The sequence below is a fragment of the Tianweitania aestuarii genome (assembly GCF_018457165.1).
GTDB classification, from domain to species: Bacteria; Pseudomonadota; Alphaproteobacteria; order Rhizobiales; family Rhizobiaceae; genus Tianweitania; species Tianweitania aestuarii.
In genome coordinates, this window is sequence record NZ_JAFMNX010000003.1 from 228,279 (window position 1) to 283,958 (window position 55,680).

55 protein-coding genes, 1 tRNA gene and 2 pseudogenes (2 of these 58 running past the window's edge) are annotated in these 55,680 nt (G+C 61.2%); 22 read left to right on the plus strand and 36 right to left on the minus strand.

The window, feature by feature from the left end; genetic code table 11:
• Together JYU29_RS12905 and JYU29_RS12910 are read right to left on the minus strand one after the other, a co-directional pair.
• Positions 1–787: the 5' portion of a CaiB/BaiF CoA transferase family protein gene (locus JYU29_RS12905; protein ID WP_213985231.1), read on the minus strand. It extends 398 nt beyond the left edge of the window; only the first 787 of its 1,185 coding nucleotides appear in the window; it begins with the start codon at positions 785–787; its stop codon lies beyond the left edge, outside the window.
• Between the two features lie 18 nt (positions 788–805).
• Complete coding sequence (locus tag JYU29_RS12910; protein WP_213985232.1) at positions 806–2,518, minus strand: glycerol-3-phosphate dehydrogenase/oxidase; 1,713 nt, start codon at positions 2,516–2,518, stop codon at positions 806–808.
• Positions 2,519–2,728: 210 nt separating this feature from the next.
• Here JYU29_RS12910 and JYU29_RS12915 point away from each other — a divergent pair, with 210 nt between their 5' ends.
• Complete coding sequence (locus JYU29_RS12915) at positions 2,729–3,967, plus strand: MFS transporter (protein ID WP_213985233.1); 1,239 nt, start codon at positions 2,729–2,731, stop codon at positions 3,965–3,967.
• An 8-nt stretch (positions 3,968–3,975) separates the two neighbouring features.
• On the opposite strand, the gene JYU29_RS12920 is transcribed toward JYU29_RS12915, so the two are convergent.
• From JYU29_RS12920 to hemC, 5 genes are all read right to left on the minus strand, one after another.
• A complete protein-coding gene (locus JYU29_RS12920) occupies positions 3,976–4,461 on the minus strand; it encodes a tellurite resistance TerB family protein (RefSeq protein WP_213985234.1) in 486 nt (161 codons plus the stop codon).
• A 137-nt stretch (positions 4,462–4,598) separates the two neighbouring features.
• Positions 4,599–6,281, minus strand: coding sequence for a heme biosynthesis protein HemY (locus tag JYU29_RS12925; RefSeq protein ID WP_213985235.1), 1,683 nt, complete (start codon positions 6,279–6,281; stop codon positions 4,599–4,601).
• Positions 6,282–6,292: 11 nt separating this feature from the next.
• The gene (locus JYU29_RS12930) at positions 6,293–7,825 is read right to left on the minus strand and encodes a COG4223 family protein (RefSeq protein ID WP_213985236.1); all 1,533 of its coding nucleotides are present in this window, start codon (positions 7,823–7,825) and stop codon (positions 6,293–6,295) included.
• A gap of 126 nt (positions 7,826–7,951) precedes the next feature.
• A complete protein-coding gene (locus tag JYU29_RS12935; RefSeq protein ID WP_213985237.1) occupies positions 7,952–8,680 on the minus strand; it encodes a uroporphyrinogen-III synthase in 729 nt (242 codons plus the stop codon).
• A 6-nt stretch (positions 8,681–8,686) separates the two neighbouring features.
• Positions 8,687–9,613, minus strand: a complete 927-nt coding sequence (hemC, locus tag JYU29_RS12940) for a hydroxymethylbilane synthase (protein ID WP_213985238.1) — start codon at positions 9,611–9,613, stop codon at positions 8,687–8,689.
• 112 nt (positions 9,614–9,725) lie between these two features.
• Between hemC and tsaD the strand changes: the two genes are divergently transcribed.
• Genes tsaD through JYU29_RS12965 form a run of 5 tightly spaced genes read left to right on the plus strand, consistent with a single transcriptional unit; the run spans position 9,726 to position 13,236 of the window.
• Positions 9,726–10,811 (plus strand): tRNA (adenosine(37)-N6)-threonylcarbamoyltransferase complex transferase subunit TsaD, encoded by a 1,086-nt coding sequence (tsaD, locus tag JYU29_RS12945; protein ID WP_213985572.1) that lies wholly within the window; start codon positions 9,726–9,728, stop codon positions 10,809–10,811.
• The gene (locus JYU29_RS12950) at positions 10,808–11,806 is read left to right on the plus strand and encodes an NAD(P)H-dependent glycerol-3-phosphate dehydrogenase (protein WP_213985239.1); all 999 of its coding nucleotides are present in this window, start codon (positions 10,808–10,810) and stop codon (positions 11,804–11,806) included. Before tsaD ends, JYU29_RS12950 begins: the two co-directional genes overlap by 4 nt.
• A 49-nt stretch (positions 11,807–11,855) precedes the next feature.
• A complete protein-coding gene (locus JYU29_RS12955; RefSeq protein ID WP_213985240.1) occupies positions 11,856–12,158 on the plus strand; it encodes a YciI-like protein in 303 nt (100 codons plus the stop codon).
• Positions 12,158–12,577 carry an EVE domain-containing protein gene (locus tag JYU29_RS12960; protein ID WP_213985241.1) on the plus strand — a complete coding sequence of 140 codons (420 nt, stop codon included), beginning with the start codon at positions 12,158–12,160 and terminating at the stop codon, positions 12,575–12,577. Before JYU29_RS12955 ends, JYU29_RS12960 begins: the two co-directional genes overlap by 1 nt.
• A complete protein-coding gene (locus JYU29_RS12965) occupies positions 12,538–13,236 on the plus strand; it encodes a class I SAM-dependent methyltransferase (protein ID WP_213985242.1) in 699 nt (232 codons plus the stop codon). The genes JYU29_RS12960 and JYU29_RS12965 overlap by 40 nt, the downstream gene beginning before the upstream one ends.
• Positions 13,237–13,320: 84 nt before the next feature.
• Here JYU29_RS12965 and JYU29_RS12970 read toward each other — a convergent pair whose 3' ends face one another.
• The gene (locus JYU29_RS12970; protein WP_347879900.1) at positions 13,321–13,869 is read right to left on the minus strand and encodes a L,D-transpeptidase family protein; all 549 of its coding nucleotides are present in this window, start codon (positions 13,867–13,869) and stop codon (positions 13,321–13,323) included.
• Between the two features lie 118 nt (positions 13,870–13,987).
• Here JYU29_RS12970 and JYU29_RS12975 point away from each other — a divergent pair, with 118 nt between their 5' ends.
• Both JYU29_RS12975 and JYU29_RS12980 read left to right on the plus strand, forming a co-directional pair.
• A complete protein-coding gene (locus JYU29_RS12975; protein ID WP_213985243.1) occupies positions 13,988–14,671 on the plus strand; it encodes a response regulator transcription factor in 684 nt (227 codons plus the stop codon).
• Positions 14,672–14,764: 93 nt separating this feature from the next.
• Complete coding sequence (locus JYU29_RS12980; RefSeq protein WP_213985244.1) at positions 14,765–15,220, plus strand: Crp/Fnr family transcriptional regulator; 456 nt, start codon at positions 14,765–14,767, stop codon at positions 15,218–15,220.
• Between the two features lie 3 nt (positions 15,221–15,223).
• Here the strand turns inward: JYU29_RS12980 and JYU29_RS12985 are convergent, their stop codons facing one another.
• From JYU29_RS12985 to JYU29_RS13025, 9 genes and pseudogenes are all read right to left on the minus strand, one after another.
• Positions 15,224–15,685 carry a GNAT family N-acetyltransferase gene (locus JYU29_RS12985; RefSeq protein WP_213985245.1) on the minus strand — a complete coding sequence of 154 codons (462 nt, stop codon included), beginning with the start codon at positions 15,683–15,685 and terminating at the stop codon, positions 15,224–15,226.
• On the minus strand, positions 15,678–16,487 hold the full coding sequence (locus JYU29_RS12990) for an exodeoxyribonuclease III (protein WP_213985246.1): 810 nt from the start codon (positions 16,485–16,487) through the stop codon (positions 15,678–15,680). The genes JYU29_RS12985 and JYU29_RS12990 overlap by 8 nt, the downstream gene beginning before the upstream one ends.
• Before the next feature lie 144 nt (positions 16,488–16,631).
• Positions 16,632–17,300 carry an outer-membrane lipoprotein carrier protein LolA gene (locus tag JYU29_RS12995; protein ID WP_431192859.1) on the minus strand — a complete coding sequence of 223 codons (669 nt, stop codon included), beginning with the start codon at positions 17,298–17,300 and terminating at the stop codon, positions 16,632–16,634.
• A gap of 160 nt (positions 17,301–17,460) precedes the next feature.
• Positions 17,461–19,071: pseudogene (locus JYU29_RS18550) on the minus strand (DNA translocase FtsK); the annotation flags it as partial.
• Between the two features lie 984 nt (positions 19,072–20,055).
• A pseudogene (locus JYU29_RS18475) lies at positions 20,056–20,571 on the minus strand (DNA translocase FtsK 4TM domain-containing protein); the annotation flags it as partial.
• Positions 20,572–20,731: 160 nt separating this feature from the next.
• Entirely contained in the window at positions 20,732–21,451 is a 720-nt protein-coding gene (locus JYU29_RS13010; protein WP_213985247.1) for a Crp/Fnr family transcriptional regulator, read from the minus strand.
• A 182-nt stretch (positions 21,452–21,633) separates the two neighbouring features.
• Positions 21,634–23,022 (minus strand): ammonium transporter, encoded by a 1,389-nt coding sequence (locus JYU29_RS13015; protein ID WP_431192860.1) that lies wholly within the window; start codon positions 23,020–23,022, stop codon positions 21,634–21,636.
• A 29-nt stretch (positions 23,023–23,051) separates the two neighbouring features.
• Complete coding sequence (locus JYU29_RS13020) at positions 23,052–23,390, minus strand: P-II family nitrogen regulator (protein ID WP_189504613.1); 339 nt, start codon at positions 23,388–23,390, stop codon at positions 23,052–23,054.
• A 214-nt stretch (positions 23,391–23,604) separates the two neighbouring features.
• Positions 23,605–24,486 (minus strand): acyl-CoA thioesterase, encoded by an 882-nt coding sequence (locus tag JYU29_RS13025; RefSeq protein WP_213985248.1) that lies wholly within the window; start codon positions 24,484–24,486, stop codon positions 23,605–23,607.
• A gap of 95 nt (positions 24,487–24,581) precedes the next feature.
• Between JYU29_RS13025 and JYU29_RS13030 the strand changes: the two genes are divergently transcribed.
• From JYU29_RS13030 to JYU29_RS13040, 3 genes are all read left to right on the plus strand, one after another.
• A complete protein-coding gene (locus JYU29_RS13030) occupies positions 24,582–25,856 on the plus strand; it encodes a ubiquinone biosynthesis hydroxylase (protein WP_213985249.1) in 1,275 nt (424 codons plus the stop codon).
• A 21-nt stretch (positions 25,857–25,877) separates the two neighbouring features.
• Positions 25,878–26,336, plus strand: coding sequence for a YbaK/EbsC family protein (locus JYU29_RS13035; RefSeq protein ID WP_213985250.1), 459 nt, complete (start codon positions 25,878–25,880; stop codon positions 26,334–26,336).
• A 111-nt stretch (positions 26,337–26,447) separates the two neighbouring features.
• A complete protein-coding gene (locus JYU29_RS13040; RefSeq protein WP_213985251.1) occupies positions 26,448–26,885 on the plus strand; it encodes an OsmC family protein in 438 nt (145 codons plus the stop codon).
• Between the two features lie 70 nt (positions 26,886–26,955).
• On the opposite strand, the gene JYU29_RS13045 is transcribed toward JYU29_RS13040, so the two are convergent.
• From JYU29_RS13045 to JYU29_RS13055, 3 genes are all read right to left on the minus strand, one after another.
• Entirely contained in the window at positions 26,956–27,357 is a 402-nt protein-coding gene (locus tag JYU29_RS13045) for a type II toxin-antitoxin system VapC family toxin (protein ID WP_213985252.1), read from the minus strand.
• Positions 27,354–27,587, minus strand: a complete 234-nt coding sequence (locus tag JYU29_RS13050; RefSeq protein ID WP_213985253.1) for a type II toxin-antitoxin system Phd/YefM family antitoxin — start codon at positions 27,585–27,587, stop codon at positions 27,354–27,356. The genes JYU29_RS13045 and JYU29_RS13050 overlap by 4 nt, the downstream gene beginning before the upstream one ends.
• A 67-nt stretch (positions 27,588–27,654) precedes the next feature.
• Positions 27,655–28,824 carry an NAD(P)/FAD-dependent oxidoreductase gene (locus JYU29_RS13055; protein ID WP_213985254.1) on the minus strand — a complete coding sequence of 390 codons (1,170 nt, stop codon included), beginning with the start codon at positions 28,822–28,824 and terminating at the stop codon, positions 27,655–27,657.
• A gap of 131 nt (positions 28,825–28,955) precedes the next feature.
• Between JYU29_RS13055 and JYU29_RS13060 the strand changes: the two genes are divergently transcribed.
• Positions 28,956–29,816: an HpcH/HpaI aldolase/citrate lyase family protein gene (locus JYU29_RS13060; protein WP_431192861.1), complete on the plus strand. Its 861-nt coding sequence runs from the start codon at positions 28,956–28,958 to the stop codon at positions 29,814–29,816.
• A gap of 10 nt (positions 29,817–29,826) precedes the next feature.
• Positions 29,827–30,033 carry a DUF1737 domain-containing protein gene (locus JYU29_RS13065; RefSeq protein WP_213985255.1) on the plus strand — a complete coding sequence of 69 codons (207 nt, stop codon included), beginning with the start codon at positions 29,827–29,829 and terminating at the stop codon, positions 30,031–30,033.
• A 3-nt stretch (positions 30,034–30,036) separates the two neighbouring features.
• Here the strand turns inward: JYU29_RS13065 and JYU29_RS13070 are convergent, their stop codons facing one another.
• Entirely contained in the window at positions 30,037–30,459 is a 423-nt protein-coding gene (locus JYU29_RS13070; RefSeq protein ID WP_213985256.1) for a metallopeptidase family protein, read from the minus strand.
• A 180-nt stretch (positions 30,460–30,639) separates the two neighbouring features.
• On the opposite strand from JYU29_RS13070, the gene JYU29_RS18375 reads away from it, so the two are divergent.
• From JYU29_RS18375 to JYU29_RS13080, 3 genes are read left to right on the plus strand one after another with little or no spacing between them, the layout of a single operon-like run.
• Complete coding sequence (locus JYU29_RS18375; RefSeq protein WP_250157435.1) at positions 30,640–31,626, plus strand: ImuA family protein; 987 nt, start codon at positions 30,640–30,642, stop codon at positions 31,624–31,626.
• Positions 31,619–33,184 carry a Y-family DNA polymerase gene (locus tag JYU29_RS13075; protein ID WP_347879909.1) on the plus strand — a complete coding sequence of 522 codons (1,566 nt, stop codon included), beginning with the start codon at positions 31,619–31,621 and terminating at the stop codon, positions 33,182–33,184. The genes JYU29_RS18375 and JYU29_RS13075 overlap by 8 nt, the downstream gene beginning before the upstream one ends.
• A gap of 2 nt (positions 33,185–33,186) precedes the next feature.
• Positions 33,187–36,555 carry an error-prone DNA polymerase gene (locus tag JYU29_RS13080; protein WP_213985258.1) on the plus strand — a complete coding sequence of 1,123 codons (3,369 nt, stop codon included), beginning with the start codon at positions 33,187–33,189 and terminating at the stop codon, positions 36,553–36,555.
• A gap of 7 nt (positions 36,556–36,562) precedes the next feature.
• On the opposite strand, the gene JYU29_RS13085 is transcribed toward JYU29_RS13080, so the two are convergent.
• The 4 genes from JYU29_RS13085 to JYU29_RS13100 all read right to left on the minus strand — a co-directional run bounded on the left by JYU29_RS13085 (position 36,563) and on the right by JYU29_RS13100 (position 39,074).
• The gene (locus JYU29_RS13085; protein ID WP_431192867.1) at positions 36,563–36,721 is read right to left on the minus strand and encodes a Trm112 family protein; all 159 of its coding nucleotides are present in this window, start codon (positions 36,719–36,721) and stop codon (positions 36,563–36,565) included.
• 84 nt (positions 36,722–36,805) lie between these two features.
• A complete protein-coding gene (locus JYU29_RS13090; protein ID WP_213985577.1) occupies positions 36,806–37,477 on the minus strand; it encodes an LON peptidase substrate-binding domain-containing protein in 672 nt (223 codons plus the stop codon).
• 75 nt (positions 37,478–37,552) lie between these two features.
• Positions 37,553–38,518 carry a thioredoxin gene (trxA, locus tag JYU29_RS13095; protein WP_213985260.1) on the minus strand — a complete coding sequence of 322 codons (966 nt, stop codon included), beginning with the start codon at positions 38,516–38,518 and terminating at the stop codon, positions 37,553–37,555.
• A 58-nt stretch (positions 38,519–38,576) separates the two neighbouring features.
• Positions 38,577–39,074 carry a prolyl-tRNA synthetase associated domain-containing protein gene (locus JYU29_RS13100; protein ID WP_213985261.1) on the minus strand — a complete coding sequence of 166 codons (498 nt, stop codon included), beginning with the start codon at positions 39,072–39,074 and terminating at the stop codon, positions 38,577–38,579.
• Positions 39,075–39,215: 141 nt separating this feature from the next.
• Here JYU29_RS13100 and JYU29_RS13105 point away from each other — a divergent pair.
• The 4 genes from JYU29_RS13105 to JYU29_RS13120 all read left to right on the plus strand — a co-directional run bounded on the left by JYU29_RS13105 (position 39,216) and on the right by JYU29_RS13120 (position 42,534).
• Positions 39,216–39,290 (plus strand) — tRNA-Gly (locus JYU29_RS13105).
• 52 nt (positions 39,291–39,342) lie between these two features.
• Positions 39,343–39,921 carry a MarR family winged helix-turn-helix transcriptional regulator gene (locus JYU29_RS13110; RefSeq protein ID WP_213985262.1) on the plus strand — a complete coding sequence of 193 codons (579 nt, stop codon included), beginning with the start codon at positions 39,343–39,345 and terminating at the stop codon, positions 39,919–39,921.
• A 77-nt stretch (positions 39,922–39,998) separates the two neighbouring features.
• Positions 39,999–41,207, plus strand: coding sequence for an amidohydrolase (locus tag JYU29_RS13115; RefSeq protein WP_213985263.1), 1,209 nt, complete (start codon positions 39,999–40,001; stop codon positions 41,205–41,207).
• A 106-nt stretch (positions 41,208–41,313) separates the two neighbouring features.
• Complete coding sequence (locus tag JYU29_RS13120; protein ID WP_213985264.1) at positions 41,314–42,534, plus strand: MFS transporter; 1,221 nt, start codon at positions 41,314–41,316, stop codon at positions 42,532–42,534.
• A 58-nt stretch (positions 42,535–42,592) separates the two neighbouring features.
• On the opposite strand, the gene JYU29_RS13125 is transcribed toward JYU29_RS13120, so the two are convergent.
• From JYU29_RS13125 to JYU29_RS13135, 3 genes are read right to left on the minus strand one after another with little or no spacing between them, the layout of a single operon-like run.
• Positions 42,593–43,531 (minus strand): phosphatidate cytidylyltransferase, encoded by a 939-nt coding sequence (locus JYU29_RS13125; RefSeq protein WP_213985265.1) that lies wholly within the window; start codon positions 43,529–43,531, stop codon positions 42,593–42,595.
• Positions 43,531–44,142 carry a lysophospholipid acyltransferase family protein gene (locus tag JYU29_RS13130; protein ID WP_213985266.1) on the minus strand — a complete coding sequence of 204 codons (612 nt, stop codon included), beginning with the start codon at positions 44,140–44,142 and terminating at the stop codon, positions 43,531–43,533. Before JYU29_RS13130 ends, JYU29_RS13125 begins: the two co-directional genes overlap by 1 nt.
• Positions 44,139–44,699, minus strand: coding sequence for a CDP-alcohol phosphatidyltransferase family protein (locus JYU29_RS13135; RefSeq protein WP_250157438.1), 561 nt, complete (start codon positions 44,697–44,699; stop codon positions 44,139–44,141). The genes JYU29_RS13130 and JYU29_RS13135 overlap by 4 nt, the downstream gene beginning before the upstream one ends.
• A 248-nt stretch (positions 44,700–44,947) precedes the next feature.
• Here JYU29_RS13135 and holA point away from each other — a divergent pair, with 248 nt between their 5' ends.
• The gene (gene holA / locus JYU29_RS13140) at positions 44,948–45,976 is read left to right on the plus strand and encodes a DNA polymerase III subunit delta (protein WP_213985268.1); all 1,029 of its coding nucleotides are present in this window, start codon (positions 44,948–44,950) and stop codon (positions 45,974–45,976) included.
• A gap of 12 nt (positions 45,977–45,988) precedes the next feature.
• Here holA and JYU29_RS13145 read toward each other — a convergent pair whose 3' ends face one another.
• The 8 genes from JYU29_RS13145 to hemE all read right to left on the minus strand — a co-directional run bounded on the left by JYU29_RS13145 (position 45,989) and on the right by hemE (position 54,528).
• Positions 45,989–46,861, minus strand: a complete 873-nt coding sequence (locus JYU29_RS13145) for a ParB/RepB/Spo0J family partition protein (protein WP_213985269.1) — start codon at positions 46,859–46,861, stop codon at positions 45,989–45,991.
• A 1-nt stretch (position 46,862) separates the two neighbouring features.
• The gene (locus JYU29_RS13150) at positions 46,863–47,639 is read right to left on the minus strand and encodes a ParA family protein (RefSeq protein ID WP_213985270.1); all 777 of its coding nucleotides are present in this window, start codon (positions 47,637–47,639) and stop codon (positions 46,863–46,865) included.
• Between the two features lie 25 nt (positions 47,640–47,664).
• Positions 47,665–48,303, minus strand: a complete 639-nt coding sequence (rsmG, locus tag JYU29_RS13155) for a 16S rRNA (guanine(527)-N(7))-methyltransferase RsmG (protein WP_213985271.1) — start codon at positions 48,301–48,303, stop codon at positions 47,665–47,667.
• A complete protein-coding gene (gene mnmG / locus JYU29_RS13160) occupies positions 48,300–50,159 on the minus strand; it encodes a tRNA uridine-5-carboxymethylaminomethyl(34) synthesis enzyme MnmG (RefSeq protein ID WP_213985272.1) in 1,860 nt (619 codons plus the stop codon). Before mnmG ends, rsmG begins: the two co-directional genes overlap by 4 nt.
• Positions 50,160–50,179: 20 nt before the next feature.
• Positions 50,180–51,487 carry a tRNA uridine-5-carboxymethylaminomethyl(34) synthesis GTPase MnmE gene (gene mnmE / locus JYU29_RS13165; RefSeq protein WP_213985273.1) on the minus strand — a complete coding sequence of 436 codons (1,308 nt, stop codon included), beginning with the start codon at positions 51,485–51,487 and terminating at the stop codon, positions 50,180–50,182.
• Positions 51,488–51,550: 63 nt separating this feature from the next.
• Positions 51,551–52,816 (minus strand): transcription termination factor Rho, encoded by a 1,266-nt coding sequence (rho, locus tag JYU29_RS13170; protein ID WP_213985274.1) that lies wholly within the window; start codon positions 52,814–52,816, stop codon positions 51,551–51,553.
• A 170-nt stretch (positions 52,817–52,986) separates the two neighbouring features.
• Positions 52,987–53,481 carry a protoporphyrinogen oxidase HemJ gene (hemJ, locus tag JYU29_RS13175; RefSeq protein ID WP_213985275.1) on the minus strand — a complete coding sequence of 165 codons (495 nt, stop codon included), beginning with the start codon at positions 53,479–53,481 and terminating at the stop codon, positions 52,987–52,989.
• 15 nt (positions 53,482–53,496) lie between these two features.
• On the minus strand, positions 53,497–54,528 hold the full coding sequence (gene hemE / locus JYU29_RS13180) for a uroporphyrinogen decarboxylase (protein ID WP_213985276.1): 1,032 nt from the start codon (positions 54,526–54,528) through the stop codon (positions 53,497–53,499).
• 390 nt (positions 54,529–54,918) lie between these two features.
• On the opposite strand from hemE, the gene JYU29_RS13185 reads away from it, so the two are divergent.
• A protein-coding gene (locus tag JYU29_RS13185; protein ID WP_213985277.1) for a pyruvate, water dikinase regulatory protein crosses the window boundary here: on the plus strand, positions 54,919–55,680 show its 5' portion. It continues 60 nt past the right edge of the window; only the first 762 of its 822 coding nucleotides appear in the window; the start codon lies at positions 54,919–54,921; the stop codon falls past the right edge of the window.

The following is a 55,680-nucleotide window of genomic DNA, read 5'->3' on the forward strand; positions in this document are numbered from 1 at the left end:
GGCGGCGAAACTGCCCGTCATTGCCAACCGCGATGATGACATGGCCGTCTGCAACGGGGAAAACCTCATAAGGCGTGATGTTGGGATGGGCGTTGCCCAGCCGCTGCGGCGACTTGCCGGACACCAGATAGTTCATCGCCTGATTGGCGAGCACGGCCACCTGGCTGTCCATCAAGGCGCAGTCGATATAAGCGCCCTCGCCGGTTTCATCGCGCTTGCGCAAGGAAGCCAGAATGCCGATTGTGGCGTACAGACCCGAAAACAGATCGGCCATCGCATAACCGGTCTTGGTCGGCTGTCCTTCCGGATCGCCGGTGATCGACATGGCGCCTGCCATGCCCTGGATCAGGAAGTCATAACCGGCGCGGCTGGCATAAGGACCGTCCTGCCCAAAGCCGGTGATGGAGCAATAGATCAGGCGCGGATTGACCTCTTTCAGGCTGGCGTGATCCAGCCCGTATTTCTTCAACCCACCGACCTTGAAGTTCTCGATCACCACATCGGCCTGGGATGCGAGCTGGCGCACGGTGGCCTGGCCTTCCGGCGTCGTGAAATCGGCCGTGATCGAGCGCTTGCCGCGGTTGCAGGCATGAAAATAGGCCGCCGACAGATTGCCGCCGTCTGCCGCTTCCACGAAGGGCGGCCCCCAGGTGCGGGTGTCGTCGCCTTCCGGGCTTTCCACCTTCACGACATCGGCGCCGAGATCGGCCAGCGTTTGTCCGGCCCAAGGCCCGGCGAGAATGCGGGCAAGTTCAAGAACCTTGAGACCTTCAAGCGGACGCGACATCAAACAAACTCCAGAAATTCAGTCAGGCAGGCCGGCATGAACCGGCATGCGGTGGCGGGTGTGCAGCAGCGCGACGGTGGATGCAATCTCCGCGTCGCGGAACGCTGCATCCCAGCCCAATGCTTGTTGAAGCACTTCAGCCACTTCCCGCACCGCGGCTTCATCGGCCACACCTTCGAAGCCCATCAGCGAGCGGCGCAGAACCACATCTTCGAGCCGCACGACACGCTCGTTTTTGGCGATCCAGGCGATTTCCTGGCGCGAATACAGCGGCGCATGGACCAGTGGCGTGTCGCCTTCCTGCTTGAGCCAGGCGGCGACGATCTTGGCGGTCGTGCCGTAACGCTCAACCAGAACACCGACCCGCTCGCGCGACACACCGCTGCTTTGGGCGATGCTGGTTTCGAGAAGCGCAAGGCCCTTTTCGTCGCGCGGATATCCGACGCCGCCGCCGATCGGGATGGATTCGGTCTTGGTTTTGCGTGGCAGCTTCAGCCGGGTCAGAACCGCATCCGCGATCTGCTCGGCGCAGGCGCGATAGGTCGTCCATTTGCCGCCAATCAGGGTCAGCACCGGAGCATCGCGCTCGCCTGCCGGTTCATAGACCTTGAGCACATGGTCGCGGCTGATCGCGCCCGATGCGCCGCCCGATGTATGCGGCAACGGCCGCACGCCGGCATAAGCGAAGGTGATGTCCTCACGCTTGCAGTTGGACTGCGGCATCACGGAACGCAGCACATCGAACAGATAATCGATCTCGGCATCCGTGGTGTCGCGATCATCGGGCTTGTCGGTGCGCAGATCGGTTGTACCGAGCAGAACGTGGTCCACATCCAGCGCGTAGATCAAACAGGCGCGGTGATCCGGCGTTTCGAAATACAGCATGGTTTCGCCGAGCGAGGCCGCGAGATCGGGCCGCGCCAGAACGAGGTGCGAACCACGCGTGCCGCCAACCAGCCCTTCATTGATGCCGAGATTGGCATCGACGCTGTCGATCCAGGCACCGGCGCAGTTCACGATCAGCCTGAACCGCCGCTTGATCGTGCTGTTATCGGTTTCGTCGCGCAGAATGGCTTCACCATCGGCGAACCCGGCAAGCTTCATGTAGTTGATGCCGACCGAGCCGGCGCAATCCTTTTCCGCGTCGGCCACGAGCTCCAGCGTCAGCCGCTCCGGGCTCTCGATCTTGGCGTCGTAATATTCGGCGACGATGCGCGTTTCTTCCGTCAAACCCGGCATCGTCTTCAGCGCCTCATCGCGGCGGATCAGCCGGTGCTTGGGCATGGAACGGTGCTGCCAGGAGAAGCTGTCGAAGAAGGCGAGACCGAATTTCAGGATCAGCGCGCCCTTCGGTCCCGGATCCTTCACCAGCCGCATGAAGCGCAGGGCTGCCTGCACCGTGCCGCCGGCCCAGGACAAGGCGGGCACCCAGACCTTCAACGGCTTTACCTGATGCGGCGCGTTGAGAAGAAGGCGGTCGCGCTCTTCCACTGATTCGCGCACCAGCTTGAACTCGCCCTGTTCCAGATAACGGATGCCGCCATGGATCAATCGCGAGGGTGCTGCACTCGTGCCGCTGGAAAAATCGGCCATGTCGACCAGCGTCGCGGCCACGCCCTGCGCTGCAAGATCGCGCAACACGCCGACGCCATTGATGCCACCGCCGACGATCAGGATATCGCCCGTGTCACCGGATCTCAGTTTCTGGAGCACATCCGCTCTGCTTTGCATGGCACCACCGTTCGCCGCTTTGTTGCAGTTCTATAAAGGGCTTCGGCGCGGGAAAGAAGCGCTTCGCTGGTTCAGCCTTCAGCCGAAACGTTCTTCCAGATCGGCCAAGCCGATGGGCCTGTGCGACAAATTGGCTTCCCCCTTCAACGCAATGGCTTTAAGGGCTTGGCTCGCGCAGCTTCCGCGCCGTTCTTGCGAGCTTGTTTTCCCATGCAGATTGATCAGACCGCACCAGAAGCGCGCTTCGCTGCGTTTCATCACGGCGCTTTTCTTCGCTACTGGGCAGCGCGCTTCCTCACCACCTTCGCAACACAGATCGTTTCCGTGTCGGTCGGCTGGCAGATCTATGATCTGACCCGCGACCCGTTCGATCTGGGTCTGGTCGGCATCATCCAGTTCCTGCCCTCGCTGCTGCTCGTCCTGGTGACCGGTGCGGTTGCCGATCGCTTCGGCCGCCGCTTGGTGATGGGCTTGGCCGCGCTGCTTGAAGCCTTCTGCGCGCTCGCCCTTTTGTTGCTGACCTGGCATGGCCTCACGGGTCCTGCCGGCATTTTCGTGCTGCTGGCCGTGTTCGGCATTGCCCGCGCCTTTTTCGGCCCGGCTTCCGCCTCGCTCGTTGCCAACCTCGTGCCGGCCGAGACATTCGCAAATGCGGTCGCCTGGAACTCCTCAGCCTGGCAAACGGCGACGATCGTCGGGCCTGTCGCCGGCGGTCTGCTTTATGGCTTCAACCCCGAAGTCGCCTACGCCACCGCCGCCGTTCTGATGCTGGCTGCGACCTTCCTGGTGTTTTCGATTCCCAAGCCGGCGCAAAAGATCACGGGCGAAAAGCCCACCACAGAAACGCTGTTTGCCGGCTTCCGCTATATCTGGGGTGAAAAGGTCGTGCTCGGCGCGATCTCGCTCGATCTGTTCGCCGTGCTGCTCAGCGGCGCGGTGGCGCTGCTGCCGGTTTATGCCCGCGACATTCTCGATCTCGGGCCATGGGGCCTCGGTCTGCTGCGCGCTGCGCCCGGCGTTGGTGCGATCCTCGTTGCCGTATGGCTCGCCGGCCATCCGATCCGCGACCATGCCGGCATCATCATGTTCGTCTTCGTGGCCCTGTTCGGTCTGGTGACGATCGTGTTCGGCGTGTCGACCACCACCTGGGTGTCGATCGTCGCGCTCGCCCTGCTCGGCGCCACCGACATGGTGAGTGTGTATATTCGCGAAACGCTGATCCAGCTTTGGACGCCCGATCAGGTGCGTGGTCGCGTCAATGCGGTGAACAATGTCTTTGTGGGCGCGTCCAACGAGCTCGGAGAATTCCGCGCCGGCACGATGGCGGCGCTGATCGGCACGATGCCGGCTGTCGTGTTCGGCGGTGTCGGTGCGATCGCAGTGGCGGGTATCTGGGCCTGGACCTTCCCGCAGCTACGCAAGACGCGCCACCTAAACGGGCGCGTTTAAACCCCAGATTAGCTGTCGTCGCGCTCAGCCATCGCATCCAACGTCGGCGTTTTTCCGCCGGCGCGGGTGCGCGCTTCGGTGCGGGTGCGGCTGTCAACGCCCATCAGTTCGGCAACACGCCACACCGTGTTGTCTTCCAGCTCATGCACTTCGCCATCGGCGAACACGACCTGCCACATCAACTCGATGAAACGCACGCGCTGCTCTTCGTCGAGCTGACGCATCAACACGCTGGTAAAGCCGTAGAGATCGACGGCTTCGCGTTCGGCTTCCTCGCCGGCCGCCAAAATCGCGTCGAGCTCACTGCCTTGGAGGCCGAAGCGCTTGCTCAGCGCCTGATGCAGAACGCTGTGCTCGTCTTCGCTGCGCACGCCATCGGCATCCATCACATGCAGAAGAAGTGCCGTCGCGGCGACACGCGGATCGTCTTCCGTGATGCCCTTTTCAGCACCGCCGCCAAGGCCTTGAAGGAAGGAAACCAGCCGTTCGAACATCCGTGCACCCCTTGGGAGCTTAAGCTCTTCGTTGTTCAAACAACCTAGGAACGCAAAGGAGGGGCGACAATGCGCCCCTCCCAACAAAGATCAGCCTGCGGCCTGGAAGCCACAAGGAAGGTTAACGGCGTTTGCCCTCAGAATAGGCGAAACCGTGCCGGTTCCTTCTTCTCGTCATCCGACACGCCCGGATCGTCGGGCAGGCGCGTCAGCTCGAGCGGCTTTTTCTTCTCGTCATCAACCGGCTGCGCCTCGTCCACGCTGCGATCGGCTTCAGAAGCCGCAAAGGCTTCTTCAGCGGATGTGTCGTCCTGATCGGCGTCCGTCTTGGCCGCGGTCTGAACCGGCGCGGTGTCTTCAACCACGGCGGGCTCGACCTCGGCTTCCGGTTCCGGCTGCACGACTTCCAGCACGGTTGGCGGCGGCGCGCCGACGGCAACGGGAAGGCTGACGATCGTCGGATGGGTCTCGGCCTGTTCCGGCTCGGGCTCCTGCGCAGGCTCGTCACGATGATCTTCGATCACGGGTGCGGCGCGCTCAACCGGCGTTTTCCATTCAAACACATCGAAGCGGCCGCTGATCGGCGACACGGGAGCCCAGGTGTCGAAGATCATGCCATCGGCCGTCCAGGCGGGATCACGCTGAGCGCGCACGGCCTTGGACAGATATTCGCGGATCTTGCCCTGGTTGCGGACATCGGCTTCCTCGATATCGGCAAGCAGCAGGTAAACGCTTTCGCGCGGCTCGAGACGCAAGGCAGCCTCGGCCTGTTCGCGCGCCAGATGGAACTCACGCGCATCCAGTGCGGCACGCGCCACAACAAGCGCGGATTCCACATTGTTGTTGCGCAAGGACTGCAGCTTCTGCGCGCGCGGCAAACGATCCTGCGTGGAATTGCCGGGGCGAGCAAACACATAGGCCTGCGCCACTTCCGGATGCGGCTTGCGCTTCCAGACATGTTCCAGGATCTTGGAACCACGGCGCAACTCGTCGCCTCGGAAATAGGCGCGTGCTGCAATCACCGCAGCCGGCACGAATTCGGGCTGCAGGCGATTGGCCTCGATGGCCGCAGCCTTTGCCTGATCGAACTGGCTTTCAAACAGCGTCATCGCCTTGCCGGTCAGCATCACCGCCTTGCGGCGGTTCAGAACGTCGCGATCGATCTGCTTGGTGGATTTCTGCGCATCGACGATCCTGAGCGCCGAATCCCAGTCGCCCTGTGCGACCTTGTCTTCCAGCGTGGCATCGGATGCCCAGGCAAGCTGCGGGGCAACGGCTGAAGCGCGGCCAGCATAATGGCGGGCAGCGGCATGGTCGCCGTGGCGTTCGGCTTCGAGATACAAACCGCGCAGGCCGAGAAGCCGCGTTTCGGGATCGTCGAGCATCGCCTCGAACTTCTTGCGCGCGCCGTCATGGTCGCCTTCCAGCATCGCTGTCTGCGCATCGAGAAGATGAACCAGCGGTTCGCGGTCGGCATTGATCAGCTTGGCCGCCTGCTTGCGCATCGACTTGGCCTTGGCCGCATCGCCCGCACCCGCCGCAATCAAGCCGGTGGACAGCGCTTGGTAACCGCGATCACGCCGACGCGTGCGGAAATAACGCGTCACGGTGTAAGGGCTTCTCCAAAGGCCCTTGAGCACCCACCAAAGCAGCATCACGCCAGCAACAATGGCCACAACCGTGACGATCGCGACCATCAACGACACGCGATACTGATAACCGCCGAAGGTCATCATCATTTCGCCGGGACGGTCGGCCAGCCAGGTGAAGCCTAGACCAAAGGCGAAGACGGCGAGAAGAAAGACAAGAAGACGGATCATGTAGGGCGTCCTCAGGCCTTGAGTGCTTCGGAAAGCGCCTTGCCAACCAGATCATCCGCGGCCTGTCGAGCACGGACCTTGGCGATGAAATCGGCGCCGGCATTCTTGGAAGCGGCCGGCAGCGTGTCGTATTCGGCAAGCGCTCTTTCGTAGTCGCCGGCCTGCACCGCCGCTTCCAGGCGGGCCACGATCGCGCCGGGCTCGTTGCCCTGCACGTTGGCACCGACCGGACGCACTTCCACGAGATCGGTGGCACTCGACCACAGACGCGAGATCACGCCGGCATTGTCTGGTTCGCTTCTGCCGGCCGCGATCATCGCGCTGGTGGCTTCGGGCAGTTCAGCCGAGATTTCAGCCCGCGTGGGCACGCCCGTTGCGGCCATGTCGCGCAGCGTGTCGGCTTCGGGCGCATTCGGTGCGGCCGCGACATAAGCGTCGAACTCGGTCTGGAATGGCTGACCGCGATCGATCGCCGCCTTCAAGGCCGAAGCCGTGATCGCCAAGGCAAGACGCGGATCGTTGATCCGCTCGTCCACCTTCTGGCTCAAGGCATCGAGCGACTGCTGCAGCTCGTTCAAACGCTGTTCGCTGGTGCTGCCAGCCTGATCAGCGGCCTGGCTGGCGGCCTGCACGGACTGCTCCAGCGCATCGATGCGCTGGTTCACCGGCTGAAGATCAACCGTCTGCGCTTCGCCACCATTCTGGCTCAGCTGCTGCACCTGGTTGGTCAACTCTTCGACCCGGCTCGACAGCGCCTGCGTATCGGCACCGTCACCGCCGTTGTTCTGCTGCAAGTCCGCAATCTGCGTGCGCAGCTGCTCGATCTCGCCCGAAACATCGGCACCGCCGTTTGCCGCTGGCGCATTCTCCTGCGCGGCCTGAAGCTCGCCGACCTGCGTGCGCAAGGCTTCGATATCCGCCGTCGATGCACCGCCGCTCGCCGACATATCGCCGTCGCGCAAGCTGCTATCGAGCAGCATAGAGCCACCCAGCGCCAGCGCACCGCCAATCAAACCGGCAGCCAGCAGCGATCCGAACCCGGCACCGCGACGAACAGGCTTTTCGGTGTCCGGCGTCACTGTGGACGCTGCCGTTGTTGGATGCACCGGCGGCTTTTCGTATTGGGGATCGTCATAAGCGGCAGGGGTCTCATAGGGATTGGAGGTTTCAGCAGCGCCGGCATCCACCGGTGCATCGCCGACCTTTTCGGCGTCGCCCGCGTCTGATGGCCGATCGGCATGCAGCATGTCGCTGGTGGATTGCGCCGGCTGGTCCGTCTTGTCGTCGTCCCCATGCAGGATAGGTGAATCCGCATGCGTATCGACCAGCGTTTCATCGGCAAGCGAGGGTTCCGATTGCAGCGGCGCGGTGCCGGCGGCAGCCTCGCCTTTTGCATCCGAATACACATCGCCCGCGCGGGTCGCAGGTCCGCGCTGCCCCTTATCGCCAGCCGAAGCCGCTGTCTGGGGTTCCGAGGCGTCCAGATCGATGGTGACGGGCTCTCGGCTGCTCTTCGAGTGCCGTGTGCTCGGCTTTTTCACCATGCTTCGTCTCCGCTCTGGTTATCGGCGCGCATGCTGCCGGACGAAAAAACGATCTCCTATGACGATCTAGCACAGGAGGGGCCCCTGAAAAGGGGTGTCGCGCCAAGCCGGGCGTTGCAAATGCTCTCAGCGTGAGCTGGACGAGTGAGAAAACCGACCTTCAAGCGTAGCGAACAAGCTCGTTTCATCCGGTGTTTCGGCGATCGCGATGCGCAGGTCTGCAGGTAAAGCCTGTGCGACATCGGCGGACAAGCAGATAAACACCGCGCTTTGCCAGATGCTGTGTTCCAGTTGGCCGAGCATATCCATCAGCGCCGCAGCGCTTTCGGCTGAATACACAAGCGCGGCATCGAAGCCTTGCTGCGCCAGATCGGCCAGGTTTGAAGCGTCGGGAGCGAGGCGAAGCATCGCATAGGTTTCGATCACCGCGACCTGCCGTCCGGCATCTTGCAAGGTTGCTTCCAGGATCGGCTTGCGCGGCGTTCCACAGAGATAGGCGATCCGCGCGTCGGCTTTCCTGCGCGCAATGATCGTGTCAGCCAGCAGGACAGCCGACCCGCCTGCATCCTCCACTTGGCTGAAGCCAGCGTTGCGCGCAGCATCGGCGGTACGCGCGCCGACAGCAAACACCGAGCACCCTTGCAGCGCGGCGATCAGCTCCGCCGAAGCATGGCGCACCGCATTGGCACTGGTGATCGCGACAGTGTCGATCGCTGTCGGGATAGCCGTAGCCACAACCGCCCGCACTTGCGTCAGCGGCATCACGATCGGTTCAAAATCGTGCTGGAACAGCGCTTTTGCCGTGCGGGACGCACCCGGCTCGGGCCGTGTCAGAAGAACACGTGCCCTTCTCATTGCCGGTTACCAGGTCGTGAAGAAGTGCGGCCCGGCGCGCTCGCGCAGGATCCGCGCCACTTCAACGCCGATCGCCACGACATCGCCGACGGAGCCATCCACGCGCGTTTCATGCGCTTGCGTGCCATCGGGCGTCAGGATCATGCCGTGCAAGGTGATCGTGTCGCCATCGATCGTGGCGTGGCCGGCGATCGGGGTCTTGCACGAACCATCCAGCGCGCCGAGAAAAGCGCGTTCGCAGGTCAGCGCAAGGCCGGTTTCGCGGTGATGGATCGGCGCCAGGATCGCATTGATCCGCTCGTCGCCGCGCCGCGATTCGATGGTGATCGCACCCTGACCGGGAGCCGGCGGGAAGGTGTCGAGCGGCAAAAGCTCGGTTGTTGCTGCTTCCAGCCCGAGCCGCTTCAAGCCGGCCTGGGCCAGAAGCGTCGCATCCACTTTGCCCGCTTCCAGCTTGGCCAGACGGCTCGGCACATTGCCGCGAAACAGCACCACATGAAGATCGGGCCGCATGCGACGCAAAAGCGCCTGGCGCCGCAGGGAAGCCGAACCGATCACCGCCCCTTGCGGCAGGCCGGCAATGGTAGGCGCCGTTTTGCCGATAAACGCATCGCGCGGATCTTCGCGCGGCAAGAAGGCGGACAGCTCCAGCCCTTCGGGCAAAACGGTCGGCATGTCCTTGGAGGAATGCACGGCGATGTCGAGCCGGCCTTCGGTGAGGCCTTCCTCGATTTCCAGCGTGAACAGACCCTTGCCGCCCACTTCCGACAGGGGGCGATTGGTGATGCGGTCGCCGGTGGTGGTGATCACCACGATCTCGAAGGCGTCTTCGGCCAGGCCATGTGCCGCCATCAAGCGCGCCCGCGTTTCGCGCGCCTGCGCCAAAGCGAGATCGCTGCCGCGTGTGCCGATGCGGATGGGCTGTGTTTGCATGAAGAACTCGGTCCGTGATACGCGCGCTCAAGCAATGCCCGAGCCTTTGTTTGTGCGCTTCTCCTATCGGGGAACGCCGCCAGCGGCAATGATGGAGCCCATAGCCGTGACAATCCGCGTCTTAGGTATCGAAACAAGCTGCGACGAAACCGCCGCATCCGTCGTGCTGCGCGATGAGAACGGTCAGGGCACAATCCTGAGCAACGTCGTTCTCAGCCAGGTCACCGAACATGCGGCCTTTGGCGGCGTGGTGCCGGAGATCGCCGCGCGCGCCCATGTGGAAGCGCTTGATGACATCGTTGCTGCAGCACTCGACGAAGCCGGCCTGACGCTCGGCGACATCGACGCCGTTGCCGCGACCGCCGGTCCCGGTCTTGTCGGCGGGCTCATCGTCGGCCTGATGACGGCCAAGGCGCTGGCTGCAGCAGCCGACAAGCCGCTTTTGCCAGTCAACCATCTCGAAGGCCACGCGCTCACAGCACGGCTCACCGATGGAGTTGCCTTTCCCTATCTGCTGCTGCTCGTTTCCGGCGGCCATACCCAGCTCGTTCTGGTGAAGGGCGTCGGACAGTACGAGCGCTGGGGCACCACGATCGACGACGCACTTGGCGAAGCCTTCGACAAAACAGCCAAGCTGATCGGCCTGCCGTTTCCCGGCGGCCCCAATGTCGAGATCGCCGCGCGCGACGGTGACGAAACACGCTTCGTGTTCCCGAGGCCACTGAAAGGCGAAAAGCGTCTCGATTTCTCTTTTTCAGGCCTGAAAACCGCCGTGCGGCAGGCGGCTACGGCCATCGCGCCGCTGTCGGCAAAGGATCGCGCCGATATTTCCGCTTCCTTCCAACGCGCCATCGTGGATACGCTGGACGACCGCGTTCGGCGCGCGCTGACCCGCTTTCGCGAAACCTTTCCCGATGCCGCCGAACCCGCCCTTGTGGTGGCCGGTGGTGTTGCCGCCAATCAGGCCGTGAGGGGTGGTTTGACAGCGCTTTGCGCCCGCCATGGCTTTCGCTTCGTTGCGCCGCCGATCAAGCTGTGCGGCGACAATGCCGCTATGATCGCCTGGGCGGGTGCCGAACGCATGGCGCTTGGGCTTTCCCACGAAGACCCGATGCACTTCGCCCCCCGTTCGCGCTGGCCGCTCGACGCCCAATCCGCTCCGGTGGTGGGTTCGGGCCGAAGGGGAGCCAAGGCATGAGCGTAAACACCTCAAACGGGCGCATTGCGGTTCTCGGCGGTGGCGCCTGGGGCACAGCACTTGCCAACACCTTTGCCGCCGCCGGCCGCCCGACGCTGCTTTGGGCCCGCGACGCCGAAACGGTAGCCGCCATCAACGGCCAGGCGGCAAACCCGCGCTATCTGCCGGGCATCGCGCTCGATCCAGCGTTGCGCGCCACGACGGATGCAGCACAGGCCCTGCAAGGGGCTGGAGCGATCCTGTCCGTTGTGCCCGCGCAGATCTTCGGCTCCGTTCTGCAATCCCTGGCTGACCATATCCCGGCTGGCCTGCCGATCGTGATCTGCGCCAAGGGGATCGAGCGCGCCACAGGTCTCCTGCCCTCCGCCGTGCTTCAAGCCACGCTGCCGGACAATCCGCCTGCCGCTTTGTCCGGCCCGAGCTTCGCTACCGATCTCGCACGCGGTCTGCCTACCGCCGTCACCGTTGCTGCGCGCGATCGTGAGCTGGCCGCAGAGCTCGCCGCCAACCTGTCGACGCCGCGCCTGCGCTGTTATTCCGCCGATGATCTCACCGGCGTGGAGATCGGCGGTGCGCTGAAAAACGTGCTGGCGCTTGCCGCCGGTGCCGCTGCAGGAGCAGGCCTCGGTGCCAGTGCGCAGGCAGCGCTGATCACGCGTGGCTTCGTGGAACTGCGTCGCATCGGGGCAGCCCTTGGCGCGCAGGGCGAAACGCTGATGGGCCTGTCGGGCCTCGGCGATCTCATGCTGACCTGCGGCTCCGGCCAGTCGCGCAATTTCGCTTATGGCGAAGCGCTGGGACGCGGCGAACCGCTCGAAAACCGGCCGCTCGCCGAAGGTGTGGCCACCGCGTCGATTGCCGCCCGGATCGCCCGGGAACACGCGATCGCCGCGCCCATCATCACGGCCGTCGATGCCATCCTGAAGGGTGAAAGCACCATCGCGCAAACGGTGGAAGCGCTGATGACCCGCCCGCTCAAGCACGAAGCCGATTGACCGCTTTCGCCTTCTCCCGCAGGAAAGCGCCAGTGAAGGAGACCCGTCCATGAACTACGCCATCTACTGCACCGACAAGCCAGACCATCTTTCCGTCCGCATGGACAACCGCCCGGCTCATGTGGATTACCTCAACGGCCTGAATGCCGAAGGCAAGCTGGTTCTGGCCGGCCCGACGCTCGGAGAAGACAACAAGCCCACCGGCTCCATCGTGATCGTGGAAGCCGACAGCATGGAAGCTGCGCAGACAATCGCCGCCAACGATCCTTACGCCAAGGCCGGCCTGTTCGCTTCCGTCGAGATCCGCGGCTGGAACTGGGTGTTCAACAAGCCGGAAACCACGACCGCCTGATGCAATACTGGTTGTTCAAATCCGAACCCAAGGCGTGGTCCTGGGAGCAACAGAAAGCCAAGGGCGAAGCCGGCGAGACCTGGACCGGCGTGCGCAACTATCTGGCGCGCAACAATATGCGCGCCATGCAGATCGGCGACCGCGGCTTCTATTATCATTCCAACGAGGGCCTCGAGGTCGTCGGCATCGTTGAAGTCTGCAAGCTGTCGCATCCCGATCCCACCACGGAAGATCCGCGCTGGGATTGCGTCGACATCCGCGCGGTCCGTGACATGCCCAAACCCGTGACGCTGAAGGCCATCAAGGCCAACCCGAACCTGTCAGACATGTCGCTGGTCACCTCCATGCGCCTGTCGGTGCAGCCGGTGAAGCCGGAAGAATGGGCGGAAGTCTGCCGCATGGGCGAGCTCAAGGACTGATCGGCATGGCGCTGACGCCTGAAGGCGCCCGCGCCTTTATTCTCGCCAACACGACCCTGCTGACGCCGCCGCATGTGCCGGAACTGCAACTGCATCTGGCTACCGAAGCGCATGATCTCTGGCTGAAAACCGAAGATGAGCTTGCCGAGATCGGCCTGCCGCCGCCCTTCTGGGCCTTTGCCTGGGCGGGCGGGCAGGGTCTGGCACGCTATATCCTCGATCATCCGGAAACAGTGCGCGGCAAAACGGTGCTCGATTTCGCGTCCGGCTCCGGCCTTGTCGGTATCGCTGCCGGACAAGCCGGCGCACGCCATGTTCTTGCCGCCGACATAGACCCGTTCTGCGCCGCAGCGATCGCGCTGAATGCGCAAGCCAACGATGCCCTGATCGACACAACCATCACCGACCTGATCGACCATGACGACAGGTGGGATGTCGTTCTGGCCGGCGACGTGTTCTACGACCAGGCCTTTGCCGAGCGCCTCCTGCCCTGGTTCGAGCGCCTGTCCGCGCGCGGGGCCATCGTTCTCGTCGGCGATCCCGGCCGCTCCTATCTGCCGAAGGAGCGCCTGGTAGCTCGTGCGATATATGAGGTCCCCGTCACCCGCGCACTGGAGGATGCCGAGGTCAAGCGCACGACGGTCTGGGCGCTGCAATAGAGTTCATGCCGGGCGGAGGTGCGCTTCGAGCCTCGCGTTGGTCACCCCTACTGCCTTATTGCCCTACTCACCTATTCCCCTCCTTCAACCCCTCCTCACCTCCAGCACCGTGTTGCGCGACAAGCGTGGCAACAACCGCGCCATCACCTGATGCGTTACCGCTACGCAGCCTTCGGTCGGCGGGAAACCTGGCCGTGCCAGGTGGAAGAAGATGGCGCTGCCGCGTCCGCGCTTTCGTGGCCGGATGTTCCAGTCCATGACGATGCAGGCATCATAGAGCGTATCGTCGCGCTTCATGCGCTCATGGCTGGCGCCATAAGGGATGCGCACGGGGCGGTTGTAGTTGCGGTCATCCGGCACTTCGCACCAGCCGAGATCGGCGGTGATGGGTGCCAGCGGCAAGCGGCTGCTGTGAGCAAAGCGCCTTTCCCGGATATAGCCGTTCAGGAGGCGCATCGAACCGAGCGGCGTTCCGCCGTCGCCTTCGCGCTTGTTGGCCGTGATGCCGCCGCGGCCGAGCGCGCACGGAAATGCAATTCCATCGATAACCAGCAGCCCTTGTGTCGGCTTGCCGGGACGTGGCCGCACCGTGATGCGCTTGATGACGCGGTTCTTTTTTCTGGATCCCTGCACGCGAATTCTTCACCATCGGACACTTCGCCGTGATCGGCCTATCGAAGATGGCGAGGTTCAGCATATTGCCAAAATCGTCAAGCTTCTCATTTGACCATATGAAACAATGGATTGATCGATGACTTCTCGCACCATCCTCATTGTCGACGACGACGACGACCTGCGCAGCACGCTGGCAGAACAGCTCGGGCTCTATGAGGAGTTTGAGGTGATCGAGGAGCCGACGGCCACAAAGGGCGTGAACACCGCGCGCAGCCGCACGGTCGACTTGCTCATCATGGATGTCGGCCTGCCCGATATGGACGGGCGCGAAGCCGTGAAGCTTCTGCGCAAGGGCGGCTACAAGGCGCCGATCATCATGCTGACCGGGCAGGACACCGATTCGGACACGATCCTCGGTCTCGAAGCCGGCGCCAACGATTACGTCACCAAGCCCTTCCGCTTCGCCGTGCTTCTGGCCCGCATCCGCGCTCAGCTGCGCCAGCACGAGCAAAGCGAAGACGCGACCTTCACCGTCGGCCCCTACACGTTCAAGCCGAGCCAGAAGCTCCTGCTCGACGCCAAGGGCGGCAAGATCCGGCTGACCGAAAAAGAAGCGTCGATCATCAAATACCTGTACCGCGCCGAGCAGAAGGTCGTGACCCGCGACATCCTGCTGGAAGAGGTCTGGGGCTACAATTCCGGCGTCACCACCCACACGTTGGAAACGCATGTCTATCGTCTGCGCCAGAAGATCGAGCGTGATCCTTCCAATGCCGAAATTCTTGTGACAGAAAGCGGTGGGTACAAGCTCGTTCCGTGATTGCCCTGGTTTAAAAAACCGGGATCACGAGGAGGAAGGCGCACCGGGATTGATGTGTGCCTGAGATGACGGGTGCCGGGGATTGACGTGTGAATGGCGCTGGATGACGATATCCGGGTTCTGGCCGGCATTGCGCTGTTTGAGGGCTTCGCCCAGGAACAGCTCCGCCTGCTGGCATTCGGCGCCGAAAACATCTCCGTAGCTAGCGGCCGCCTGATCTACGCAGAAGGTGATTCGGCCGACTGCGCCTTCGTGGTGACATCCGGCACGGTCAAACTCGTGCATGGCAGCGGCGACACGGCCGTCGAGCTGCAAACACTTGGGGCCAACACCCTGCTCGGCGAACTCGCGCTGATCGCCGACACATCGCGGCCCACCAGCGCGATCGCTGCAACCGATGTCGAGCTGATCCGGCTCAACCGGCGATTGTTTCGCCGCATCCTCGAAGAATATCCGCAGCTCGCCGCGCTGCTGCACCACCGCATTTCAGCTGATCTTCAGGAGCTGGTTGCCCGCATCGCCCAGCTCGCCGGCCGCTTCGAGGACTAGGCCTCAGGCATCGAGCACGAAGATGTCGTTGCCGTCCACATCCGCCTCGATCTGCCGCCAGCCCAGCGCGGCATAGAACGGCCCCTTGGACGGTTCGCAATAGAGATAAAGCCGGGCAATGCCGGCCGCGAAGGCAAGAGCGGAGATGTGGCGCACGAGCTGCGAACCGATCCCGCTGCCGCGATGATCCGCTTCCACCCAGACGGCGGCCACCCAAGGCGAATAATGCGGCCGAGCATCCATGTCATGGGCGATGAGTGAGGCCGTTCCGGCAAACTGGCCGTCGCGATGGGCCACGAAAGTCGACGGCACGATCGAAGGGCCGAGACTTTCGCGCACCAACCCCGTCAGTTCCTCGAGCGAAACACCCCCATCGCGCCACCACGCGGTCCAAAGCCGGTCCGCCACATCATCGATGCGCTCGGGACGATCGCGCAGATCATCGATACGGATCTGCTCAGGCATCGAGGTTGAAGCGTGCGATCACCGGCACATGGTCGGACGGCCGATCCCAGCCACGGGCATCCCGCACCACTTCGATATCGGTCAGCAGCGGCGCCAGATTGGCCGAGCCCCAGACATGGTCGAGCCGCCGGCCGCGATTGGACGCTGCCCAATCGGCCGCGCGATAGCTCCACCAGGTGAAAAGCTTCTCGTCGGCCGGAACATGGTGGCGCATCAGGTCTTCCCATTCACCGGCGCGGCGCATGGCTTCCAGCCCTTCCGTTTCCACCGGCGTGTGGCTGACGATCTTCAGCATCTGCTTGTGCGACCAGACATCGTTTTCGCCAGGCGCGATGTTGAGATCGCCCACCAGGATCGACGCGGTGTTGTCGCCCGACAGCGCCTTGAAGCAGCGCATTTCCTCGATGAAATCGAGCTTGTGGCGGAACTTCGGGTTCTTGACGGGATCGGGCTCGTCGCCGCCGGCCGGAACATAGAAATTGTGCAGAAGGATCGACTTGCCGGCGATTTCGATGCGCGTCGACATATGGCGGGTGTCACCCATGTCGCAGAAATTGCGCTTCTCCTCGATGTCGATGCGGTGCTTCGCGACGGTTGCGACACCATGATAGCCCTTCTGCCCGTGGAAGGTCACATGCTCATAGCCGATGGCGTGGAAGGCCTCGGTTGGAAACAGCTCGTCGGGAACCTTGATCTCCTGCAGGCACAGCACGTCCGGCTGATAGGTTTGCAGGAAACGCTCGACGATCGGCATGCGCAGCCGCACGGAGTTGATGTTCCAGGTGGCGACTGTGAAGGGCATGAAAACAATCAGACTGTTGGTGAAAAAAGCTGTGCGACCCTGCCAGCCCCTATCAGAGGAGACAAGCCCGGTGGCTTGATCGACAGAGCGCACCAACAAAAAAGGCCGCCGCAGCGACCTTTTCCGTGAGACCGGGATGCGGGATCAGCGACCGCCAGGACCCTTCACGTTCATCTGGTTGACGCGGTTGTAATCGATCGCAAACACGCTGGGATCGAAGCTCACGCCTTCCTTCGTGTTGAAGATCATGACCGTGGTGTCCTTGTTCTGCGCATCCGTGATCGTCCACTGCTTCAGCGTATAGGACGTCGGATCGAACATCATGGTGATGGTCGAATTGCCGAATACGCTGCGATCGGCAAGCTTGATCGTGGTCATGTCCGGTTCCTGCTTCACCTGCTGAACCTTGTTGCCGGACAGGTCGATGCGGCTGTCGAGAAGAAGCTTCAGCGGCGTCTTCGACAGCGGATAAAGATCGGCCGTGCGCAGCTTCTTGTTGTCGATCACGACGGAGGTGCCGTCGGCCGTCACGCGATAGCCGTTCTTGCCTTCGTAATCGAAGCGGATCTTGCCGGGGCGCTGCAGATAGAACTTGCCGCCGGTTTGTTCGCCACGCGGTCCGAACTGCACGAACTCGCCGGTCATGGTCTTGACCCGGCTGAAATGGTCGGCGACCTGCTGCGCGACCGCAGCGTCCTGGGCAACAGCATGGCTGATCCCGAGAGAACCCAGCAGTGTCACGGAAAGAGCGGCGCCGCCCATCAGGCGCAGCACGCCGCGACGATCAAAACGGTTCGGAAGATGCTTCATCATTCCTGGTTCCTTATTCTTTGGCGCACCGGGTAGCGGACCAGTGCGGCTCTATTTTGGCTCAATGTGCGCGTGAGTATGGCCATCAGGTATGGCGAAAAGGGCGCGTCGCCAAGACACGCCCTTTCAAACTCGCTGCAACGTGTTCGCTTCAAGCGGCCGATCAGAACTTGTCGTCCTCGGTCGGCACCAGAATCTCGCGCTTGCCGGCATGGTTGGCGGGGCCGACGATACCCTCGTTTTCCATCCGCTCGATGATCGATGCGGCGCGGTTATAGCCAATGCCCAGACGCCGCTGGATATAGCTGGTGGACGCCTTTCCATCGCGCAGCACCACGGCAACCGCCTGGTCATACGGATCCTCGGAGTCTTCGAGGTTGCTTGTGCCCGACGACCCGTTCTTGCCCGACGGTGTATCATCGCCCTCTTCCTCGTCATCTTCGGTGATCGCGTCGAGATAATCCGGCACACCCTGAAGCTTGAGATGGGCGACGACCTTCTCGACCTCGTCATCCGAAACGAAGGGTCCGTGGACGCGCTGGATGCGGCCACCACCAGCCATGTAAAGCATGTCGCCCATGCCGAGCAGCTGCTCGGCGCCCATCTCGCCCAGGATCGTGCGGCTGTCGATCTTCGACGTCACCTGGAACGACATGCGGGTCGGGAAGTTGGCCTTGATCGTACCGGTGATGACGTCCACCGACGGACGTTGCGTCGCCATCACGACGTGGATACCGGCGGCACGCGCCATTTGGCCGAGACGCTGAACCGCGCCTTCGATCTCCTTGCCGGCCACCATCATCAGATCGGCCACTTCGTCGATGATCACCACGATGAACGGGAAGGGCTGCAGATCGAGCTCTTCGCTTTCATAGATCGCCTCGCCCGTTTCGCGGTCAAAGCCGGTCTGAACGGTACGCGTGATCGTTTCGCCCTTGGCGGCAGCCTGCGCCACGCGCTGGTTGAAGCCGTCGATGTTGCGCACGCCGACCTTGGCCATCTTGCGGTAGCGGTCTTCCATTTCCCGCACGAGCCACTTGAGGGCGACAACCGCCTTCTTCGGGTCGGTCACGACGGGGGTCAGAAGATGCGGGATGCCGTCATAGACCGAAAGCTCGACCATCTTCGGATCGATCATGATCAAGCGGCACTGTTCCGGCTTCATGCGATAAAGCAGCGACAGAACCATCGTGTTGATGGCAACCGACTTACCCGAGCCGGTGGTGCCGGCAACGAGAACGTGCGGCATCTTGGCGATATCAACCACGACCGGATCACCGTTGATCGTCTTGCCGAGCGCCAGCGCAAGCTTGGCCGAAGAGTCGTCAAAGGCCTGCGATGCCAGCATCTCGCGCAGATACACCGTTTCGCGGCGGGCATTCGGCAGTTCGATGCCGATCGCATTGCGACCGGGAACCACGGCGACGCGGGCAGCGATCGCGCTCATGGAGCGGGCGATGTCATCCGCCAGGCCGATCACGCGGCTCGACTTGATGCCGGGCGCTGGCTCCAGTTCGTAGAGCGTAACGACGGGGCCTGGACGAACATGGATGATCTCGCCCTTAACGCCGAAGTCTTCCAGCACGCCTTCAAGCAGCCGCGCATTCTGTTCCAGAGCGTCCTTCGACAGCGTCGGATCGCGGCCGATATTCTTCGGCTCGGCCAGGAATTCGAGCGCCGGCATGATGAAGCCGTCATCATAAGGCGAAGCGGCCATCGCTGCCGAAGCACGGGGCGCAACGCTTGCAGGGGCAGGACGAGGTGCCGGCGATTCGATCTTGGCGCGGCTCGGCATCGGCGCTTCGATCACGCGTGACGAGGCAGCCGCATCGGTGCGCTGAATGCCGCGAGCCTGCGCTTCACCGCGCGACATGGCAGGCGCATCGAACAACTGGTCCGGCGTTTCGGTTGAGCGCGCGACCGGCTGGCGTGCAGCCGGCTGGCTCATTGCGGCAGCTGGCGCTACCGGCTGCGGTGCTGCAGCAGGCTCGGCATAGTCGTCGGCAAACGGTGCATCGAACGGCATGTCGAACGGCGCTTCGTCTTCGCCGATTTCCGGCGTCAGATCTGCCAAAGGCGCGAAGTCCGGCTCCACCTGCATGTCGACGGGCTGCGTCATTTCAGGCTCGGGGCGGCGCACACCGCGCACCATACCGGGCATGGAGCGGAAGGCCTGCACGTGACCGTTCGGGCGTTCCTGAACCGGTGTCCAGTTCGACCAATCGGGTTCCACGCGCTCGACACGCTGCGGCACGGGCTGCGCTGGCGGCTCCACCACGATCGGGCGGCGCGCCGGCGCTTCGACAACAGGCATTTCGGGATTCGTGCGCAGGGCAGCAGGAGCCGCAGCCGGCGCGGGATTGGCAACGCCCACGACGCGGTCGAGGTCGAACAGCTCGTCCCGCTCGTCCTGGGCATAGGCGCTTCCGAAGCCCGGCTCGACGCGCTGGGCCGGTGCGCGATATTCGGTTTCCATGTCCATGTCGCGGTCGATCCGCACCATGGCCTGACGCAGCTTGCTTCTTTGCGGCGCCTGGCGCTCGCCGCCACCCTTCAAACGGCGCAGCATGGCCCGGCCCGACAAGAACCAGTGGGTCATCAAGCCCATCAGAACGGACTCGCGCTCGTCCTCTTCGTCGTCTCGGTGCACGGACACGGCAAGATCGTCTTCATCCTCGAAGTCGTCTTCAACCGGCGCACGACGACCGAGGAGGCCCGCACCGAAGGCGAGCAGCGCGACGGCTGGGATCGCCAGAATGACGCTGAGAACAATGGCCACAAAGCCCTGGGGATAAGCACCAAGCAGAAGCGAGGGAAGCTTCAGCATGATGTCGCCGAACACGCCGCCGAAACCAGTCGGCAGAGGCCAAGTGGCGTTGGGCGCGAAACAGCCGGCGACGCCTGCGGCAAACAGGCCGCCGAGGAACCACACGGCCCCGCGCGTCGGCTTGCGATCGATCCGGTGGCCGGTCATCAGGAGCACGCCCCAGATCGCCAGAGGCACCAGAACGGCCAGCGCCGCCAAACCGAAGAACTGGGTCGCCAGATCGGAAAACACCGCGCCGGGATAGCCGATGGCGTTGGTGACCGGATTGTCGGTGGCATGGCTGAAGCTTGGATCGGCAACGTTCCAGGTTGCCAGCGACGCGACGCCGAGCGCGGTCAGGCCCAGCAGGGAAACCCCAACCAGACGCGCAACCTGACGCCGGGCAAAACCGCGCAAGCCATACCCTGCATCAGCCACATTCATGGGTGCCGAAAGGCCAGTGCGCATTGAACAGTCCTCGATCGTGCGAAAAAGGGCCGGGTTCTACCCGACTGATCCGAAGCGACCGTAACGACAGGACAGTTAAAGCGGCATTAACCATGGGTATGCAGTCAGCTTACCCAACGGTGACCTTACCGACTTTCTTACCCGAAGAACGAAAGATCGCTCAGCGCGCCCGCTTGTTGAGGTTGAGATAGGCGTCTTCGAACTGCGCAAGCTCGCGTAAGCCGTCCCAATCCTTGATGCTGACGGTCGATCCGACCCAGCTCACCATGCCCGTTGCGCGCAGATCCTGCAGGGTGCGGTTCACATGCACCACGGAAAGGCCAAGCATATCCGCGAGATCGATCTGCGTGATCGCCAGGCGGTAGCTGTAATCCTTGGCAAGCCCGACGATATCGAGCCGGATATACATTTCGCACAGGAAGTGGGCCATGTGGCTGAGCGGAGACATGCGCCCGAGCGCAACGATCCAGGCGCGGTGCATGGCGGCATCGATCGTGGTGGCCAGCCACAGCAGGCGTCCGAGATGCGGCAGACGCTCGGTCACGCGCCGCACTTCGGGATGGGCCGTCAGCGCCACACGGCAATCGGTCAGCGCCGTGACGTCGTGATCCATCTGGTCGAGCAGCAGAGAATGCAGATCAACATAATCGCCCGGAACATGCAGGGCGCTGATCATGCGCTTTCCGTCGGCTAGATAATGCGCACGTGCCGCCAGACCTTCGAGAACGAGGATGCTGGAAGTCGGCCGGTCGCCTTGCCGGATCATCGCCGTGCCTGCGGCATAATCCTGGCTGTTGAGCGTCAGCGCGTCGAGGGCAGCAATTTCGTCGGTGGACAGGTCATCCCGCCGCGACAAAAACATCACCAGGGGATTGGTCACGGGGAGACTCACACGAACGAAGGAAAGATCTCAGGTAAATACAAGAGCTTAGATACACTGCCAAGCCCAGCCCCGATTGCTTTTTGTTAATTGGGTCCAACAAAAAAGCCCGCTCGATCGGCGGGCTTTTTCCTTTCGCGTCCGGTCGAAGAAGCGGGCCGTTATAGCCCGCTTCGGAACGATCAGGAATGATACGCCACTTCGCCATGCGAGGTGATGTCGAGGCCCTGCGTTTCGGCTTCGGTGGTTGGACGCAGACCGATCACGACATCCACCAGCTTGTAGAGGATTGCCGACACCACACCGCACCACACGATCGTCACCAGAACGGCGAGGATCTGCGTGTAAACCTGGCCGCCCATCGTGACGCCTTCGGCATAGCCGATGCCGCCGAGCGACGTGGACGTGAAGATGCCGGTACCGATGGCACCGATGATGCCGCCAACGCCATGGATGCCGAACACGTCGAGCGAGTCGTCATAGCCAGCCTTGATCTTCACCACGGCAACGAACCAGTAGCAGACCGCGGACGCCAGAGCGCCGAGCACGATCGCACCGATCGGACCGATCAGACCCGCAGCCGGTGTGACGGCAACGAGGCCGGCAACCATGCCCGAAGCGCCGCCCAGCATAGAAGCCTTGCCGCGCGCCAGACCTTCGATCACCACCCATGCGATCACGGCGCCTGCCGTGGCGGTGAAGGTGTTGATCATGGCGAGTGCCGCGCCGCCGGTGGCTTCCAGGTTGGAGCCGGCATTGAAGCCGAACCAGCCGACGAACAGGATGGAAGCGCCCACCATGGTCAGCGTCATGGAATGCGGCGCCATGTTGTCGCGACCATAGCCGTGACGCTTGCCGACCAGCAGCGCGCCAACCAGACCGGCAATACCGGCATTGATGTGCACGACGGTGCCGCCCGCGAAATCAAGCGCGCCCCAGCCAAACAGAAGGCCGTTGGAATCCCAGACCATGTGCGCGATCGGGAAGTACACCAGCGTCACCCAAAGAACCACGAACAGGATCACGGCCGAGAACTTGATGCGCTCGGCAAAGGCACCGACGATCAGAGCCGGCGTGATGCAGGCGAAGGTCATCTGGAAGCAGATGAACACGAATTCGGGGATCATCACCCCATCAGAGAAGGTGGCGGCCTGCGATTCCGGCGTGACACCAGCCAGGAACAGCTTGCCGAGACCACCCCAGTAAGGGCTGGTGGAACCGCCGAAGGCGAAGGAATAGCCCCACAGAACCCAGATCACGATCACCACGGCGGTGATCATCGTGCACTGCATCAGCACCGACAGCATGTTCTTGGCGCGCACCAGGCCGCCATAAAACAGGGCCAGGCCCGGCAGGATCATGAACAAAACGAGGATGGTGGAAACCATCATCCAGGCGACGTCGCCCTTGTCGACCGTTGCAACAACGGGTGCTGCGGCATCGGCGGCAACCGGTGCCGTTTCCTGTGCAAAGGCGCTGAGAACGCCGAAAGCGCCGAGACCCGCGGCCGCAGCCAGGCCGGTGCGCGCCATTGGCAGCAGGCGAGCGGCCAAAGAAGTGGAAACTGTCATGGAAATCTCCTTGGATTCGCGTCGGCCGCTCAAAGCGCGTCGCTGTCGGTTTCACCGGTACGAATGCGAACGGCCTGATCGAGCGCGTAAACGAAGATCTTTCCGTCGCCGATCTGCCCGGTCTTGGCGGCAGCGGTGATGGCTTCCACGGCGCGATCAACCAGTTCGGCCGCAACCGCGACTTCGATCTTGATCTTCGGCAGGAAGCTCACGGCATATTCGGCGCCGCGATAGATTTCGGTGTGACCCTTTTGCCGTCCATAGCCTTTGACCTCGGTGACGGTCAGGCCCTGAATGCCGACAGCCGTGAGCGCTTCACGGACTTCGTCGAGCTTGAACGGCTTGATAACAGCCATGACGATTTTCATACGCAACCATACCCCTTCGTTTCGCGGGTTGAGCCCGCTGCCCCATCTCAACCGCGCGCAAACGCGGCCCATGGACGAAGAGAATCAAGCTTCATGCCAGTTGGGCTGAAGCGGTTGCGAATGGTCAAAAAGCAGCTCATTCGCCAATGAAACAACCGGCGACGACGAGTCTGCTCGCCTGGAACTGCCTGTTAGAAAGGCAAAGATCCAGAGATCAAGCAGGATGCTTCGTGCGTAGGCGGATCAGCCCTTCCTGAGCAACGGATGCAATCAGGGTCCCGTCGCGACTGAAGATCTGGCCCCGCGCGAAGCCGCGTGCGCCCATCGTGGAGGGCGTGTCCTGGCTGTAAAGGAGCCAGTCATCCATTCCGTTCGGTGGCTCCCGATGAAACCAGATCGCATGATCGAGGCTGGCCATCTGGATATCGGGTTCGAAGCCCCACCTCCCATGCGGGAAGGTTGCGGTGTCGAGCAGCGTCATGTCCGAGATGTAGGCCAACATCGCGGCATTCAACGCCCGTGTGGCGGCTTTGACGCCGTTGATACGCATCCACACCTTCTGCTGCGGCGGCAAGGGCTCGCGGGATGCATAATGTTCGATGTTGACGGGGCGGATCTGCAACGGCCGTTCGCGCGCCCAGAAACGACGGATCGCTTCCGGCAGGTTCTGCCCATAGCGCTCGATCAGCTCCATCTGCGTCATCAGCGTTTCGGGTGCCGGCACATCGAGCGGCATCGGCACCTGGTGGTCCAGCCCCGGCTCGTCCTTCTGGAAGGACGCTTCGAGCGAAAAGATCGCATGCCCGTGCTGAATGGCCACCACGCGGCGCGTGGTGAAGCTGCCGCCGTCGCGGATACGGTCGACCTCGTAGATGATCGGCACGGCCGGATCACCCGGACGCATGAAATAACCATGCAGCGAATGGGTGTGGCGATCCGCACTTACCGTGCGCTGCGCCGCAACGAGCGCCTGGCCTACCACCTGTCCGCCGAACACGCGCTGCCACCCGACCTGGGGGCTGCGACCACGAAACAGGTTGAGTTCCAGCGTTTCAAGATCAAGTATATCCAACAAGTCCCGCATGGCCTCAGACATGGCCTGTTATCCTTCCGCTGCTTGGTGGCGCCCGGTTTACGAACAGTTCGCCGCGTGCAAGTCAAGGCAGACCCCTGAGAACGGAGAAGCCGAACATGGCGCCTTCCACCAAGAGCAATCTGCCGGAGCAGACCCCATCGGACGCGGCCACGCGCACCAGCTTCGACGTGGTGATCGGCGGCGGCAATTATGTTGGCCTCGCGACCGCCGTCGCAATCAAGCAGGCGCGCCCGTCGCTCGAGGTCGCTGTGGTGGACGCTGCACCGGCCGGCGTTTGGAAAAAGGATTCGCGTGCTTCGGCGATTGCAGCGGCTGCCCGGCGCATGCTGGATACGCTCGGTTGCTGGGACGAACTGGCTGAAGAAGCACAACCGATCAACGAGATGATCATCACGGATTCGCGCACCGCCGATCCCGTGCGCCCCGTTTTCCTGACCTTCGACGGCACGGTGAGCGCCGGTGAGCCCTTCGCGCATATGATTGCCAATGTGCACATGAACGGCGCACTGCGTCGCCGGGTCGACGAACTCGGCATTGTTCTGATCGAAGGGGCCGGCGTCAGCAACTTCGAGCGCAGAAGCGCAGGCGTCACGATCGACTTGAGCGACGGACGCACCCTGACCAGCCGCCTGCTGGTTGCGGCAGACGGCGTGCGCTCCAAGCTGCGCGACCTCGCCGGCATCAAGGTCAACAAATGGGACTACGGCCAATCCGGCATCGTTTGCACGGTGAAGCATGAGCGGCCGCATGAAGGGCGCGCCGAAGAGCACTTCCTGCCCGCCGGCCCCTTCGCCACGCTGCCGCTCAAGGGCAACCGCTCGTCCATCGTCTGGACGGAGCGCACCGAGGACGCCAACCGCCTTGTGGCCGAAGACGATCTGATCTTCGAACTCGAGCTCGAACGCCGCTTCGGCTTGAAGCTGGGCGAAATCCGCGTTGAAGGTCCGCGCAAGGCCTGGCCGCTCGGTTTGACGCTTGCGCGCGACTTCGTTGGCCATCGCTTTGCGTTGGCCGGAGATGCCGCGCACGGCATTCATCCGATTTCCGGACAGGGCCTCAATCTGGGCTTCAAGGATGCGGCAGCGCTTGCTCAGGTCATCGTGGAAGCCGATCGCATGGGACGCGACATCGGCATGCTCGATGTTCTGGAAACCTATCAGCGCTGGCGCCGCTTCGACACGCTGCAGATGGGCATCACCACCGATGTGCTGAACCGACTGTTTTCCAACGACATCGCGCCGATCCGCGCCATCCGTGATCTTGGCCTCGGCCTCGTTGATCGCATGCCGCGCTTGAAGGACTTCTTCATCAACCAGGCCGCCGGCGTGAGCGGGCCTTCGCCGAAGCTTCTGCAAGGGCAGCCGATCTAGGAAACAGGGCGGAGCACAACGGTGAGCCTCGATTCAGTCCGAGCCTTCTTTGCCGAACACGCAGCTGACATCACAATCATCGAAACAGCGGAAAGCTCGGCAACCGTTGCTTTGGCTTCTGCGGCGCATGGCGTCGAGCCGGCACAGATTGCCAAGACGCTCGCTCTGAAAGTCGACGACACGGTGCTGTTGGTGGTCACCAGCGGTACGGCGCGCCTCGACAACCGCAAGTTTCGCGACCGGTTCGGGGGCAAGGCAAGAATGCTCGACGCCGAGCAGGCCCTAGCTCTGACAAGTCATCCCGTTGGCGGCATCTGTCCGTTCGGTCTGCCGTCGCCGCTTGCCGTTTATTGCGACGAAAGCCTGCACGCATTCGCCGAAGTGCTGCCGGCTGCAGGAGCGACAAACACAGCCGTACGCCTGTCGCCCCAGCGTCTGGCTGAGCTGACGCAGGCGCAGTGGGTGGACATCTGCCAATAACCAGGCCTGCGATGGAAACGGGGATTGCGCACGCTATATGCGGTTGAGAACCCGACTGTGTCGTCCCGACACGTCGGACAATCACTTGTCCTTAAACTCAGGAGATCGCACATGAAGCGCACAGCAACGGCAGTCTGGAAGGGCACTCTGGCTGAAGGCACCGGCACGCTCGATACGCAAAGCGGCGCAATGACCGGCGCACCCTATTCCTTCAAGGGTCGGTTCCAGGATGAAAGCGGCAAGTCCGGCACCAATCCGGAAGAACTGATCGCCGCAGCCCATGCCGGCTGCTTCGCCATGCAGCTGTCGCACTTCCTGGCCGAAAACGGCACGCCGGCCGACAAGCTGGATGCCGTTGCTACCGTGCATTACGGCCCGGCTGACGGCGGCGGCTTCGCCATCACCGAAAGCGCAATTGCACTGACCGGCACGGTTCCGGGTATCGACGACGCCAAGTTCCAGGAACTGGCAAACAAGGCCAAGGAAGGCTGCCCGGTTTCCAAGGCGCTGGGCGCCATCAAGGTCAGCCTGGACGCCAAGCTCGCCTAAGCTGCGTCCAATGATCTACCAAAAAAGCCGGTCCGCATTGCGGGCCGGCTTTTTTCTTGGTCGGCTTTGATCACCAGATCCGACCGGGCCACTTCGGTTCGGCAGCTAAGCCATCGAAAGCCATATCGGCCGAAATCAGCGTCAGGCCACGCGTGAGGGCAGTTGCCCCAATGATCCGGTCAAATGGATCGCGATGCGCCCAATCCAAAGTGGCGGCCACTAAACTTACTTCCGGCGACACGTCCAAAAAACGTCCGCCTTGTTCATCCGCCAGTCTGATCAGACTCGTTAAGAACGGCTGCATCTCAGGCCATTTGCCCAGGCGGACTTTCTGGCCGATCTCGAACAGGCTGATGGCACTGATCGAAACCCTATCGGCCCCTTCCATTGCGGCAAGTGCACTGGCGGACAAACGAGAATCGGCTGTGAGGGACCAAGCCCAAGCATGCGTATCAAGAAGGATATGGCTCAATCCCGACCTTCCCAGAGCGCCAATTCTTCCTCGCTCATAGGTTCAAAGAAGTCGGGGCCGGTTCCAGTAAGTTGGTCCTTCAAAACGCCGAGTTTGAATTGGCCCTGCGCGACGGGCACAATCTTGACCACCGGCAGCTTGCCCTTGGCGATGATCACCTCTTCGCCTGACAAGGCTGCCTCGATTAACTTGGAAAGGTTGGTCTTTGCGGCATGGACCGTGACCTGCATCCGACACTCCTATTAGCTAACTTAGCTAATAGAAAAACTGCAGGCTACTGTCGAGTCCTTCATGCCCTCAAATCACGTTCAGCTCCACAAAGGGCCTGTTGCCGGGGATGCGCTCATAGGCGAAGGCGCTGCAATCAACGCTGCGGTAGCGGCCGAAGGTCACCAGTTCCGCCAGCGCCTTGCCGACGGCGGCGGCCTGCTGCAGGCCGTGGCCTGAAAAGCCGTTGGCGAAGATGAAGTTCTTGACCTGGGGATGCGGACCCACGACCGCGTTCTGGTCGAACGTGTTGTAGTCGTAATGCCCCGCCCAGGCGCGGGTCGGCTTGATGGCCTCGAAGGCGGGGACGCGGGTGGCCAGAACGGGCCAGATCACCTCCTCGAACAGGCTCCAGTCCGGATCGAAATCTTGGGGATCGGCCGGTCCATCCGTATCCGGGTTCTCCGCTCCACCGGTAATGTAGACCTGGCCTTCCGGCCTGACATAGATGCCGGACGGATCAACCATCAAAGGCATGTCCTCGAACCGGTCGCGCGCTTCGAACACGAAGACGTTGCGCTTGCGTGGTTCCACGGGCAGGTCGATGCCTGCCATCGCTGCAACCTTGCCGCCGTTGGGACCGGCCGCGTTGATCACGAGACCGGCCGAAACCGTTCCGCCTTTTTCCAGCGTCACGCCGGTGATCGTGTCGCCTTCGCGCGCAATGCCGGTCACCGCATCCGTGATGAGGTCGACCTTCATGCTCTTCAGCGCCTTGCGGAACAGGCCGAGCAGCGCATGGGCATCGAACCAGCCCTCGCCGCTGATCCCATAAGCACCGCCCGCGATGTCTTCGGTCGAGAGCCAGGAAAAGCGCTTGGCGAGCGTTTCGGCATCTTCCAGCACGATCTCCGCGCCTTCAGCCAGCTGCACGGCGTGGTTCGCCCGCAGGATCGGCAGGCCTGCTTCGCTTGCAAGGATCAGGTAGCCTTTTTCGCGAAAGGCAATGTCGGCATCCGCACCAAAGCGGTCGGTCAGCTCGCGAAACAGGTTCAGCGTGAAACGTGACAGACGGATATTTTCGGCAATCGAGAATTGCTGGCGGATCGATGCCGCGGACAAGGTCGTGGCGGATGTGGCAAAACTCGGATCGCGTTCCACAAGGCCGATCGTGCCGGTGAAGCCCTGATCGCGCAAGAAATAGGCCGTGGAACTGCCGACGATTGCGCCGCCAATAATGAGAATATCGTAGCCAGTCATGAGGATGTTCGTTCCGTGAAAGCGGGCGCACGCAATCAGGTTCATGCCGCCTTCGCAAGCGGCATTTGCAGTCGCTGGCCTCAGGAGAAAGTCCGATAAGCTCTTGCGCCCTTTTCGAGGCCCGGCGATGAATGGGTATGACATCCGCTCATCCCCATCGTTCTGTGCTTTATGTCCCGGCGGCCAACGAAAAGGCGCTGGCCAAGATCCCCGATCTTCCAGCCGATGCGATCATTCTTGATCTGGAAGATGCCGTCGCGCCCGACCAGAAGGCAGCCGCGCGCAACAGCCTAGTCCGGTTCTTTGAAAAGCGGCCGAACAAGCGCTTGATCATCCGCATCAATGCGATGTCGACGCCATGGGGCGTTGACGATCTGGCGGCTGCGAGAGCCTGCAAACCGGACGCCATTCTCCTGCCCAAGGTCGATTCGCCCCGCGATATTCTGGAAACCGATGATGCGCTGGATGAGGGTGACGCGCCCAAGCGCATTCGTTTGTGGGCGATGATCGAAACACCGAAGGCGATGATGAATATCGGCGCGATTGCCGGGCTCGGCCGCGACCGTGCCGCGCGTCTTGCCTGCCTGGTCGCAGGTACCAACGATCTCGCCAAGGACACCGGCATCCGCATGACGCCGGACCGGCGCTATCTTATGCCGGCTTTGTCACAGATGGTGATGGCCGCGCGGGCTGGAAACCTCACGGTGCTCGACGGCGTCAGCAACAATTTTCGCGATCTCGATGCCTTTGCGGTTGAATGCCGGGAAGCGAGCAATATGGGCTTCGACGGCAAGACGCTGATCCATCCCGCCCAGATCGATCCCGCCAACAGCGCTTTTGCGCCGAGCGACGAAGATGTGGCGCAAGCGCAAGCCATTGTTGACGCCTTTGCCGCCGATCCGACACAAGGCGTCATCCAGATCAATGGTCGCATGATCGAGCGGCTGCATCTCGCGCAAGCCGAGGCGCTGCTCGCCGCCCGTATCGATTAAAGGAGAAACGATGAAACTCTACCGCTTCCTGTCCGCCCCCGATGATTCGAGCTTCTGCCACAAGGTGACAGCGGCGCTGAACAAAGGCTGGGAGCTTTATGGCAGCCCGACCCAGACCTTTGATGCCGCAAGCGGCATCATGCGCTGCGGCCAGGCCGTGGTGAAGGATGTGGAAGGGAAGGACTACCATCCCGACATAAAGCTCGGCGAGCAGTAGGCTCTACTCCGCCGCTTCCTCGATTTTCTCCATGTCGTCGTCCGACAAACCGAAATGGTGGCCGACTTCATGGATCAGCACATGGCTGACGATGTCGCCCAGCGTTTCCTCGTTTTCCGACCAGTAATCGAGGATCGCACGGCGATAGAGCGTGATCTTGTTCGGTGCCTCGCCGGTTTGCGGCGTCCAGCGCTCGGCAATGCCGCGGCCTTCAAAAAGGCCGAGCAGGTCGAACGGCGTTTCCAGCGCCAGATCGTCCATGATCTCTTCGGGAGGAAATTCCGCGATCTGGATGATGATGTCGCCGGTCAGCTTGCGAAAATCTTCCGGCAAATGGGCATAGGTTTCCAGCGCCAGCAGTTCGAACTCCTCGATCGAGGGCGAAAACTGATCATGCCATTGCCGGGTTTGATAAAGACGAGCCATTCGGTCTCCTTTGGCCGGCTCATATAGAGCTTAAAATCAGAGCTTTCGAGGACTTTCGCATCAACACCCCTAGAGGCCGCAGCGTCAGGAATAAATTCTCTTCTGCGCGCTTGACTCTCAGGGCACCGTCGGGAATCTATTAGAACATAACACGAACGAACTCGATCGGAGTGGAACGTCATGGCGGTATCAGCCTTGGCGCAGGAGAGGCTTTGTGCCTTGCGTCACGAGATTGCCAGGATCGAGGGCGTTTTGCCGGAGCGCTTGGCCGCCCCTTCAGGCGCTCCTTCCGGCAAAGAACAGGAAGCAACCGCTAACGGCATCCTGATGCGGCGCAGCGGGCGCGGTCTGCCCGATGGCGATGTTTTGCCGAGCCATGTGGAGCCGCTCGATGAGCTCCTCGGCGGCGGCTTGCCTTTGGGTGCGCTGACGGAAATCCATGCGCCCACAGCACGTGCAGCGGGGGCGGCAGCAGCCTTTGTTCTGGCGCTCGGCTCCAGGCTCCTGCAGCGCGAACCTGAAAAGCATCTGCCGCTGTTGTGGCTGGGCACGACGGAAGCCTTTTCAGAAGGCGGCCTGCCCTATGCCGCCGGTATCCGTGAAACCTTCGGCATCGCTCCGCAGCGCCTTCTTTTTGCCGAAGCGCCCAGGCTTGGCGACACGCTGTGGATCGGTGAGGAAGCGGCACGGCTGCCGGATCTGGCCGGCGTGATCCTGGAACTGCGCGGCAATCCGCGCATGCTGGATCTCACCGCCACGCGCCGGCTGCATCGCCGTGCGCAGGCAGCAGGCAGGCCGGTGTTCCTGCTGCGCCAGTCAGCCGAACAAACGCCCACCGCCGCACCCGTTCGGCTGCTTGTGGCCCCTGCCCCCGCAGCACCCCGGCAAACGCTTGATGGCCCCCTGCAAGGCTCGCTCGGCCCGCCTGGGCTCCTTCTTACAGTCGCCAAAAGCCGCACCGCACGTCCAGGCACCTTCACGCTGGAATGGAACCCTCATGAACGCCGTCTCCAACTCCGCACAACAAACCAGACTTCAGCCCAAGCACAGCCAGCGGTTCCTGGCGCTCTGGTTTCCGCGTCTGTCTACCGACCGCATCTGGCGCAAGCGGCTGGGCAAGTCGTGGGCTTCGCGCCGGAACAGCGACGGGCCGCCGCTGGTGGTTAGCCGCCGGCAGGACAATGCGCAGCGGATTGCCGCTCTCGATACAAAGGCGGAAGCCCTCAAGCTGCGGATCGGCCAGGGCATTGCCGAAGCACGCGCCATGCATCCCGATCTCGATATCGTCGAGGAAGATGTTGAAGGCGACCGCCGCCTGCTCGATGCTTTGGCCGACTGGTGCGATCGCTACACGCCGCTGGTAGCGATGGATTGGCCGGACGGGCTTTATCTCGACATCACCGGCTGTGCGCATCTGTTCGGTGGCGAAGTGGCCTTGATGGAAGATGCGCGCCGCCGGCTGAGGGAACAGGGCTTCGATGTGCGCGGTGGGCTCGCCGCGACGCCGGGCACCGCTTATGCTCTGGCACGCTTCGATTCCGGTGCGATCATCGAACAAGGCGATGAAGCGCAGGCCTTGGCGCCCTTCCCCTTGTCTGCCCTGCGGATTGCTCCCGATACCCGTCACGGCCTGGAAAGTGTCGGCTTGCGCGTGGTGGGTGCCGTCATGGCCGCTCCGCGAGCCCCGCTCGCCAAGCGTTTCGGCAAGGAGCTTCTGTTGCGCATAGACCAGGCCGTGGGACGGGTGGAAGAATCCATCACCCCGCGCCGTCCGGTCCCCGACCTATCGGTTGAACGCCGCTTCTTCGAGCCGATCGGCACGATCGAGGATATCGAGCAGCTCGTTCTGACCCTGTCCACCACCCTTCAGCCGGCTCTAGCGCAGCGCGGTGAAGGCGCGACGGCCTTGGAGCTGGCGCTGTTTCGTGTTGATGGCACCGTGTTTCGTTTACGGGTGCGCACGGCCCGGCCGCTGCGCGATCCCAAGCTGATCCGGATCCTGTTTCGCGAGAAACTCTCCGCAACGAGCGAAAGCCTCGATCCCGGCTATGGCTTCGATCTCCTGCGCCTGTCGGTTTTGACCGCACAGCCTTTTGCGGAAGTGCAAAGCGATCTGATGAAGGAAGGCGATGAAGAGGTGCAGACCATTGCCCTTCTTGCCGACCGGGTGGAAGCGAGGCTCGGCCGCCAGGTCGTGGTGCATCCGGTGGAGATCGCGAGCCATATTCCGGAACGCGCGATCGCCTATGCGCCGGGTGCCGCAACACCGGTGGATGAGGAAGATGACGTCCAGCCGGCCTCCACCTTCACGCGCCCCTTGCGTCTCCTGCGCCAACCCGAGCCCGTGGATGTCACGGCGGAAGTGCCTGAAGGTCCGCCTGCCCATTTCCGCTGGCGGCGCATGCATCACCGCATTGTTCGCGCCGAAGGACCGGAGCGGATGATACCCGAATGGTGGCACGACGAGAAAGGCGAAACACGCGATTATTTCCGCGTCGAGGATGGCGAAGGCCATCGCTACTGGCTGTTTCGCCAAGGGCTTTATGAAGGCGAGCCGAGACTTGCGCCCTTGATGAAGGAAAAGATGGAGGAAGAAGAACGCCGTCGAACCGGCAAATCGATCAAGGCCGAAGATCCCAATCCGGCAAAGGATGAGGATGACGACAGCCTGCCCGCAGCGCCTCCACCCATGCCGCGCTGGTACATGCACGGGATCTTTGCGTAACCATGTCCGGCCAGATCCAGGCACCCGCCTATGCCGAGTTCGCCGTGCAATCGAACTTCTCCTTTCTGCATGGCGCCGCTTCGCCCGAGCAGATGGTCGGCGGGGCGCTGGAACTCGGCTACACCGCGGTTGGCATCGCGGACCGCAACACGGTGGCCGGCGTGGTGCGCGGCTGGAACATGGCGAAAACCAACGATGCTGCGTTTCATCCCGGCAGCCGGCTCGTTTTCTGTGACGGCACACCGGATGTGCTGGCCTATCCGCAGAACCGAAAGGGATGGGGCAATCTTTGCCGGCTCTTGAGCCAGGCCAATCTGCGCGAGGAAAGCGAAAAAGGCGCATCGCACGTTTATCGCGCCGACCTTCTCGAATGGGGCGAGGACATCTCGCTTGCAGTTCTGGCTGATCCTCATGGCGATGCGGCGCAGACGCTCCCCTTTCTTGAAGAGCTTCGCCAGCGCTTTCGCCGCTCGGTCTGGCTTGCAATGGCACCGACCTACCATGGCGATCATCGCTTTCGTCTTGCACAGATGACGGCGCTTACCCGCCATTCCGGCCTGCCGCTGATGGCCGTGAACGATGTCTTGTATCACCGCCCCGAGTTCCGCGAGATGCAGGATGTGGTCACCGCGATCCGCCTCAACAAGCCGGTGAGCGAGATCGGGTTGGAGCGTCAGGCCAATGCCGAGCGCTACCTGAAATCTCCGGCGCAAATGGCGCGGCTTTTCGCCAGCGTTCCGCAAGCCCTGCTTGAAACACAGCGCTTTGCCGCCACGCTGCGTTTTTCGCTGAGCGAACTCAAACACAACTATCCCAATGAGCCCACGCGCGATGGCGCAACGGCGCAGGAAGAGCTGGAGCGGCTGACCTGGGAAGGGGCGCGGGTGCGTTTCCCCGATGGGTTGAGCGAAAAGACCGTCGAAATCCTGAAAAAGGAGCTCGCTCTGGTTGGGGAGCTTGGCTATGCCGGCTACTTCCTGACGGTCAACGACATCGTTCGTCATGCGCGCAAGATCGGCATCCTGTGCCAGGGGCGCGGTTCGGCCGCCAATTCCCTGATCTGCTACTGTCTGCGCATCACCGATATCGGCCCGGATCGCATGGAAACGCTGTTCGAGCGCTTCATCTCGAAAGAGCGCGGCGAGCCGCCGGATATCGACGTCGATTTCGAGCACCAGCGCCGCGACGAAGTCATCGCCTTCATCTACGAGAAATACAGCTTCCGAAACACGGCCCTTGCGGCAGCGGTGATTTCCTATCGCTCACGCTCGGCCATGCGCGAAGTCGGCAAGGCGCTGGGCCTGTCGGAAGACACGATCAGCGCCCTTTCGGCATCGACCTGGAAATGGGGCGATACTTCGCTCGGCGCACGCGAAGCCGCTTCGGCCGGCCTTGCGATGCGCGATCCGCTGACCCGGCGCTTCTTCGACTATGCCAATGCGATCCAGGGCTTTCCCCGCCATCTCAGCCAGCATGTCGGCGGCTTCGTGATCACGCGTGACCGGCTCGACGAGATCGTGCCGATCATGAAAACGGCCATGCCTGAACGCAAGATGATCGAATGGGACAAGGACGATCTCGACTCCGTCGGCCTGTTCAAGGTCGATATTCTCGCTCTCGGCATGCTGTCTTGTTTGAAGCGCTGCTTTGATCTGACAGCGCAGCATTACCCAGACGAAAAAGCCACCTCGCTCGCAAGCATCCCCGAAGGGGAAGACGACGTCTACGACATGATCTGCCGCGCCGACACAACGGGCGTGTTCCAGATTGAAAGCCGTGCGCAGATGTCCATGCTGCCGCGACTGAAACCGCGTCGCTTCTATGATCTCGTGATCGAGGTCGCCATCGTGCGCCCCGGTCCCATCCAGGGCGACATGGTGCATCCCTATCTCAGGCGCCGCGAAGGGCTGGAAGAGCCCACCTATATCAAGCCCCAGCTGGAAGCGATCCTCGGCAAAACGCTCGGCGTGCCGCTTTTCCAGGAACAGGCCATGCGGATTGCCATCGAATGCGGTGGCTTCAAGCCGGACAAGGCCGACAAGATGCGCCGCGCCATGGCGACCTTCCGGCGCGTCGGCATCATTTCGCAGCTGGAACACGAACTGATCGACGGCATGGTCAAGAACGGATACCCGCGCGATTTCGCCGAGCGCTGTTTCCGGCAGATCGAAGGCTTCGGCGAATACGGCTTTCCCGAAAGCCATGCCGCGTCCTTTGCCCTGCTGGTTTATGCATCCTGCTGGTTCAAGACCTTTTATCCCGACGTCTTCTGCGCTGCGATCCTGAACGCTCAGCCGATGGGCTTCTATGCTCCGGCGCAGCTCGTGCGCGACGCGCGCGAGCATGGCGTGGAGATCCGCGAAGTCGACATCAACCATTCCGACTGGGATTGTACCCTGGAAGAGGTGCGCTTCGAGCCTGAGCGGATCGCTCCACGCCATCGCTCCATGAAGAACGTGATCCGCAGCCATCATGCCGTGCGGCTCGGCTTCCGGCAGGTCAAAGGCCTGAAGATCAAGGAACTGGAGCAGTTGGTTATCCGGCGCGGCACCGGCTACGATTCGGTGCGCGATCTGTGGCTGCGCAGCGGTTTGCCTGCATCCACGATCGTGCGCCTGGCGGAAGCCGATGCGTTTCGCTCGCTCGGCCTCGATCGGCGCGCTGCTTTATGGGCTGCACGCGCCCTCGACGCCAAGGCCGCTCCCGAAACCCTGCCCTTATTTACGCAGGCAAACACCAAGCTGCGCGATTTCGAGCCGGAAACCCACCTGCCCGCAATGCCGCTGGGCGAGCATGTCATTCATGATTACCGCACGCTGACCCTGTCCCTGAAGGCGCATCCGGTCAGCTTCCTGCGCGGTCCCCTGATGCGCGAACGCACGCTGGCTTGCGCCGATCTGGCCAATACAAGGAACGGCCGTTTCGTGTCCGTTGCCGGTTTGGTTCTGGTGCGTCAGCGCCCTGGTTCGGCCAAGGGCGTCATCTTCATGTCGATGGAAGATGAAACGGGTCTCGCCAACATCATCATATGGCAAAAGGTCTTCGAAACCTTCCGCCCGATCGTGCTTGGCGCGCGTCTGGTGCGTGTGTCCGGCAAGCTGCAGCACCAGGGCGAGGTCATCCATGTGGTGGCGCACAGGCTGGAAGATCTGACACCGCGCTTGGCCGACCTGTCGGAACACGGCCCCACCATCGACAGCCTCGCCAGTGCGGACCATGTGCGCCGCCCCCTGCCGCAAAGCGCCAACGGTCCTTATTCCGAAAAGCGTGTCGCCAAACTCATGCGGGACATGCCGGAGTTCAAGGATGACATCGAGGAACTTGCCAAGCGCTCGGCAAAGGTCATGCCACGCGGCCGCAACTTTCAATGAGAAGCGTTCAATCGAGCTCGATCACACGCGCTTCCGATTGGAGCAGGATCGGAATGCCATCGCGCACCGGATAAGCCAGCCTCGCACCGGGCGAAATCAGTTCTTCATGCTCGGCATCATAGCGCAGCAAGCCCTTGGTCACCGGGCAAGCCAGAAGCTCGAGCATGCGAACATCCAGCTTGGCGACACGACGCGGCGACGAGGGGCTCTGCTCCAGCTCGTCACCCATGGCGAGAAACTCGCAGACGGCTCATTGCAGACCTGAGCCGAAACTGTCCTGGGAGCGGGCCAAGGCCATTTCGGTGATCGCGATCAGCGTATCGGCGCGCGTACGCAGATCCGGCGCCTCCAGCAGCGCCTGCTTTTCAGCCGCGCCGTACGGGGACATCATGGACAGCGCATTCACCAGCGTCGCGTTTTCTGCCCGGCTGACGCCTTCCCAATCGGCATCGAGCTCGTTGACTTCGAGATAGGCTTTCAGTGTCTTCAACAAAGCCGGCCGGTCGATCTCACCACTGCCGGCCTCCTCGTTGAGGTCGCCGACGAAAGGCGCGATGCGGCACATGCGATAGGCTGCCTTGTGCTCGATCTCTTCCGCTACACGAAAGCGGCAGATGCCCTGCAAGCCGATCAGGTAACGACCGTCACCCGTTTCGGCCAAAGACACGAGCCGTCCAAGGCAACCGACGGCGCACAAGCTCGGCTCGCCATTGGCAAGCGTTCCGCCGTCGAGGCTTGGCTGGATCATGCCGATCAGCCGATCACCCCGACACGCCGCATCGATCAGTTTGAGATAGCGCGGCTCGAAAATGTTCAGCGGCATGCGTCCGCCAGGCAGCAGCAAGGCTGCCGACAGCGGAAAAATCGGGACCACCGAAGGTATATCTTCAGCGGTGCGGTAATGGGCATTGCCGGCCTGCACAAACATCTCCTCACGCCTGCCCCATGATGTGGAGCGTCCGTTCGGTTTCTCAAGACCGTTTGTGCAGGCTGCCGATCAACGAAAAAGGAGACCCGAAAGCTTGCGGCGTGCCGAAAGCGTCGCACGGTCGGTCATGCCCCATGCTTCAAAGAACTTGAGCAACTGCTGACGCGCGCCATCTTCGCGCCATTCCCGGTCCGCTTTCATGATTGCCAGCAGCTGATCGGCTGCCTCGTCGCGGTTGCCGCGTGCATTGGCGATCAAAGCCAGATCGAAACGGGCGGCATGATCGGCCGGATCGGAATCGAGCCGACGCTGCAGCTCGTTTTCATCGCCAAGCTCGGCGATCTGGTCTGCCAGAGCGAATTTGGCGTGCAAAGCGGCAACACCGACATGGCCGGCCTTATCCTGCGGAACACGCTCGAGAAGTTCGCGCGCGGCATCCACCTGTCCGACATCGAAATACAGGTTTGCCAGTCCGGCCAGCGCATCGACATTGGCTTCATCTTCGTCGAGCACAGCGGCGTAAAGATCGGCTGCAAGGGCTGCCTCACCGCGCGTCTTTGCTTCTTCCGCTTGGGTCAGGAGATCGGCCGTTCCACCGGCCATGTCTGCCGTCAGCTTGTCGATAAAAGCCTTGATCTGGGTTTCGGGCACCGCACCCATGAACCCATCCACCGGCTGACCGTTCTTGAACGCGATCACGGCAGGAATGGACTGGATGCCGAGCTGGCCCGCGATCGACGGATGTTCGTCGATGTTCATCTTCACGAGCTTCACCGCACCGCGCGCGGCCTGAACCACGCGTTCCAGAACCGGCGTCAGCTGCTTGCACGGTCCGCACCATGGTGCCCAGAAGTCGACCAGCACCGGCTGTGCGCGCGAGGCCTGGATCACATCGGCCGAAAAGCCGGACGTCGTCGTATCCTTGATGAGATCGCCACCTGCACCGCCACCGGCATTGAGATCGCCACCCAAGGTCACTGCGGTCTGGTAGGACTGCCCTTCGGTTGCATAGGGATTGCCGGCTTTATCGCTCATGAAACATCCTTCCGGGCGTCAGCATTCATATCGTTCGGTTGGCTCAAGATGTGAGCAATCAGCCGGTGATTTTCAAGACAAGAGGCGGATGATCGACGGCTGCAAGAAACGCCAGGAGATCGTTCTTTCCGATCGATGTCGTGGCTTCGTTGGTCAGCGGATGAGCGTTGATGATCGTGCTTTCCATTAAGCTGCTGTCGAGCACCACCGTCACCTTGTTGTTGTCATCGTTGATCGCACCGAACACACAAACCGCGCCTGGCACGACGCCCAGGAGTTCCAGCAGCGCTTCCGGCTTTCCGAACGAGACCTTGCCCGATGCGCCGATCAACTGGTGAACGGTCTTGAGATCGACCGTCGCCATTTCTTCCACCACCAGCAGGAAGTACCGATCCTTGCGGTCTTTCACGAAGAGGTTCTTCGTATGCGCACCGGGAATGTCGCCACGCAGATGCTGTGATTCTTCCACCGTATGCAGCGGCGGGTGATCAACCGTGCTGGTCTGGATGCCGAGCTGGTCGAGCTTCGCCAGCAATCCGTCTCGATTCACACGCATTCGCTCTCCCATGCTTTCCAAACCGGTGCGTCAGCAACGTTCCGTAAAGGCAGCAGAAACCGTGCGCAAGCATGCGAAATTCCTGTTGCAATCGAAAAAGCTTTCGGCCATATAGGCGCGGCTTGCGGCGTTGCCGTGTGAGCGGGTGTAGCTCAGGGGTAGAGCACAACCTTGCCAAGGTTGGGGTCGGGCGTTCGAATCGCCTCACCCGCTCCAATCTTCCTTAGGGAAGTTCAAGCATTCAAAAAGTCGCCTTCGGGCGGCTTTTTTGTTGTTCGGCTCTGAGTTGCCAGCGTGCTTCCGTTTTGTTGAAGTCTCCGCCATTGACGCCTGCAGTGACACGTCATCTCATGGCGAGCCCTGGAGCCGGATCGAAGCCGAACAAATGAGACAATCGCCTGCGCCAGACGGCACTCTGGACCTCGGGGAACTCCCTGAAATCCTCGGCTATCTCTTGCGATTGTCGGCAAGGGCGTCCGATCAATTGGTGCTTCCCGTTCTTCGGGAAAACGGTTTTACGCGCGCCGAAGTCACCGCACTTCTGATTGTCTGCTACAACCCGGATCGCTCCTTGCAGGCGCTTGCACGCGCCATTGGCATCGAAATGCCCGCTACGCAGCGTCTGCTGAACGCCTTGCACACCAAGGGTCATGTCACGCGTCGCAACGCGGAACATGATCGCCGCCTCACGCTCTATCGTGCAACAGAAAGCGGGCACCTCGAAGCAGAGCGGATGAAGAGGCTTTCAAACCAGCAGGATCGCCGGCTGCTGGAAGGGCTCACCACAGAAGAACAGCAGGAGCTTTTCCGCTTGCTCAGGCATATCAGCCGACCGTCGAGCACCTAGCGCAAATCAGGAAGTCGGCTCTTGCCGCCTGGCCGATTACTTACTTATGGTAAGCATTTCAGTTGGAGATGTTTTCCATGCCGCCCTCACCCTCGCAGCACGCCGCCGATGCTCTCCTCATCAACGGGCAATCGCTGCGATCGATCCGCCACCACATCCACCAGAATCCCGAGCTTTGCTACGAAGAGCATCAAACGGCTGACTTCATCGCTGCCGCTTTGGATGCACTGGCAATTCCCTACGAGCGGGGATTGGGGGGAACGGGCATCGTGGCAACGTTGACCGGGTCCGGCAGCCGGGATGCAGGGCAAGCGCCGGTGATCGGCTTTCGTGCGGAACTGGATGCACTGCCTTTAACGGAACAGAACGACTTCGCGCATCGCTCGCTCGTTCAAGGCAAGAAGCATGGCTGCGGCCATGATGGTCATATGACCATGCTGCTCGGTTTGGCTGCCTGGCTTTCGCAGAACCGCGACTTTGCAGGCACGGTGCGCTTCATCTTCCAGCCGGCGGAAGAAGGTGGTGCAGGTGCGCGTCGGATGATCGAAGACGGGCTGCTCGAGGCTTTTCCGATGGACCGGATCTTCTCCTTGCACAATTGGCCCGACCTGCCAGCAGGAACCGTGGGCGTGATGCCCGGCCCCATCATGGCGGGTGGGCAGATGATCGAGGTGACTGTACGAGGACAAGGCGGACACGGCGCCACCCCTTATGCCTGCACAGATCAGCTCAACATCGCTGTCCAGATCCTCAACCAGATGCATGTGTTCATGGCGCGCCGGCTTCCGCCCTTCAGCCCGGCGGTTCTGACCATTACACGCTTTACGGGGGGTGAAGCCATGAACGTGATACCGGATCAGGTGCACTTCGACGGCACCATCCGTATTCTGGACGACGTAGCGGCGAACATCATCCGCACGGAACTGCCATCCTTGATCGAAGGCATAGCCCGCAGCTGGGGCGTCGAGGCCGACGTCACGCTGACGGACTTCTATCCCGTCACGTCGAGCAACGCCTCGGCTGCCGAGCTCGTCGAAACGGCCGCGAGAAACATCGGCCTGAAGGTTGAAACATCCGCCACCGGGTTGCGGCCGGCCATGACCAGCGAAGACTTTTCGTTCCTGCTGCAGAAAGTGCCTGGCTGTTATTTCTGGCTGGGCCAAGGTGGTGAACACGGCCTGCATCATCCGTCCTACGACTTCAATGATGACGTCCTGCCGACAGGCGTGATGCTTTACGCGGAGATCGCGCGACTTGCCTTGGACCAAGGCAAGATCGACGGGTGAATCGAGCTCACACGGTCAAAGACAAACGAGGGGTACAAAGATGACGACGCACTCTCCTGCTCGGCCGGACGGACATGTCAGCCGGGGAAAAACGATAAAAACAATCGTGGCCATTTCCATCGGCAATGCGCTGGAATGGTTCGACCTCGCTGTGTACGGCTTTCTGGCCGCAACGATTGCGAAACTGTTCTTTCCGACCGGGAATGACGTTTATTCGCTTCTTCTGACGCTCGCCACCTTTGGCGTCGCCTTCATCATGCGGCCGCTGGGGTCCGTGGTGATCGGGGCCTATGCCGATCGCGCCGGGCGCAAGAAGGCGCTGACCCTGTCCATCACCCTGATGCTGATCGGCACGCTCGCGGTTGCGGTTGCGCCGACCTATGCTCAAGCTGGCCTGCTCGGGTCCGTAATCCTGGTTCTGGCGCGTCTCGTGCAGGGCTTTTCGGCTGGCGGTGAGTTCGGCTCGGCGACCGCATTCCTGTCGGAAATGAACCCGAAGAAGCGCGGTCTATATTCGAGCTGGCAGTTTGCATCGCAGGGTTTGGTGACGATCTTCGCTTCCGCCTTCGGTGTTTATCTGAGCACCGGCCTGACGCCCGAGCAGCTTGAAAACTGGGGCTGGCGCCTGCCCTTCATCTTCGGGCTCCTGATCGGCCCCGTCGCGATCTACATTCGCCGCAACATGCGCGAATCGGAAGAATTCGTGGATTTGAGCGAGCAAGGCGAGACGGGCACCCTTTCCGGCACCGTTTCCACGCAAAGACGCAATCTCCTGCTTTCGTTCGGGCTCGTGGTTCTTCTGACCACGATGGCGTATACCCTCCTCTTCCTGCCGGCCTATGCGGTCCGTCAGCTTGGCTTGCCTGCCGCCGCCGGGTTCACGGGCACGTTGATCATGGGTTTCATCCAGGTCGCCTTGACGCCTGTGTTCGGAGCCTTTTCTGACCGGATCGGCCGAACACCCACGATGCTCCTTGCTTCGCTGGCCATTCTGGTGGGCATCATCCCTGCCTTCATCTACCTCAACGGACATATCTCTGCCTTCAGCTTCCAGCTGGTTCTGGCAGGGCTTGCGGTGGCCATGGCGGCTTATTCCGGCCCACTGGCTGCGATGATGGCGGAGTTGTTTCCGACCCGTTCGCGTGGTGCCGGCTTGTCGATGAGCTATAGTTTCGCTGTGGCGATCTTCGGCGGCTTTGCACCGTTCATCATTGCCTGGATGATCGAGCTGACGGGCTCTAACCTGGCGCCGGCCATCTATCTGGCCTGTGCCGCGGCAATCAGCCTGGTGACGCTGATCTCAATTAGGCGCACCGGGCATCGCTGATGCTCCATCAAGATCGTGCCGGCGTGTGTCGGCATGATCTTGATGGGCACACGTCAGATCAGACCGCGAAGTAGTAGTTCACCAGATGGAAGAACAGCGGCGCTGCGTAGGTGACGGAGTCCATGCGGTCGAGCGCGCCGCCATGGCCTTCGATCATACGGCCCCAATCCTTGGCGCCCATCGAACGTTTCACAGCTGACAGAACGAGCCCGCCGCAGAAGCCGGCCAGCACGATCGCCAATGCCATGCCGGCTGCCTGCAGCGGCGTAAAAGGCGTGATCCAGAATAGGCCGGCACCCAGCAAGGTGGCAGCCAGGCCGCCGCCGACAAAGCCCTCCCACGTCTTATTGGGGCTGACTACGGGTGCGATTTTGTGTCGGCCGAACAGCTTGCCAAAGATGTATTGCAGCACATCACTGGCCTGGACCACGGTCACCAGGAAGAACAACAAGAGCACGCCCTTGTTTTCGAAGCCGGGGATACGCAGCAGCAGCAAAGCCGGTGCGTGACTGATGCAATACACCGTCAGCAGCAGGGCCCATTGAAGCTTGGCCGTTCGAGCCAGGAAGTCGTCGGTGTCGTGGCGAAGCACGGCCAGAACCGGCAGCAGCAAAAAGGCATAAACGGGAATGGCGATCGAAAACAGCGACTGCCAGTCGATCGCGATGAGCAGATATTGCAGCGGCAGAAAAACATAGAAGGCAAAGGCAAGCGCGCTGTGATCGCCCGCCTTGGTGGGCGTCAGCGAGATAAACTCACGCAAGCAGTAGAACGAGGTCAGCGCAAACAGCACGAGCGTGATGCCCTTACCGAAAACAAAGGCGACGGCAAAGATCGCGACCATCAGCCACCACGCCCGTATCCGTGCATTGAGGTTGTCGACCGTTGCGCGCGCTTCGGTGCTTTGGGCGCGACGGCCGAGGATCTGACCGATCAGGGTTGCGGTGGTGAGAACAGCGATGAGCCCGATAAAAAGGGTGACCAGCGTCGGATCCATCAGTTCACCTCCGCCAGCGCGACGATGGCCTCACGCGCACGCTCCAGAAACGCTTCCTTCGTTTCGCCGGCCTTGATGAAGAGTGGTGTGCCGAAGCGCACATGGCAGGAAATCGGAACCGGCAAAAAGGCACCGCGCGGAAACGCGCGTGACATGTTTTCAAGATAAACCGGCACGAGCTCGACCTGCGGGAAACGCGTGGCCAATCGAAACAGGCCCGACTTGAACGCTGCAGGCAGTTTCTCGCCGCCACGGGTCCCTTCCGGAAAGATGATCAGCGAGTGCCCGGATTGCAGAGTGTCTTCCAGTGGCGCAAGCGGATCCTGGCCGGATGCGGGCCCGCCGCCGCTCCGGTCAACCAATACAGCGTTCAGGAGATCAAGCGCCACAGCGCGGCGCAAACGCCCCTTGCCCCAATAGTCTGCCGCCGCAACAGGATGCGTCGTCGGGCGCAGGCGCGTCGGAATTGCTGCCCAAAGCAGGATCGTATCGAGATGGCTGCCATGGTTGGCAAAGTAGATGCGCTGCCGAAGGGATGGCTGCGTGCCGAGCCATTCCGGTCGCCCGCCAACAAGAAAGCGGGCCAGTCCGATCAGGATGTGGTCGATCATGCCCGGTCCTTCAAACGCGCGCTCATGCCACCGATGCGGCGTGCACAGGTCCATGCCGTGCCGGCGATGACTACGGCCAGGACGATGATCGGGCTGTAAAGCGTGTGCAGCAGCACGACTTCCAGGAAAGCCAGCACACCGCCGATCGTCAACGCGGCCATGCGCTGCGGCTTGGCCATCGGGCCGCGAAAATCCTGTCCAAACCCCAGAGACGCGCCGAATGCACGAAGATAGGCGGTCATCACAGCGAGAATGGCGGCGACATATCCGAGTTCCGGAAGACCGGCACCATAGCCGAAGCCGATAAGCAGGAAACTGTCTTCGAAGCGATCGGGGATCTCATTGAACAAGGCGCCCGTGGGCGACCCACGACCACCTTCCACTGCCACCATGCCGTCGAGCAGATTGCACAACAAGCGCAGTTGCACCATCAGCGCTCCCATAAGGAACAGCCAGGGGTGAAGAGGACCATAGGCGAAGGCGAGCCCACCGAGGGCCGCGAAAACAATGCCCGTGGCTGACACGGCATTCGGCGTGGCCGATGTCCTGAGAAGCAATCTCGCCAGCCCCTGTGCCCACCCGGTGCTCCGCGACGCTAAAGGCCGGCGATCAGCCGTAGCCTGCTCGTTCCCTCGTTCCGGCATCGCGTCCCCCATATGAGCCTCGGCTCACCCGATAGCCGGGTTCAATGGCGAAAACCAGTGTCGATGCCGCAGCGGCAAGTCGTGCGGGTAGTGTCCTCACCGCGTGACATGCCGGGGGTTGTTCAGCTACGACCTCCGGTGAGTGAAACACTGATTTTCCCATGGCGCAGAAGAAGAACCACGAAGTCGACTCCTGGCTGGCACGGCCCGACCGCACCGCCCGCATCGTGCTGGTGTATGGGCCCGACCGCGGCCTGGTCACCGAGCGTGCGCGCAAATTCGCGGTGGCCACCGGCATTGCTCTGGATGATCCCTTTGCTGTCGTCAGGCTCGATGCCGCTGAAATCGACTCCGATCCCGGGCGCTTGTTCGATGAGGTGAAAACCTTTTCGATGTTCAGCAGCCAGCGGCTGATCTGGATCCGTAATGCCGGAGCGCAAAAGGCGTTCGCCGATGCGATCAAGGATCTTGCCAAGGATCCGCCTGCCGACGCTTTGGTGCTGATCGAGGGTGGTGATCTCAAGAAAGGTGCTGGAGTGCGGGGCGTCGTGGAAACGGCGTTCAGCGGCATGGCTCTGCCTTGCTACAGTGACGACCCACGGGCGGTGGACACTTTGATCGATGAAGTCCTGCAACGATATAACTTACGCATTGCCCTGCCCGCGCGCACCCGCTTGAAGGCACTGCTTGGTGGCGATCGGCTGGCATCACGCGGCGAGATCGAGAAGCTTGCGCTTTACTGCCACGGCAAGTCGGAAATCCTGGAAGACGATGTCGCCTTGCTGATCGGCGATGTGTCGGCAACATCCGCCGATGATGCGCTCAATGCTGCGCTCAAAGGCGATGTTCCTGGCTTCCAGCAGGCGCTTCAACGCTTCAAGTCCGCAGGGGGTAACAGAACCACCCTGCTCCTGTCCGCACTGCGCCAGCTGCAGATTGTGCAAACCCTGCGCGCGGAAATGCAGACGTCCAATCGGCCTGCCGGCGCGGTAATCGGCTCGGCACGGCCGCCACTCTACTTTGATCGCAAAACCGCAGTGGAACGTGCTTTGACGCGCTTTTCACTGGCGCAAGCGTCGGCCGCCCTGCAACGCGTGCAGGCAGCCGTTTTGGAAAGCCGGCGCTATCCTGACCTCAGCGACTCGATTATCGAGCGCTGTCTTCTTGGCCTGACGCTGCACCGCTCCTGAAGGTGTTCGGGATCAAGCCTGAAGACGGCGGCAAAGCTCGTCGAGTTGTTCGAGCGAGCGGTAAGCGATCTTGATCTCGCCGCCCTTTTCCTTGTGCTGGATGGTCACGCGCAATCCAGTTTGATCCGACAGCATTTTCTCAAGCGCGAGCGTATCCGCATCCTTGGCGTTGTCATTGGTACGCGACGGCGTCGGCGTCTTGCTTTCGGGCGCTTGTGCCAGGGCCTCGGCCTGACGTACCGACAGGCCTTCTTCAACGATGCGCTTGGCCAGGCCTGAAGGATCAGCCGCCGTGACTAGGGTTCGTGCATGACCAGCCGACAGTGTGCCGCTGGTTAGCATGTCCTGGATGATGGTCGGGAGCTTCAACAAGCGCAGCGTATTGGCGACATGGCTGCGGCTCTTGCCGATGACCTGTCCGAGATCAGCCTGCGTATAGCTGTGTTCATCGATCAGTTGCTGATAACCCATTGCTTCTTCAACAGGATTGAGATCAGCACGCTGAACGTTCTCGACAATGGCAAGCTCGAGAGCAACGCGATCATCGACCTCACGGATCAGAACCGGAAGCTGCGTAATGCCAGCGCGCTGCGATGCCCGCCACCGGCGTTCGCCAGCGATGATCTCATAGGTTCCTTCTACGCGGCCCGGCCGCACGATGACCGGCTGCACGACGCCGTGTTCGCGAATCGATTGCGCCAGATCCGTCAGATCGTTCTCACCGAAGGTCCGACGCGGGTTGCGCGGGTTGGCGACTACCATCTCGATCGGTACAACACCATCAGCGCGCGCAACCGGCGCTTGTGTTTCCTCAGGCCGATCAATCTCGCCGATCAAAGCAGCCAAGCCGCGACCTAGGCGGCGTTTTCCGGTTTCTTCACTCATATCAAGCTGCCTTCAAACGCCGTTCGCGCCGGATGACCTCGGTGGCCAGTTGGAGATAAGCCTGGCTACCCGAGCATTTCAGATCATACAAAATGGCTGGTTTGCCATGGGAAGGCGCTTCGGAAATCCGCACATTGCGCGGAATGACCGTTTCATAAACCTTGTCGCCCATATGGGCTCGAACATCATCCACCACCTGGTTCGCCAGATTGTTGCGCCCATCATACATCGTCAGCACGATGCCTTGGATGATCAACTGCGGGTTGATCGTCTGCCGGACCATATCGACGGTTCGCAAAAGCTGGCTGAGACCTTCAAGTGCGAAGAACTCGCACTGCAACGGCACCAGAACCGAATCTGCGGCAGCCATGGCATTGATGGTCAAAAGGTTCAGCGAAGGTGGGCAATCCACCAAAACATAGGAAAAGAGATCCTGCGCATCGCCCAGCGCCGACTTCAAGCGCGTCGTGCGATCGGGGAGGGCAGCGATCTCCATCTCAACCCCAAGTAGGTCCATTGTGGATGGAACAATCCAGAGATTGGGAACGACTGTTTGGATGGCCACTTCAGAGAGCGGCGTCTTGTCTGCCAGAACATCATAAGAGGAGAGGGTGCGATCTTCCTTGTCGATCCCCAGCCCGGTGCTCGCATTGCCCTGCGGATCCAGGTCAACGATCAGCACGCGCTCACCAATGGCGGCGAGGGCAGTCGCAAGGTTAATAGCGGTGGTCGTCTTACCGACACCGCCTTTTTGATTGGCCAGAGTTATGATGCGCATTGGCTAACCACATTGAGTTTCGCGCCTACAGCCGTCGAACGGCAGTGATATCCAAAATCACGCTGTCGGAATCAACCAGGCTTGCGTGTTCTAACAGATCGAATGCCCACAGCCTACGCGCATCGGCCAACTCATCCTGAAATCCACGGCCTTTGTGCAAGAGGGCTCGGGATGATGGGCTTCCAAAGCCGTTCGTCCAGTCGAGCATACGGTCAAGCGGGGCGAATGCGCGTGCTGTGATGGTAGTCTCAGGTGCGCTGAGAAGGCTTGCGTCTAGTTCCTCAACACGTATCGTCAGAACCTCCGCGTTGAGATCTAAGGCAGCTATTGCCTGCCGGAGGTAAGCAGACTTCTTCACGTTGCTTTCAACTAGCGTGACCTTCGAACCCGATTTCGTCTCTAGCACCGCAATAACGAGAGCGGGAAAGCCACTTCCTGAGCCGAGATCGATCCATGACTTGGTTGAACCACGCCAGCGCCAAATCTGGGCGCTATCAAGAAAGTGGCGGTGCCAAGCTACGTTCAAAGTAGCTGGCGAAACCAGATTGATCGTCTTAGCCCACTTCAAGAAGAAAGCTTCCAGGCGAATCATCTTTTCAGCTGTTTCACGTGAAACGTCAGGTGCAATAGCCTGAAGTGATTCGATCTTTTCGCTCGGTGTCATATGGCAGCTTGCGTCCGATGAGCATGCGCCAAAACCAGCGACAGAGCAGAGGGCGTCATCCCCTCGATCTTCTGCGCCACAGCCAGAGAAGAAGGCTTCGTGGCGGTAAGCTTGGCTTTGAGCTCATTCGACAAGCCTGAGATGGCCGCGTAGTTCAGATCTAAAGGCAAGCTCCTGGCTTCCTCTCTTCGCAACATCGAAGCATCAGCTTCCTGGCGGTCGAGATAAACCGAGTATTTCGCCTTGATCTCCAACGCCTCTCTCGCTGCAACGCTCAAGGCACCGACTTCGGGCCAAACACGAATAACATCTTCGAGATCGATGCCGCTGCTGGAAAGCATATCAAAGGCCGACCTGACACGACCATCGAGGTTTACCTCCAGCCCTGATTGGCGAAGCTGGTTAGGTGATGCCTTCAGGGTCGAGAGAAGACTCATGCCACGGGCAATTTCATCCTCATATGTAATGTAAGCTGATGCACGCCGATTAGACGCAAGCCCCAACCTCGTCGCCATCGGCGTCAAACGTTCATCAGCGTTGTCGGGCCGAAGCGAGAGTCTGAACTCCGCTCGCGAGGTGAACATGCGATAAGGCTCACTCACGCCACGCGTGACGAGGTCATCCACCATCACGCCTAGGTAGCTTTCCGTGCGGCTCATACGAACCACGTTGTCTCCGCCAGCAGTGCGCGCGGCGTTCAGCCCAGCAAGAAGGCCTTGCGCCGCGGCTTCTTCGTAACCCGTCGTCCCATTGATTTGCCCAGCGAGGAACAAGCCGGGGAGGCGCTTGCATTCAAGCGAGTGATCCAGTTCGCGCGGATCGGCGTAGTCATACTCGATGGCGTAACCTGGCTGCAGAATGCGCGTATGTTCTAAACCTGGCATGGAATGGATGATTGCCTGTTGCACATCTTCAGGCAGAGAGGTGCTGATGCCGTTCGGATAAACTGTGTCATCGTCCAAACCTTCCGGTTCCAGGAAGACCTGGTGACCGTCACGATCGCCGAAACGTACCACCTTGTCTTCGATGGAAGGGCAGTAGCGTGGGCCAACGCCGGTGATTGAACCCGAATACATCGCCGAACGGTGCAGGTTCTCGCGAATGACGTTGTGGGTCATTAGCGTTGTCCGGGTAATGCCACAGGCAATCTGCGGCACCTCGATTTTAGCCGTCAACAATGAGAAAGGCTTTGGGTCCGCATCAGCTTCCTGTTTTTCAAGAGCGTCCCAGTTGATCGTTCTTCCATCCAGGCGGGGAGGGGTACCGGTTTTCAACCTGCCGAGTTGCAAGTGATCTCGGAGCCTAACGGAAAGCGCATTAGACGGTTGTTCGCCCACGCGACCCGCGGGCCAGGTACGATCCCCTAAGTGGATGATCCCGCCTAGAAAAGTACCCGTCGTGAGGACAACAGCACCACAAAAGAGTTCAGACCCGTCGGATAGAACAACACCAGAGACCCGCCCCTCATCAAGAACAAGATCGGCGACCTCGCCATCCAAAAGGGTTAGGCCTTCTTGTTCCTGCAATAGTGTCTGAATAGCCGACCGGTAGAGCTTTCGATCAGCCTGCGTGCGCGGTCCGCGAACGGCTGGCCCTTTGCGCCGGTTCAACATTCGGAACTGAATGCCTGATCGATCTGCGGCCCTGCCAATCAGGCCATCAAGCGCATCGACCTCGCGCACAAGGTGTCCCTTGCCCAATCCGCCGATCGCTGGATTGCACGACATCACCCCGATCTTAGTGACATCCATGGTGATGAGGGCTGTGCGGGCCCCGAGCCGAGCAGAAGCAGCAGCGGCCTCGCAGCCGGCATGACCGCCGCCAACCACAATGACATCATAGCTGTTGTTTGACATAGCTCTGTGTTTCACGTGAGTCATTTCCCGATACAGAAGCGTGAGAAGACAACATCTAAAAGATCATCGACGCCGATGACGCCGGTAATATGACCAAGATGGTCCGCTGCGATCCGCAATTCCTCAGCGCATAACTCGAGTGCAAGGTCTGGTACCTCAGCTCGACGAAGCGCATCGACTGTTTCGCGAAGATGGTGAATGTGCCTATCACGGCTCGGTAGAACTGAAGAGCCCCCAGCTTCAGCTTGAACCCGAACTTGAATCGCTGAAAGCAGCTCCGCAATCCCCTGATTTGAGCTGACGGATATAAGGAAATCGGCACCCGCCTGATTTCTCAATAGATCAGCTTTCGTCGCCACAAAAACGCTTGGACGCTCGCCGTCCAGTTGCTCAGGTCGAGAGGTGCCAGCGACATAGAGCTGGAGAACAAGATCGGCTTGTTGAACTGCCTCACGCGCTCGCTCGATGCCGATCCGCTCGACCTTGTTGTCTGTCTCGCGCAGCCCGGCTGTGTCGGTCAACACGACCTTGTAGCCGCCGAGATCCAGGGCAACTTCAATGAGATCTCTGGTTGTTCCGGCTTCATCTGAGACGATCGCAACATCACGGCGGGCAAGAGCGTTCAACAGGCTCGACTTCCCGACATTGGGCTCACCGACAATTACGACGCGAAAGCCGTCGCGTAAAATCTCGCCGGATCGCGCATGTCGAAGATGCTCTTCAATTGTCGAACTCAGGGCGTGAACCTGATCGAGCACGGTATCGGCAACAGAGCCGGGAACATCCGCTTCATCCGCGAAATCGAGATCGGCTTCGATCAGGGCCCGTGCTTCGATCAGCCTCGAGCGCCAATTCGAGTAGAGCGCATCTTGCTGCCCACCAGCGTTGCGAATGGCAAAGCGGCGCTGCGCTTCTGTCTCGGCTGAGATGAGATCTGCTACGCCTTCAGCAGCAGTCAGATCCATACGGCCATTGATAAAGGCGCGCCGGGTGAACTCACCGGCTTCAGCAGGTCGTGTTCGGGGATAGGCGCCAATCGCATCGAGAACCGCACGAAGAACGGCTTTGCCCCCATGAAGGTGCAGTTCGACCACTGGCTCCCCGGTGAAGCTTGCTCCTTCGGGAAAGAACAAGGTGAGGGCGCGGTCAAGCGTTTCACCAATTGGATCCTTCAAGGTCAGCAAACGAGCGACGCGTGGTTCAACACTCCGCCCGCTCAAATCTGCCAGGATTGTCTCGGCATTCGATCCGGAAATGCGGACAACGGCAATGCCAGCCGGCAAGGCGCCGGAAGAGAGAGCGTAGATCGTGTCGCTTGCATGGGCCATCAGAATGGAAAAGGCCGGTTCAACCCGGCCTTCGTCCTCATCAATGTTGCGGAACCGAATCGATTACGTATTCATCGATTCGAAGAATTCGGAATTGGTCTTCGTCTGCTTCAACTTGTCGATCAGGAACTCGATGGCGTCGGTCGTGCCCATCGGCGCCAAGATGCGGCGAAGCACGAAGATCTTCTGCAGATCCTGACGCGCAATGAGGAGATCTTCCTTACGTGTTCCGGACTTTAGAATGTCCATGGACGGGAAGATGCGCTTGTCAGCGACCTTGCGGTCGAGCACGATTTCCGAGTTGCCGGTGCCCTTGAACTCTTCGAAGATCACTTCATCCATGCGGCTGCCCGTGTCGATCAGCGCGGTCGCAATGATCGTCAGAGAGCCACCTTCTTCGATGTTACGGGCAGCACCGAAGAAGCGCTTCGGCCGCTGCAACGCGTTTGCGTCCACGCCGCCGGTCAGCACCTTGCCCGATGACGGCACGACCGTGTTGTAGGCACGACCAAGACGTGTGATCGAATCGAGCAAGATCACGACGTCGCGGCCGTGCTCCACCAGGCGCTTGGCCTTCTCGATCACGATCTCTGCAACCTGAACGTGACGCACGGCCGGTTCGTCGAAGGTCGAGGACACGACCTCACCCTTCACCGAACGCTGCATATCCGTGACTTCTTCCGGACGCTCGTCGATCAGAAGAACGATCAGGTAGCATTCGGGATGGTTGGTCGTAATGGAATGCGCGATATTCTGCATCAGCACGGTCTTACCCGTACGTGGCGGTGCGGTGATCAGCGCGCGCTGTCCCTTGCCGATCGGCGCCACGAGATCGATCACACGCGGCGAGATATCTTTCGTCGTCGGATTGTCGATCTCCATCTTCAAACGCTGGTTGGGATATAGCGGCGTCAGATTGTCGAAGTGGATCTTGTGGCGGATCTTTTCAGGATCATCGAAATTGATCGTGTTGACCTTGAGGAGGGCGAAATAGCGTTCGCCTTCCTTCGGGCTGCGGATTGGCCCTTCAACCGTGTCGCCGGTCTTCAGCGAAAAGCGACGGATCTGGGAGGGCGAGATGTAGATATCGTCGGGGCCCGGAAGATAGTTGGCGCTTGCGGAGCGCAGAAAGCCGAAGCCGTCCTGCAGAACCTCGACCACGCCGTCGCCGATGATCTCGACTTCCTGCGCAGCCAATTTCTTCAAAATGGCGAACATCAGTTCCTGCTTGCGCAGAACGCTGGCGTTCTCGACTTCGAGCGTTTCAGCAAAAGCGACGAGTTCCGCCGGCTTCTTGCTCTTGAGCTCCTGGAGTTTCATTTCCTGCATGGGGAACCTAGTGGGGATCAGATATGGGGAGTGAAGGTGCCGGCGCTTTCGGTGGAATGCAGCCTGCGGCGTCGAACGAAGAACAATCGGCGCTTACAAAGGAGGGAGGGCCTCCACATAGCTCTGTCTGTGCGACCACGCAAGATGGCTTGAAGCGATTCCTGAGTGCCTCAGAACGGCTTCACGATCACCAGGATCACGATCAGCACCATCAGCAAAGTTGGAACCTCGTTGATCATCCGCCAGTGCCGAGACGGACGCAGGTTCTGATCCGCTTCGAAGCGGCGTTGGGCTGCCGTGAGGTAGCCGTGCAGGCCTGAAAGAACCAGCACAAGCGCGATCTTGGCATGCAACCAGCCACCGGAAAACGCGAAGACGCGCCAGGCCAGCCAAATCCCGAAGATCCAGGTCACGATCATCGCGGGATTGATGATGGCGCGCAGCAAACGCCGTTCCATCACCTTGAACGTTTCCGATTGCGGCGTGCCGATCTCCGTATCCGCATGATACACGAACAAGCGGGGCAAATAGAACATCCCGGCCATCCAGGAGATCACGGCCATGACGTGGATGGCCTTGGCCCAGGGATAGAACCCGTCGCCAGCCAAGGCGAACAAGAGCGCCAAGCCGGCCGCCGAAATGAGGATCGCCAGAACCCCGCGCATCGCCTCGATCCTCGCTTACAACCCGGCTCGTACCTGATCCACCATCGCCTGCACATGAGGGATCGGGGTTTGCGGCGTGATGCCGTGGCCGAGATTGAAGATCAGCGGACCAGAGCCGAGTTGCTCGAGGATCCCCGCGACACCTTCGCGCAGCGCTTCGCCGCCGGCTACCAGTCGCTGGGGATCGAGATTGCCCTGAACGGCACCATCGCGCTGCAGGCTGGCGGCCTGGCTCAGCGGCACGGACCAATCAAGCCCGAGCGCGGTCACGCCTGTCTTCTGCCGATATTGCCCGTACAGCATGCCGGCACCTTTCGGGAAACCGATGATCGGGACATCAGGGAAACGGGCGCGCACTTTGCCGACGATCCGCGCCATCGGCTTCACGCACCAGCGCTCGAACGAAGCTTCGTCGAGCACGCCCGACCAGGAATCGAAGATCTGCACGACATCCGCGCCTTCCTCGATCTGGCGGATGAGATACTCGGCCGAATGATCGGCAACGGTATTCAGGAGCTTCTCGAACAAATCAGGATACTGGAACGAGAACAAACGAGCCGGGGCCTGATCCGTCGTGCCATGTCCGGCGATCATATAGGTCGCAATCGTCCAGGGAGCGCCGCAGAAGCCGATCAGTGTGGTTTGGGGGGGCAGGGCACCACGCAGCCGTCGAACCGTCTCGTAGACCGGCGCCAGATGTTCGTGGAAGCGAGAACCGTCGAGTTCGGCGATCTCTTCCGGTCTGATCGGCGTCATCAGCGGACCGCGTCCTTCCTCGAAGCGTAGATCGCGTCCCAGCGCATGAGGAACCACGAGGATATCCGAAAACAGGATCGACGCATCGAAGCCGAAGCGGCGGATCGGCTGCAGTGTCACTTCAACGGCAAAGTCGGGGTTGTAGCAGAGATCGAGGAAACTACCTGCCTTCTGACGCAGCTCTCGATACTCGGGAAGATAACGGCCTGCCTGGCGCATCATCCAGATCGGAGGCGGAAAGGCGGTTGAACCCTTTAGTACCTCGACTACCACGCGTCGCGGCGCTTCCATTCCTGCCATCCTAATAAAGAAAATATCTTATCTAAGAGTCTTTTGTTTCTATGACTCTGTTCGTAACGGGAGTTCAACATTACCCACACTTCCCGCGTCGATGCGTCACTGCCGAAGCGCGGCGGGGAAGAATGGGCAGGCAACATGTCAATCACGGGGATAACTGCAAATTCCGTTTGCAAGTCAACGGCTTGTTTGAAGCCTGTTTAATCGGATTTGCAAACCCGGTATGAACAAGCCGACGTCGTCCACGATCTCCCCAGCCATCACGTAACCATTGCCCGATCGTCGTGAATTGTGGACAAATCGGCCTCTATCCCGCCTGCTCTTCCACAGGCCTCCGAACCGTCCCGCCTTTTCCACAGAACCCCACAGGACAGGCTAAAGAGTGTGAGCAAGCCGCAAAGCTACTTCCATTTGCATCTGATCTCTGATGCGACCGGCGAGACTCTCCTCGCCGCAGGTCGCGCGGCGGCGTCGCAATACAAGGATGCGCGCGCCATCGAGCACATCTATCCGCTGATCCGCACCACCAAACAGGTCGAAAAAGTGCTGGAAGAGATCGAAGCCGAGCCCGGCATCATTCTTTACACGATGGTGGATCAGGACCTTGCGGCGATCATCGATGCGCGCTGCGCGGCGATGGGCCTGCCTTATGTATCTGTTCTGGAACCGGTGCTGACCGTTTTTCAATCCTATCTCGGAACGCCGGCCGGCCGCCGCGTCGGAGCGCAGCATGTGCTGGATGCCGATTACTTCCGCCGCATCGACGCGCTGAATTTTACTATGGAACATGACGACGGCCAGCTGCCGCCGAATATGAACGATGCCGACATCATCCTCATCGGCATTTCCCGCACATCGAAGACGCCAACCAGCATCTATCTCGCCAATCGCGGCATCAAGACCGTCAATATTCCGATCGTCTTGGGCGTACCAATGCCCGACAGCCTGGCCAAAGCCACGAAACCGCTGATCGTCGGCCTGATCGCCTCGGCCGAACGCATCTCGCAGGTCCGCGAAAACCGGCTGCTCGGCTCTACGCCCAGCTTCGACATCTCGTCTTATACGGACCGCTCCCAGATTTCCGCAGAGCTCGCTTATGCCCGCCAGATCTGCAGCCGGCACGGCTGGCCGATGATCGATGTCAGC

What these genes read in the sequence shown, in the direction of transcription:
- mnmG (WP_213985272.1), bottom strand. Translation starts at nt 50,159, where the DNA reads ATGTCAAACAACAGCTATGATGTCATTGTGGTTGGCGGCGGTCATGCC.
- JYU29_RS13150 (WP_213985270.1), bottom strand. Translation starts at nt 47,639, where the DNA reads ATGCGCATCATAACTCTGGCCAATCAAAAAGGCGGTGTCGGTAAGACG.
- JYU29_RS13040 (WP_213985251.1), top strand. Translation starts at nt 26,448, where the DNA reads ATGAAGCGCACAGCAACGGCAGTCTGGAAGGGCACTCTGGCTGAAGGC.
- mnmE (WP_213985273.1), bottom strand. Translation starts at nt 51,487, where the DNA reads ATGGCCCATGCAAGCGACACGATCTACGCTCTCTCTTCCGGCGCCTTG.
- JYU29_RS12980 (WP_213985244.1), top strand. Translation starts at nt 14,765, where the DNA reads ATGGCGCTGGATGACGATATCCGGGTTCTGGCCGGCATTGCGCTGTTT.
- JYU29_RS12960 (WP_213985241.1), top strand. Translation starts at nt 12,158, where the DNA reads ATGCAATACTGGTTGTTCAAATCCGAACCCAAGGCGTGGTCCTGGGAG.
- JYU29_RS13130 (WP_213985266.1), bottom strand. Translation starts at nt 44,142, where the DNA reads ATGATCGACCACATCCTGATCGGACTGGCCCGCTTTCTTGTTGGCGGG.
- JYU29_RS13055 (WP_213985254.1), bottom strand. Translation starts at nt 28,824, where the DNA reads ATGACTGGCTACGATATTCTCATTATTGGCGGCGCAATCGTCGGCAGT.
- trxA (WP_213985260.1), bottom strand. Translation starts at nt 38,518, where the DNA reads ATGAGCGATAAAGCCGGCAATCCCTATGCAACCGAAGGGCAGTCCTAC.
- JYU29_RS12990 (WP_213985246.1), bottom strand. Translation starts at nt 16,487, where the DNA reads ATGCCCTTCACAGTCGCCACCTGGAACATCAACTCCGTGCGGCTGCGC.
- JYU29_RS12950 (WP_213985239.1), top strand. Translation starts at nt 10,808, where the DNA reads ATGAGCGTAAACACCTCAAACGGGCGCATTGCGGTTCTCGGCGGTGGC.
- JYU29_RS13015 (WP_431192860.1), bottom strand. Translation starts at nt 23,022, where the DNA reads ATGACAGTTTCCACTTCTTTGGCCGCTCGCCTGCTGCCAATGGCGCGC.
- rho (WP_213985274.1), bottom strand. Translation starts at nt 52,816, where the DNA reads ATGCAGGAAATGAAACTCCAGGAGCTCAAGAGCAAGAAGCCGGCGGAA.
- JYU29_RS13065 (WP_213985255.1), top strand. Translation starts at nt 29,827, where the DNA reads ATGAAACTCTACCGCTTCCTGTCCGCCCCCGATGATTCGAGCTTCTGC.
- JYU29_RS12930 (WP_213985236.1), bottom strand. Translation starts at nt 7,825, where the DNA reads ATGGTGAAAAAGCCGAGCACACGGCACTCGAAGAGCAGCCGAGAGCCC.
- JYU29_RS13070 (WP_213985256.1), bottom strand. Translation starts at nt 30,459, where the DNA reads ATGGCTCGTCTTTATCAAACCCGGCAATGGCATGATCAGTTTTCGCCC.
- JYU29_RS13100 (WP_213985261.1), bottom strand. Translation starts at nt 39,074, where the DNA reads ATGCGTGTGAATCGAGACGGATTGCTGGCGAAGCTCGACCAGCTCGGC.
- hemC (WP_213985238.1), bottom strand. Translation starts at nt 9,613, where the DNA reads ATGCAAACACAGCCCATCCGCATCGGCACACGCGGCAGCGATCTCGCT.
- JYU29_RS13020 (WP_189504613.1), bottom strand. Translation starts at nt 23,390, where the DNA reads ATGAAAATCGTCATGGCTGTTATCAAGCCGTTCAAGCTCGACGAAGTC.
- JYU29_RS12995 (WP_431192859.1), bottom strand. Translation starts at nt 17,300, where the DNA reads ATGATGAAGCATCTTCCGAACCGTTTTGATCGTCGCGGCGTGCTGCGC.
- JYU29_RS12920 (WP_213985234.1), bottom strand. Translation starts at nt 4,461, where the DNA reads ATGTTCGAACGGCTGGTTTCCTTCCTTCAAGGCCTTGGCGGCGGTGCT.
- holA (WP_213985268.1), top strand. Translation starts at nt 44,948, where the DNA reads ATGGCGCAGAAGAAGAACCACGAAGTCGACTCCTGGCTGGCACGGCCC.
- JYU29_RS13025 (WP_213985248.1), bottom strand. Translation starts at nt 24,486, where the DNA reads ATGTCTGAGGCCATGCGGGACTTGTTGGATATACTTGATCTTGAAACG.
- JYU29_RS12915 (WP_213985233.1), top strand. Translation starts at nt 2,729, where the DNA reads ATGCAGATTGATCAGACCGCACCAGAAGCGCGCTTCGCTGCGTTTCAT.
- JYU29_RS13145 (WP_213985269.1), bottom strand. Translation starts at nt 46,861, where the DNA reads ATGAGTGAAGAAACCGGAAAACGCCGCCTAGGTCGCGGCTTGGCTGCT.
- JYU29_RS13125 (WP_213985265.1), bottom strand. Translation starts at nt 43,531, where the DNA reads ATGGATCCGACGCTGGTCACCCTTTTTATCGGGCTCATCGCTGTTCTC.
- JYU29_RS12965 (WP_213985242.1), top strand. Translation starts at nt 12,538, where the DNA reads ATGGGCGGAAGTCTGCCGCATGGGCGAGCTCAAGGACTGATCGGCATG.
- rsmG (WP_213985271.1), bottom strand. Translation starts at nt 48,303, where the DNA reads ATGACACCGAGCGAAAAGATCGAATCACTTCAGGCTATTGCACCTGAC.
- JYU29_RS12955 (WP_213985240.1), top strand. Translation starts at nt 11,856, where the DNA reads ATGAACTACGCCATCTACTGCACCGACAAGCCAGACCATCTTTCCGTC.
- JYU29_RS12910 (WP_213985232.1), bottom strand. Translation starts at nt 2,518, where the DNA reads ATGCAAAGCAGAGCGGATGTGCTCCAGAAACTGAGATCCGGTGACACG.
- JYU29_RS13085 (WP_431192867.1), bottom strand. Translation starts at nt 36,721, where the DNA reads ATGCTCGAGCTTCTGGCTTGCCCGGTGACCAAGGGCTTGCTGCGCTAT.
- JYU29_RS13080 (WP_213985258.1), top strand. Translation starts at nt 33,187, where the DNA reads ATGTCCGGCCAGATCCAGGCACCCGCCTATGCCGAGTTCGCCGTGCAA.
- JYU29_RS13030 (WP_213985249.1), top strand. Translation starts at nt 24,582, where the DNA reads ATGGCGCCTTCCACCAAGAGCAATCTGCCGGAGCAGACCCCATCGGAC.
- JYU29_RS13060 (WP_431192861.1), top strand. Translation starts at nt 28,956, where the DNA reads ATGGGTATGACATCCGCTCATCCCCATCGTTCTGTGCTTTATGTCCCG.
- JYU29_RS18375 (WP_250157435.1), top strand. Translation starts at nt 30,640, where the DNA reads ATGGCGGTATCAGCCTTGGCGCAGGAGAGGCTTTGTGCCTTGCGTCAC.
- JYU29_RS13115 (WP_213985263.1), top strand. Translation starts at nt 39,999, where the DNA reads ATGCCGCCCTCACCCTCGCAGCACGCCGCCGATGCTCTCCTCATCAAC.
- hemJ (WP_213985275.1), bottom strand. Translation starts at nt 53,481, where the DNA reads ATGCGCGGGGTTCTGGCGATCCTCATTTCGGCGGCCGGCTTGGCGCTC.
- JYU29_RS12935 (WP_213985237.1), bottom strand. Translation starts at nt 8,680, where the DNA reads ATGAGAAGGGCACGTGTTCTTCTGACACGGCCCGAGCCGGGTGCGTCC.
- JYU29_RS12925 (WP_213985235.1), bottom strand. Translation starts at nt 6,281, where the DNA reads ATGATCCGTCTTCTTGTCTTTCTTCTCGCCGTCTTCGCCTTTGGTCTA.
- JYU29_RS12975 (WP_213985243.1), top strand. Translation starts at nt 13,988, where the DNA reads ATGACTTCTCGCACCATCCTCATTGTCGACGACGACGACGACCTGCGC.
- JYU29_RS13050 (WP_213985253.1), bottom strand. Translation starts at nt 27,587, where the DNA reads ATGCAGGTCACGGTCCATGCCGCAAAGACCAACCTTTCCAAGTTAATC.
- hemE (WP_213985276.1), bottom strand. Translation starts at nt 54,528, where the DNA reads ATGGAAGCGCCGCGACGCGTGGTAGTCGAGGTACTAAAGGGTTCAACC.
- JYU29_RS12985 (WP_213985245.1), bottom strand. Translation starts at nt 15,685, where the DNA reads ATGCCTGAGCAGATCCGTATCGATGATCTGCGCGATCGTCCCGAGCGC.